The sequence below is a fragment of the Salimicrobium halophilum genome (genome assembly GCF_900100295.1).
Lineage (GTDB): Bacteria > Bacillota > Bacilli > Bacillales > Halobacillaceae > Salimicrobium > Salimicrobium halophilum.
In genome coordinates this window covers 1-55600 of record NZ_FNEV01000010.1, presented here as the reverse complement: position 1 = coordinate 55600, position 55600 = coordinate 1, and the positions used below count along the sequence as shown (strand labels likewise).

The following is a 55600-nucleotide window of genomic DNA, read 5'->3' as shown; positions in this document are numbered from 1 at the left end:
TCGATATCGGATAGGGTCTCTTCGATCTTTTCCTCATCTGCTGATTCAAACAATACGAGAATAGTAGATTCAGGGCGATCGAAATCTTCCGTCAGTATCTCCTGGACTTGCTCATATTCTCCGTCTGTTCTGAATCCATCGCCTTGAAGCAGCGAGGGCAGGTCGAGAGCGAAGTAACCCAAAAGGACAAAAGCTACCACCCATATAGTCAAAAAGAGCGTACGCAGCTTCACTATTGTTTCAGCAATTCTTTTCATGTAAGTACCTTCCTTCATATGTAGTGCTCTTTTAATTGTAATCATTTCTCCGGGGGAAGGAAAACAATAAGAGTTAAAGAAAGAGAAGCGGGGTAAGAACAAAGGAGAGGTGAAGACGATGAACATACCGGAAGATGTAATGAAACGCGCGAAAAAGAATATAGAACCGTTTGATACAGAAGGGTTTGTGCTTGGGAAAGGGCCGGTACCTGCTGATATTATAATGGTCGGAGAGGCCCCGGGAGAAAATGAGGTCTATGACGGGGAGCCTTTTACCGGGAGAGCCGGAAAGGAATTGGATAAACAGCTTTCCTACCTGGGATGGACAAGGGATGATGTATACATCACGAGTGTAGTAAGAAGCAGGCCTTATAAGTGGGAGAAACGGCCGAATGCTGCAGAGAAGCGGAAAGCCAATCGAAAACCGAACAAGAAGGAAGTGCGAGCGCACGCAGAACTTCTTGATGTTCAGATTGCACAGGCGGATCCGAAAGTGATTCTTCTTCTTGGAGGTGTTGCCTATCAGAGACTTGTCGATGAAAAGGGCAAAATCTCTGAAGTGATCGGGGAAAAACTGGAGACTCCGATTCTGACATATGACCGGGAGAACGATGCTTTCGTTTCTTCGGAGAAGGAGTATATTGTTATTCCTTTGTACCACCCTGCTGCTGTATTCTACAATCCGGGCATTCGTGACTCCATCTATGAGTCGTTGGATCGATTGAAAAGTTATTTGTAATGATGAAAAACCCCTGGGTGTCCTTTTGGGAACCCGGGGGTTTTTGTATGTTCGGAGCTTTCTTCTCTTGGCCCTTGTTTGGGTGTTTTGTGTAGCTGCGTTTGCGGTACACTCACGCAGGGATTTTTCCTGTGAGCGGTCTGTTTCTCTTGAATCGGTACGCTCAGGAGCGTTCTGGATTTCTGAGTGGTTCTCAAATATTTTTGCGGTACACTCGTGGAAGTTTAGTTTTCTTGAGTGTACCGCAAATTGTTTTTAAGAGGGGTAGTTCCGCTTTTCTCTTTAATGCACAGCTTTTTTCTGTTCATGGTCGATGCTGTTGAGGCGGTTCAGGAGGCCGACGCCGAAGTCACCGTCCACGGTTTGTGGAGTATTTTCGTTAAAGATGCTGCCGGAAGATTCGTAGGCGGAAGATCCGTGCTCGTAAAAGTCGAGACCTGCGATTTCTTCACGACGGGAGACGCGGATGCCGATGGTCTGTTTGATGATGAATACACCGATGGACGTCGCGGCCATCGTCCAGGCTGCTACTGCTACGACACCGGCTGTCTGGATGAACAACAGTTCTCCGCCGTCTCCGTAGAAAAGTCCTCCGTTGGTAGCAAATAGTCCTACCGCGAGCGTTCCCCAGGCACCACATATTCCGTGAACCGCAATGGCCCCTACAGGATCGTCGATTTTGAATACGCGATCGAACAGTTGCACAGCTTCCACAAGGATGATCCCTGCGATAAATCCGGTAATGATCGCTCCAACAGCGGAGATGTCAGCGGCTCCTGCTGTGATACCGACGAGGCCTGCGAGCGCACCGTTCAGTGTCAAAGAAGCGTCGATCTGTTTGAACTTCAGCTGAGAATAAAGCGCAGAAGCGATGACTCCTCCGGATGCGGAGAGGAGGGTGGCTGCAATGACGGCCGGTACGAGGGAAGGATCAGCTGCCAACGTGCTTCCTCCGTTGAAACCGAACCATCCGAACCAAAGGATGAATACGCCGAGTGCGCCTAATGGAATGTTGTGTCCCTGGATGACGTTCACCGTTTTTCCAGTGTATTTTCCGAGACGTGGTCCCAGGAACATGACGGTGGCAAGAGCACCTACAGCTCCTGTCATATGAACGACGGTAGAGCCGGCGAAGTCTACGAAACCGAGTTCTGAAAGCCAGCCTCCTCCCCATACCCAGTGTCCGACGATCGGGTATATAAGTCCGGTCATCAAAAGAGTGAGTAACAGGTAGGCGCTCAACTTCATACGCTCAGCGACAGCGCCGGAGATGATAGTGGCACAAGTTGCTGCAAACACGGCCTGGAAGACGAAGAAGCCGATTTGATCTTCCTGTCCGCTAAGTAGAAAACCGTCTGTTCCGATGAATCCTCCTCCAGAGGTGCCGAACATGATTCCATATCCGACGAGGAAATAAAGAACGGAAGCGATCGAGATTGTCATGAAGTTTTTCATAAGGATGTTGAGGGCGTTTTTGGAGCGGGTGAATCCTGATTCTACCATGGCGAATCCGGCGTGCATGAAAAAGACTAGGAATGCTGCGATCATGACCCATGCCATGTCGATGGAAGCGATGGCGGCTTCGGGAGAAACGGTCTGGGCACTTGCGACTACTGGAAACCCTGATATGGACAATAAAGATAACGGGATAATTTTTTTCATCAGTTCAATCACCTTTCCGTAATAAGTATTTTAGATAAGTGCGGCTTTTCCTTTTTCTGCGGTTCTGATCCGGTATACTTCCTCGACTGCCGTAACGAAAATCTTGCCATCTCCCGTTTCGTTTGTCGTACATGTATCCATAATGATTTCCACGATGGGGTCGATTTCGTGATCATCGACAACCATTTCAACCTTCACTTTCGGATACAGTTTGATTTCATACCTTGTTCCCCGAAAAATCCCTTCCTTTCCTTTCTGCTGGCCACAGCCTGCGACTTCCGAAACAGTCAATCCTTTCACACCAACCTGATCCAGCTGATGTCGTAACGTCTGAAAAGCTTCAGGACGAATGATCGCTTCAATCTTTTTCAATGGAACTCCTCCTTAAGTGTTAACTTATCTAACATCTTTAGTAAGTTTAAAGTTACTATACACGGACTTTTCAGAAAAATCAATACATTAATGTAAGGGAAGTTAACATGAGTGGAGTGATTGGATTGTTTGTAAGGGTTATCATTGTTGGAAGAATGCATTATTCTTCTGAAAGAAAATTTTCAGAAAAAAATTAAAGCCAGGCATGGGAGCCTGACTTTTATAGATCATCGAAACCGTTGTTCTCTGATACTTTCGTATATTGCCTGGATTTCTGCTCGAAGAAATCCGACTTTCCTTCATCCACGTTCTGATAGGCGCGAATCCAGCGGAGAGGATTCTTCCGGTTTTCAGGAAAAGGACGGTCTGCACCAAGCTGCTGCGCTCTCGTATTTGCGGTGAAGCGGATATAGTTCTCAAGATCCTCTATCGGTATCCCTGGGAAATCATGTCCGATGATATGGTGCGCCCATTCGATTTCAAGATCGGCGGCTTTTTTCAAGGTGTCCTTGGCGAAACGTTGAAATTCGTCGCTATCAAGCTCGGGGTGTTCCTGTAAGGTTTCCTTGAAAATTCGCGTGAATAGATGAACGTGGATCTGTTCGTCTCTATTGATGTAGTTGATCATCGTCGATGTCGACACCATTTTCTGATTCCGAGCCAGGTTATAGAAGAAAGCGAACCCTGCGTAGAAAAATAATCCTTCGAGCACGACATCATACACGCACGATTTCAGGAAACTTTCAGGAGACGGGTCATCGATGAATTCCTGGTAACCGTCTGTAATGAACTGATTTCTCTTGATCAGGACAGGGTCATGTTTCCAATACTCGAAAATCTCCTCCTGCTCGTGGGAGGGGACGAGCGTGGATAACACATAGGAATAAGACTGGTTATGGACGACTTCCTGAAAAGAAAGTACCTGCATAAGGGCGGCAAGACTGGAATCTGTGAGATAATCGGCGATTTTTCCTGAATAGTCGGTCTGGATAGAATCCAGAAAAGCAAGCAGGCCGATGATTTTTTTGAAGGATTGCTGCTCCTTGTCGGAGAGCTCGGGCCATTGCTTCAAATCATTGCTCATATTGATTTCATCCGGGATCCAGAAGTTCTGCAGCATATTTTTATACATAGGATATGCCCACGCGAATCTTGTATCATCCCAGTTGAGGACGTTGGACGTTTGACCGTTGATGATGCCGGTCGAACGGTTGGGTGCTTCGTGATCGACAAGTTTTCTTTTTTGTAAGGTCATGGGTAGGGCTCCTTTCTTTTTTTGGTGAGTGGTGTGTGATTTTGCGGTACACTCACGAACGAGTTTCTACCTTGAGCGGTTGGTTTCTTTCGTATTGCACCGTTCGGAAGCAAGTTCTAAGCTGCGAACGGTTCATTTCTGTTTTTGTGGTACATTCAAATTGTGCTGGGTCTCGGTGAACGGTGCGAAAGGGCATTTGAATGCATGTACCTTCCCGGCGGGCGGGAAGGTAGTCAGGAAAATCTGTCGGTTCTTGCTATGATTGAGCGTTGCGGGACACTCAGGTCGTTTCTACATTTCTGAGTGGGTGGCAAATGGGTTTGCGGTACGTTCGCGCCACAGAATCTCACCTGAGCGGTTCCTTTTCGAGTTTGCGGTACATTCAGGTGGTCCTGGGGCCTGACGAACGGTGCGCAAAAGAAAAGTGGGACTTCTCCACATTTCTTTTTTGTCTAGCTTCGAAGCCCAGAAGTCCATAACATAAGTGGTCACCTCTGTTTCGGAAAAGAACATCCGTAGTCAGAGCCGCCCACTTATGTTAGAACTTCTAAGCGGGGCTTCTCCACATTTCTATTTTGTCTAGCTGCGACACCTAACCCTTAGCGACATAAGTGAAAAACCATCCATAAAGTAGGAGAACGCTTCTTTAGGCTGATTTTCACTTATGCGAGAAGGGCTGAGCAAGGTGTCTTCGCTTTCCTTTGTCTAGTTTCATCACCCAGAAACCCGAGCCATAAGTAGACAGGATTAGAGAAAGGAAAGGGCACCTTTATCTAACCTGTCTACTTATGACTGAGGTTTCTAAGCGGGGTGATTCCACTTTCCTCAGCTCGAACAGCTTTCGCATTCGTCATAGTCGGTGCCGGAAGTGGATCTTGTGTAATAAGTCGTTTTCAATCCTTGCTGCCATGCATCAAGGTGAAGGTTCAATAACTCCCGCGCTTGTATATCATTGCGAACATACATATTGAATGAAATGGATTGATCGATGAACCGCTGTCTCTTTGCATTCTGGGCGATACTTGTATGCTGATCGATGTCATGGGCGGCTTTGTAGTACCAGTAATTGTCCGGGCTCAAATCCGGGGCAGTGACCGGGATTTTGAAATCTTTTTTCTCCTCGGAGTAGAACTTCTTGAAAATCGGATCGATGCTGGCCGAGCTTCCGGCAATCAAGGACGTGCTCGAGTTTGGGGCGACCGCCATCAGGTACCCGTTCCTCAATCCGCCCTCTTTCACTTTCGCAGCGAGCTCCTGCCATTTATCATCCGTAAGATTCCGTTTCTCGAAATATGCTCCTGTCTCCCAGTCCGACCCTTCGAACAGGGGATAGCTGCCTTTTTCCTCAGCAAGCTCCGAACTCGCTTTGATCGTCAAATAGGAGATTTTTTCATATACGTCTTCTGTGTAGCTGAGCGCTTCTTCGGATTCCCAGGAAATCTGCCGGATCGCTAGTAAGTGAGCCCACCCGAAGGTGCCGAGGCCGATGCCTCTGTACTTCTGATTCGTCCGTTCGGCCTGAGGGATAGGAATCAGGTTGGTGTCAATGACGTTATCGAGCATACGGACTTGTATCGGAACCAGACGATCCAGCACTCCGTCGGGCACTGCTTTTCCGAGGTTGATACTCGAAAGGTTACAGACGACGAAATCGCCGGGAGTGTGAACGGTTATGATTTCTCCATTGTCTACATATTGACGGTCCACCGTCGTGGCGCTCTGGTTCTGCGTGATCTCTGTGCAAAGATTACTGCAGTACACCATTCCGGCGTGGTTATTCGCATTCTTCCTGTTCACTTCATCTCTATAAAACATGTAAGGCGTTCCGGTCTCGAGCTGACCGATCATGATGCGTTTCATGATATCGATCGCCGGCACTTTTTCTTTGGAGAGCCCAGGATGCTGTATGCATGCTTCATACCGTTCGCGGAACGTCCCGTATCCATCATGTTCATCGAAGCTGTCTTCGAGGGAGTATCCCATGACCGTTCTCACTTCATGAGGATCGAACAGATACCAGTCACCTCTGTTTTCAACAGCTTCCATGAATAGATCCGGAATCGAGACCCCGGTGAATAAATCGTGCGTTCGCTGACGCTCATCTCCATTGTTCAGTCGACTGTCGAGAAAAGAGAAAATGTCTTTGTGCCACACATCGAGATAAACAGCCACCGCTCCCTGTCGTTGGCCGAGCTGGTCTACGCTGACAGCGGTATTGTTCAGCTGCTTCATCCATGGCAAAACACCGGATGATACACCTTTGAATCCTCTGATGTCACTGCCGCGCGATCTGATTTTTCCGAGATAGACGCCGATGCCGCCTCCGTGTTTACTTAAGTTGGCGATAGCTGTGTTACTGTCATAAATAGACTGAAGGCTGTCGTCAACGGTCTCGATGAAGCAGGAACTGAGCTGACCGTGTACTTTTCCCGCATTCGAAAGGGTGGGAGTGGCGACGGTCATGTAGAGGTTGGAAAGCGCCCAGTAAGCCTCTTGTATGTACCTGAATCGGCGATCCCTCGGTTCAGGGGTCATCAGCGTCATCGCGATGATCAGCCAGCGTTCCTGCGGCAGCTCCATCGTTCTCCCGTCTTTCATCCTGGCGAGGTAACGATCATCCAGTGTTTTCAAGCCGATGTACGTGAACAGGTGATCTTTCTCTGGTGATAACAGTTTGGATAGTTCTATGATTTCATCTCTAGTATAATGAGTAAGAAGAGAAGGGTCGTAGATTTTTTCTTCGACGAGTGTTTCGATCAGTTCGTAAAAGTTTTCATAGGGCTTTTCTGTACGACGTCCTTGTGTCGCTTCCGTGTAGCGGGTCTCGAGATGAGCACGGGCGGCGACATATGTCCAGTCCGGCTCGGTTTCGTCCATTTCAGCTAAGGCTTCAAGTACAATGGAATTGCCATCTGTGATTCTGTCTTGTATCCGTGAAAAATCGAGACTGGGGAAGTCCCCCTGAAGTTCATTCAACCAGGTTTTCCAGTCCCTTGTTATCGTGTCAGGCATAAGTGATCCTCCTTTACAAAATAAAAAAATCCGCTCCTATAGGATAAGAGCGGATGAAACCATGAAACGAGAGTCCTCGCCTCATCGTTTCATCTTCTCCATCCCCGAAAAAGGTGAAACTTTCTGACGAAAAACAGACAGGTCTCCTGGCTTGTACCCGATCTTACTCCAGCCCTTCCCGTAGCGTTCTACAGTGGATGTGCTGTTTCGCGGATACTTACAGTTGCGGGGGCAGCTCCGGATTTTCACCGGCTTCCCTATTAAGCTCTGTGAGCATCTGATTTTCGAAAAAACTATATATTGTGTTTTTATTATTAATATTTACTATATATTGATTCTATCATACATAAAGAAGAAATAAATAGCAAGGAGGAAAAAGAATTGGATCATAAAAAATGGCATGAACAGGCAGAAAGTAAATGGGATCGTTTTTCTGATAATTGGAATGCGAGAAGTGAACAGATGTGGAAGGATGGGAGCAGGAAGAAGGTTCTTCCTTTCTTCCAGTCTTTCATCGAATCTGACTCGGATGTGCTGGACCTCGGGTGTGGGGACGGGCAGGGGAGTGAAATGCTCCAGAAGGCCGGGTACAGCGTGACAGGCGTCGATTTGTCCTCGAAAATGATTGAAATCGCCAAGAAGCGCTCCACGGCAGCGACATTTCTTCAGGGAGACGTTACAGCCCTGCCTTTTGAAAACGAAGCCTTCGACGCTGTCATGGCGATCAACTGTCTGGAGTGGGTCGCTTCTCCTCTTGAAGCGATAAACGAAATCAATCGTGTCGTCAAACCGGGAGGAGTCTTCGTTGTGGGAATTCTCGGTCCGGTGGCCGGTCCGAGGACGAATAGCTATCCAAGACTCGAGGGGGAAGAGGTCGTCTGTAACACGATGATGCCGTGGGAGTTCCAGCGACTGGCAGAGACACACGGCTGGACGACCATAGGAATGTCTTCCGTGCCGAAAGAAGGGGCACCGGAAGGGTTGGAGATGCAGAATGCATTACTGGAACAGGCGGTTTCGTTCATGACGCTTTTCGCCTTAGAAAAGAAGAGCGCGGACGTTCCTGAACAAGGATGACGGCGGTGATCACCAGGATGAAGCCTAGGAATTGCCACGCATCCAGCAGTTCCCCGAATACGAAGAAGCTGATGAGAGCTGCGACGACCGGTTCGACGGTTGCGATGATCGAAGCGCGGCTCGATTCGATTTTCTCGAGTCCCTTCGTGTAAAACAGGAAAGCGAGCGTCGTCGAGAATAGGCCTATGCCTGCAATATTGATCCAGGCAGACGGTAGTGCCAATGTAGCACCGAGGTCTCCGAGCCCTGCAAAAGGCAGAATGGCGACACTTGCGAACACGAAGGTATATACCGTAACCGTCGTGGACGAATAGGTTCGGAGAGCATAGGTGGCGAAAATGCTGTAAAGCGCATAGAAAAAGCCGGATCCGAGCCCTGCGAGCACGCCGTACATGGATAAGTCGAAGCCTGTATAAGGCAGCAGACCGACGACAAGCGCGCAGCCGATGAATGTGGTGAGCAGGGCAGTGATTTTACTTTTCGTAAACAGTTCTCCGAACAGAATCCGGGAGAAGATCGTGACGAAGGCGGGTGCTGTATATAAAAGGGTGACAGCGATCGCAATGGATGTTTCCTCCATGGCGATGAACAGGCAGAGGTTGAAGAACACAATGCTGATGATGCCTGTACCTATAAATAAACGGCTATCCTTCCAATCGATTCTCAGTTCCTCCTTCCCGGTGATGTACGTGTAGAGAAGCAGCAGAATGGCGGCGCTCGCAACTCTGACGGCAACCACCTGCACCGGGCTGAACCCGAGGTCGTACAAGTATGTAACGAACAGACCGATGATGCCCCAGAGAGCAGCACCGAAAGCGATCGACAGCATAGATAATTTTTGGCTCATCCCGGATCCCTCCTTCAAACTTCCTTCATTTTACCAGTTCGTCCCGTCAAAGAAAATACGCCTCCCGCAAGAGGGGAGACGTCAGTATTGTTCCTGGAGGCTTTTTCTCGGAATAGCTGGGGGTGCTGTCGAAAAATCTTTATTCAAGTGGGTGCTGAGTCGAACGGTAGCCTCGCCGAGGTCGTGAAGTCGCGTGCGGATCTCTTCATCGACCAGCTGATGCTGTTCGAAGTGCCCGTTGTGTACATAAACACCGCCCGGGATGACGTGTGCCCGGAAATAGTGGGCCAGCGGATGCAGGTGATGATCGATGACCAGATAATGATGATACGTGCCGCCGGTTGCCACGAATCCGATCGCTTTTCCTCTCAGGCAGTCGTTCGGAATCAGATCGAAGACGTTTTTCAAAGCGCCGGTCAGTGACCCCCGGTACACGGGAGTGCCGATGATATAAGCATCGGCCTCCTCGATTTTGTCGATCACTTCTCTCGTATCTCCTGTATAGGAAGCAGGGTCCCTTCCGTCACAAAGAACCGTTTCATAATCACCCAGATGGAGTATTTCTGTTTCCGTAGAAGAATCACTTTGCTTCGCGGCATCGAGCGCTTCCTGAACGGATAGGAGTGTTTTCGAACTTTTGCTCACGCTTCCTGTTATTCCTAAGATTTTCATATGAGAACTCCTTCTTCTTGCAAGACTTCTTCTTTCTCTTTCACGAGAGGAATCACTTCTTTGCCGAAGCGCTCCAGGTCGGATTCATAGTGGAAGTGTGCTGTAAGAACGACATCTACCCCTATCTTCTTCAGTTCGATGATGCGATCGGCCACCTGCTCTTTCGTCCCGATAAGACCGGTCTTGAAGCCGCTGTTGTATTGAACGAGGTCCTTGAACGTGTCGTTCGCCCACATTCCTTCTTTATCCCCGGTAGACTGACCGGCCTGCTTCACCGATTCGCGGAACCCTTCGACGGCTTCCGTGTGAGCGTCATCGATGATTTCCTGCAATTGGGCGAGAGCCTCTTCTTCTGTATCACGCACAATCGCGAAGCCGTGAGCTGCGAATTTCACGGTTCTGCCTTCTTTTTCCGCGAGCGCCCGCACTTCTTTGATCTGTTTCTCGAACCCTTCCAGTGTATTCCCGTTCATGAAATAATAATCGGAATGTTTGGCGGCCATCTCTTTGGCGGCTGTGGAGTTCCCTCCCTGGAAAATCGGGAAGTCTGCGCCCTGCACAGGTTTCGGTTTCGCCGGGGCATCATTGATCTGGTAAAAGTCGCCACGGAAGTTCGCTTTCTCCTTTGTGAACAGCTCTCTCAGAACTTCGATGAATTCTCCGGAGCGCCGATATCTCTCGTCATGTTCAAGCCAGTTTTCCCCGAAGCCTGTAAATTCATCTTTCAGCCAGCCGCTTACGATATTCACTGCGGCACGACCGTCACTTATATGATCGAGCGTACTTAAGATTTTTGCATAAACAGCCGGATGCCATAGTCCCGGATGAACGGCTGATATGAGTTTCAGTTTGCTGGTGGACGCGGCAAGAGCAGAAGCGAGTGTCACGGCTTCAAGCTGGTATTCGGCTCCATAACTTGCGAAGAACCTCGTTTGAAGAAGGGCGAGGTCGAAGCCCGATTCTTCTGCGATTTGTGCGTATCGTTTGTTGGATTCGAAATCCCATCCCGTCTGTTGCTCCGCTTTTGATACGACGAGACCTCCGCTGACGTTCGGCACCCAGTAGGCAAATTGTAAGTTACTCATCATTGTCCATCTCCTTTGTGATTGGTAGACGGATCCATCCGGAAAGTGATACATTGATTGGTGAGAGAGATGGAATCCGTACAGGATCTTCATGTTTCCTGCCTGTAATGTGTGGCCGCACATTACAGGCATTTTTTATTCACGCTCTTCCAGAAAGCGGAGGGGACGGCTTTTTTTATAAAAGGGAGAGATCATAAGCCGCCCTCCTTTGAAGCATGAAAAAGCCCCTTCTGCACGTAGCGAAAAGGGGCTTAGTATCGTATGGATAGGCATACAACAAACCAGGCATCCCTTCTCATCTTCCGCACAGGCGTGCTCTGAATTTGGCACCGGGCGAGTGGAATTCGCTGGTTGCCGAGACTTCGTAGGGTCAGTCCCTCCGTCTCTCTGGATAAGAAGTTGCGTGAATTTTTAAATTGTTAAACAACAGTCTACGCTGACCTTCGAAGAAAGTCAATGACTTTTCTGATAATTCCTACTTATTTTCTCCACATTCAAAACAGTAGAGCGTCTTGTCTTCCGCGATTACGCCATCGAGAAATCCGTCCCTGCAATAGATCTCCATCTCGCAGGAGGCACAGTATCCGACGAATTCTGTCATAGCCATCCTCCTCAGGACTCGTGTTTACTCCGTTACGACTTCCACTTCCCAGTTTTCATTGACGAATAGTCCGAGAACGGTGACGCCGAGGTCCCACTCTTCAATCAATTCGACAGAACGTTTGATTTCTTTCTCCTTCTGGGAACGATCCACCGGATTTCCGGCACAATCGTGGTGACCTGCAATAGCGATCACCTTGGAGTCGTGTTTCTCCGTAGACACGAGAACTTTGTTTTTGATTTCCTCCAGTTGGTTGGATGACCCTTGGAGTAGTACCTTGTTCGGTCCTGCTTCTGTGATCATGTCGATATAATCGACTCCGTACTTTTCCTTCATCCAGTGGATGACCGGCAGTTGTACCCTTCCGTCCATGCAGTTGATAGCTGTAGCGAATGACATGTGAATTCCTCCTTGTTTATGTAGATGAATATCCAGGGGGATCCCCGGATTGTATATCAAGTATAGCGAATTTTTTGAAAGAAGAAAACTTCCGTGGCTCCCGCTGTTCCGGTAGAGAAGGGTAAGGGGCTACGCTTTCATTCGGGATACGAGGTTTAAGAGAAGAAAGCGAAGGAAATATTAGTAAAGAGTCTCATTACCGGAAAGGAGAAATGACAGTGAATCAGGAAGAACTGAAACAACATATCAAAGAAATTCTGAAAGACCATAAAGTGGGTACGCTGGCGACCGTGAAGAATAATAAGCCGCATTCCCGTTTCATGACGTTCTGGAATGACGAAAATCTGACATTATTCACCCCGACGAGTAACGAAACGTACAAAGCGGAAGAAATCGAGGAGAATCCATTCGTCCATATCATCATCGGATATGAAGGAAACGGACCGGGAGATGCGTTCCTTGAAATCCAGGGACAGGCGCAGATCCGCAGCGACGAACAGATCAGAGACTGGATCTGGAACGACGAAATGGAACGCTGGTTCAGCAGTAAAGACGATGAAGAACTCATCGTTCTGGAGATTTTTCCGGAAACGATCCGTCTCATGAACGACAGCAAAGAGACACCCGAACAATTGGATATGTAAAGAAGAGGCGTCCGGAGAGTTTTCCGGACGCTTTTTTAAATGATTTTTTCGTAGGCGAAACGTTCACTGTCATCTTCTAAGTAGTTGATGCCGCAGTACGTGAAGCCATTCTTCTTCAGCAATCGCTGCATCGAACCATTTTTCCGATGCGTATCGATCTTGATGCTTGTAATCTGCTCCGCTTTTGCGAGTTCTTCTGTTTTCTTTAGAAGCACAGAAGCGAGTCCTTCGCCTTTTCTCTCATCGGTGACAGCCAGTCGATGAACGACGAGGTAAGGATCCTCACTGAGCCATTCTCCTTCGTGAACGGTGCGATACGTCTTTTCTTCCAGAGAAGATATGGCAGCGGTACCTACGACTGTATCCTCGTCTGCCAGTACGTAACTCTCACCCCGATCTCGATCAGTTTCAATCGTGACCACATCAGGATATCCGTCGATCCACTGATCAATGTCATTTTCTCTGAATTTCTGCTGTGCGTCGGAAATGATTGTCATGATTTCTGCTATATCTTCCTTTTTCGTTTTGCGAAATATCATCGAAGTCCTCCTGCTATTCTTCGACGTGATCAATCATCTGCTCCAGGGTGTGCATGACGTGATCGTCGTTGAATGTGTAATAAAGAGTAGTGCCTTCACGCCGGTACGTAACGAGTCGGAAAAGCTTAAGGGTCCGGAGTTGATGAGATACCGTCGATTGTTTCAAATCCAGCTCCGTAGCGATATCGGACACCGAGGATTCCTGTTTACAAAGGTAGTGAAGAATCCGGATTCGCGTAGGATCGGATAGAACTTTGAATGTATCTGCCGTTTTTTGGACCGTTTCTTCTTTCAATTCCTCAGGCATGGGACCCCTCCTCGGACATGCTGCAAAACTCGTCTTCGTATTCGATTTCAATCGTCAAATGATCCAGGTGAATGGAATCGACGATCGATTTTATCGATTCTTTCACTTCACACACTTCGTCCTTCGTCGCCTTCGATGGAACAACGGCATGGGTAGAGAATGCATGGTGTTCTCCGTCGAGCGACCACAGGTGGGTGTGGTGCGTCGATTGCACATGGGGAAGGGCCTCGATGTCTTTGATGATTTTCCCGATATCTACAGATTCCGGCACTGCTTCAAGGAATAGCCTCATCGTTTTAATTAGATTGATGACGACGTTGTATAAGATGAACAGCGTAATCCCGATGGAAGCGAGAGGGTCGAGGATCGGCAAATCGAAGAATGTCATCGCCAGTCCTACGAAGAAGACGGCGACCCAGCTCAACACATCTTCAAGCATATGCCAGGACATGACCTTCTGATTCATGGAATCTCCACCGCGAAGTCGGAAGACGGCCGCTCCGTTAACGATGATACCGAGGACGGCCAGCCCCATCATTCCGAGGGTGTTCGGCGTTTCCGGATTCCAAAGGCGGGGAATCGCTTCTGTCAGAATGAAAACCGACCCGACGATCAGAACGACACTATTGATGAGCGCCCCAAGTAGAGAGAAGCGTTTGTAGCCGAATGAGAAGTCGTGGGACATATCTTTGTTCGAGAATTTTTGCAGAAACCATGCGAGCCCGAGGGAAAGGGAATCTCCCAGATCGTGCAGGGCGTCCGATATGATGGCGATACTGTTCGTGAGGATACCGCCGATCAGCTCAATGATGGTGAAAAAGAAATTGAGGAAAAAAGCGACCTTTATATTGCCAGTCGTATCGTGGTGATGATGGTGATGTCCCATGTCTTTACCTCCTTATATGATCATATGTTCATATAATAACATATGTGCTGACGAAAGCAATGATTGCGTTCCATCTATCCGTGGAGGTGAATGTTTGAGAGGGGAGCGAAAAGTGAATAATCGAAGAAGATAATGAATCCTACAGGAGGCGACACAATGAAAGAGTACATTCATCAATATATAAACGGAGCATGGAAAAAAGGATCGAGCGACAAACGAATCGAAAATATCAATCCTTACAACGATGAACATATAGCGTCCATCCCGTCAGCGAACGAGGAGGACCTGGATGAAGCGTATAAAGCTGCGGACCAGGCGCAGAAAGAATGGGCCGGAAAGACCCCTGCAGAAAAAAGGGAGCTGTTCCTGAACTGGATCAACGTTATGAAAGAAAGAAAAGATGAAATCATAGACTGGCTGGTAAGAGAGTCGGGCAGTACGAAAGTGAAAGCGGAAGTGGAGTTCAGTGCGGCTCTTGATATCATTTCAGAGTCCGCTTCTTTCCCGACGCGTATGAAAGGGGAAATCCTTCCTTCGAACACCCCTGGAAAAGAAAACAGGGTATATCGTGATCCGAAGGGAGTCATCGGTGTTATCGGACCATGGAACTTCCCGCTGCACCTGACTACAAGGTCTCTCGCCCCTGCTCTTGCGACCGGTAATAGTGTGGTCATCAAACCTGCATCGAATACGCCGGTCACATCAGGGCTTCTTCTTGCAGAACTTACTGAGGAAGCAGGGTTTCCGAAAGGACTCGTAAACGTCGTTGTGGGTCGTGGGTCGGAAATCGGGGATGCGTTCATCACCCATGATATTCCGGAAATGTTCTCCTTCACCGGTTCTACAGAAGTCGGCAGTCATATCGGAGAGCTTGCAGGGAAACATATCAAAGATACGGCGCTCGAACTCGGCGGCAACAATGCGATGATCGTTCTTGAAGATGCGGATATCGAGCAGGCTGTTCAAGCGGCGACGTTCGGAAAGTATTTACACCAGGGGCAGATTTGCATGTCGTTGAACCGGATTATCGTGCATGAAGATGTACACGATGAATTCGTGAAGAAATTCAAAGAGAAAGTGGAAGGGTTGCCTTACGGGGACCCGAGCGATTCCGAGACCCTTGTCGGTCCTTTGATTGAAAAGGATGAAGTGGAACGTATCCTGAAAGGTATCGATCAGTCGGTAGAAGAAGGTGCTACATTGCTGAGCGGCGGAAAAGCGGAAGGGAACGTACTGCTTCCTACGATTCTGACCGGTATGGACAACGAAAAGGCACTGGCGAAAGAGGAAGTGTTCGGTCCGGTATCTTCCGTCATCAAGGTTTCGGATGAACAGGAAGCTATCGAGACAGCGAATGGCACCCCTTATGGTCTGTCCGGTTCCGTGTTCACAAGAGATGTCCACCGGGGCGTCGAAGTGGCGAAGCAGGTGAAAACCGGTATGATCCATATCAACGATCAATCGGTGAACGACGAAGCGCACGTAGCTTTCGGTGGCGAGAAACAGTCCGGTATCGGACGCTTCGGCGGCGAATGGGCGCTCGATAAGTTTACGACAGTGAAGTGGATCGGTGTCATGAACGGATACCGCGATTTCCCTTTTTAAGAGGAGGAATGAACATGAAGTTAGTCGTGATTGGAGGAGATGCAGCGGGAATGAGCGCTGCTATGCAGGTGGTAAGGAATACGGAGAATCCTGAAATCGTCGTATTGGAAAGAGGAGAGATCTATTCTTATGGTCAGTGTGGACTTCCTTACGTCATCGGGGGAGATGTATCTTCGACAGATGATCTGATTGCAAGAAAGGTGGAGACCTTCCGTGAGAAATACGGAATCGATGCCCGGATCAATCATGAAGTCACCTCCGTCGATTGTGATAAAAGAATGGTATATGGCACGGACGGGAAAGGGGAAGATTTTGAAGAAAGCTATGATGAGCTTCTCGTCGCTTCCGGTGCCAGCCCCGTTGTTCCCCCATGGAAAGGCCGTGACCTGGAAGGGGTCCACGTATTGAAGACGATCCCGGACGTGGAGAAAATTGTGGAAGACACGGATGGTGATGTGACCAGGGTAACCGTCATCGGAAGCGGATATATAGGACTCGAAGTCGCCGAAAACTTCAAAGATATCGGGAAAGATGTCCACCTGATCAGTCGGAGTGATCATCCTGCTTCGATGGTAGATGAAGACATGGGAGAAATGATCGCAGAGGAAGCGCGGAAGCAAGGGGTCCACCTTACCTTAAGGGAATCCGTGGAACGCCTTGAAGGAGACGATCGCGTTGGCAAAGTAGTGACAGACAAGGGTGAGTACGAAACGGATCTTGTCATTGTCGCGACCGGTGTAGCACCAAATGTCGGATTCATGACGGGCACTGGTGTCCACACGACAGAAAGCGGGGCAATTGAGGTCAATCGTTTCATGGAGACGAATCTTCCGCACATTTATGCAGCCGGGGATTGTGCCGTTCAATACCACCGCATCAAAGAGCGGAACGACTATGTACCACTGGGCACGCATGCGAATAAGCAGGGACGGATCGCAGGACTTGTCCTGAGTGGGAAACGACAGACATTCAAAGGAATCGTAGGGACGTCCGTCCTCAAATTTTTCGACCTTACCATCGGAAAGACCGGGCTGTCGGAAGAGGAAGCGAAGAAAGAGAATATTCCATATGAAACGGTATTCTTAAAATCCACCCATGCCGCCGGATATTATACGGATGAGCCACCGATGTCGATCAAAATGACCTATCAGCCGGAGACACAACAGGTTCTCGGGATTCAGATCGTCGGAACATATGGTGTGGATAAACGGATCGATGTCATCGCCACAGCCCTCTATCATGAAATGAAAACAGACGACCTGCTCGACTTGGATCTTGCTTACGCTCCTCCTTATAACAGCGTGTGGGATCCAGTTCAGCAGGCGGCGAGGCGAATAAAATAATGAAACGTTAAGCCGACATGTTTCGTACAAGAGGAAAAAGGAGGAATGGTTTATGGCTGAAAATGAAAAAGGTTGCGTGAAGTGTGGAAGTACAGAAGCGGGAACGAAGGATGTCTCCATGACCGGTTCCGGCCTGTCGAAAATGTTCGATGTCCAAAACAACCGGTTCACCGTCATTTACTGTGAAAACTGTGGGTACTCGGAGTTTTACAACAAGGAAGCGTCCACAGGAAGCAACATCTTCGATCTGTTCTTCGGATAATAGAAGCTTTCTTCTCAAAGAGGGGAAAAAAGCAGTTGTCGATTACGCCCGTGTGGAGTATTATGGAAGAAACGTCATGCAGCGGAGGTAAGGGAAATGATCAACATGACTGATTTTCGATCCATGATACAAATGCAGGCGATGAGTGCTCTGCAGGGAAATAGACAGGCGAGCTCTTTCACGTCGGGGATGCAGCAGATGATGTTCCAAAGTGTATTGGAAGCTTCGATGAACAATCTGGAATCTGCAGCGACCGGGCCATCCAAATCGATGACTCCTGTCCAGGCTTTTTCCCATGCTCAGGCACCTGAGATCAAAGATGTTTCCACTCCTCAGAGTTCCGGGGATATCGACGGCATCATCCGGGAAGCATCAGAGAAATTCGGGGTGAGCGAAAAGCTGATAAGGTCGGTGGTCCAAGCGGAATCGTCCTTCAACCCTCAGGCGGTCAGTCATGCAGGAGCTCAGGGGCTGATGCAACTGATGCCGGCGACAGCGGCAGGCCTTGGGGTGGAAGATCCGATGAACCCGAAGGATAACGTCATGGGCGGTACGATGTACTTGAGGGATATGCTGAACCGTTACGACGGGGATGAGCAGCTCGCTCTCGCTGCGTATAACGCAGGTCCCGGGAACGTAGATAAATACGGGGGTATTCCTCCATTCGAAGAAACACAGAATTATGTCCGTAAAGTACTTAACACGTAAGAAAAAGCACCCGGAAAAGGGTGCTTTTCTTATTGGGACAGGTTCGATTTGTAAGGGGAAAGGTCACGTCCCATCTGCAGATATCTTAAAAAGACCTGGGAGAGTTCCCGCAACCGGTTCTTCACCTCTTCATTATCGAGCTGTTTATCGTCCGTGAAATGTCCGGGATGGGCATAAACGTAGTTTGGTGTAATCAGACAGCGGAAATAGTCCAGTATCGGCTTCAGCTGGTTTTCGATGACGAGGTGGTGCTGGAGTGTCCCTCCCGTGGCTACGATGGATACAGGCTTATACCTCATAGCGAGCGGGGAAATGGCATCGAATAAATTCTTGAGGACTCCCGGGATTCCTCCCTGGAACACCGGAGTCGCAATGATGTAGCCGTCCGCTGATTCGATTGTGTTGATCAGCTTCTGCATGTCGTCATTGTAGTCCTCTGTGGGACGACCATCGACAAACTGAAGGTCGTAGTTTTTCAGGTCGACATTTTCTATTTCCATATCGGGAGATGCTTCTCGTATATACGTGTCTACGACCGATAACAGTCGTTCGGTTTTCGTACCGGTAATCGTACCGTTCAGCAATACAATTTTCACGTTGGTTCCTCCTCTAAAAAACCGCACTTTCCCTTCATATGGTAAAGCATACAAGTTTGATAGGCAATTAAGACGAAACAGGAGGCGAAGCAATGAAGTTTTGGAGAAGAATAAAGTTTCTGTTCCAGTTCCGTAAATCGATCCCGTTCGTCCTTTCCTTTTTCCGTTCCCGGGAAGTGAAAGGGGTCAAGAAGTGGGGAGCGGCGGGATTAGTGCTATTGTATATCATTTTCCCCTGGGATATCATCCCGGATTTCCTTATATTCTTCGGAATCGTCGATGATGTGGCTGTTCTTACATTTGTTCTGCAGCAGATCGTCAAAATGGCTCCCGAGTCCCTGAAAGAAGAATATGAAGTCGAAGATGAGGTTTAAAATTCCGAGAGACAAGGTATACAATGTAAGGGAAGAAGAAATATCAAATTCAAGGAGTGATTAACCAATGAGCGATGTAATGTTCACAGCTCACGCAACCGCGCAAGGCGGCCGTAATGGCCACGTAAAATCCGATGATGGTTTGATCGATCTTAATCTGGTACAGCCAGGTGAAAGTAATGAGAAAGGTTCGAACCCTGAACAGCTATTCGCTGCCGGATATTCTGCATGCTATGACGGTGCATTGAATTTGGTAGCTGATAAAAAGAAAAAAGACATCGATTCTGAAATCACAGGAGATGTAAGCCTGCTGAAAGACCCTGCAGACGGAGGGTTCAAAGTAGGTGTCGTCCTTAACGTGAAGGTGAAAGGTGTTTCCCAGGAAGAGGCGGAAGAGCTCGCGGAAGAAGCTCATAAAGTGTGCCCTTATTCCAAAGCGACACGCGGAAACATCGACGTGGAACTGAACGTAACGGCCGAATAATACATGAGAAAGACCCGGGCAGGGAAACTGTCCGGGTTTCTTTGTGTGTCCGGAAAAAGTGCGGTATGATAAAAGGCGAATGTATGTTTGAGGAAAGAGGTTTTCTATCATGATGGCACCGGGACACCAGGTCGTCGGGTTCTCGTTCGGAGTCGCTGCAGTCACTCTGCTTCCGGCCCTCCCGTTCTTACCCGAGCGGCCACTAGAGATGATCGTCTTTTTTATGTTCGTTTTATTCGGAGCGCTTGTTCCTGATATCGATACCCCGCGTTCGAGACTCGGGCAGAAGTTCTGGCGGATTCTGATCACGTTATTTACCATTGCACTGGGCGTCTATCTATTCGCTCCAGCTTTGTTCGATACATACAGAGAACCTTTGAAAACGTTCGTAATGCTTTTGTTGCCTATATTGTTGATGATCCGGGGACACCGTAAGATGACGCACTCGTTGTTCTTTCTTTTGTTTCTCGTGGGATACAGTTACTTCGTGCAATGGTTGATCGGGCTTCCCTGGTATTACTTCGGAGGCCTTGTGACCGGAGCAGCTTCCCACTTGTTCGCGGATTTTATCACAAAGAGGGGGATTCCTCTATTTTATCCGTTCAGTAAAAAGCACTGGAGCTTCTTTGTGACGTTCAAAACCGGCTCGATGGTGGAGAAGATTGTCACATTTGTCTTGATCATTATGAATGTGTGGTACTTATTGTTGGCTTTGTAGAATAATTTGGTACAATGAGGAAGATTACTATAATTGTAGATGAAGGAGAACCTGGCATATGTGGGAATGGAAGAATATATACCGCGGACTGATGATGGGGGCGAGTGACGTCGTTCCGGGCGTCAGCGGCGGTACGATAGCGGTAGTGCTTGGCATTTACGATCGTCTGATTGAAGCGATCAACGGATTTTTCAGTAAGGAATGGAAGAGGCATCTCCGTTTCCTTCTGCCGCTCGGACTCGGTGTTGTCACGTCTATTCTGTTACTGGCGAATGTGATTGAGTGGTTATTTGAACACTATCCGGCGCAGACGAAGTTTTTCTTTTTAGGCTTGATTATCGGGGTGCTTCCGTTTCTCAGTCATAAAGCCGACGTGAAGCATAATTTCAGAACGAAACACTATATCTTGATGCTGATAGGGGCTCTCGTGGTAAGTTCTCTCGCTTTCTTCCAGCCGGAGGAATCAGAGGCGATGAACAATTTATCGACAGGAATGTATGCTCTATTATTCTTGTCAGGGATGATTGCAAGTAGTGCGATGATACTCCCGGGGATCAGCGGCTCCTTTATTCTGCTGATCATCGGTGTGTACACGACAGTGATTGAAGGGATTTCTAACCTGCAGCTGGACGTCATTGCAGTCGTTGGTGCCGGAATCGCTATCGGTATCATCGTTATGAGTAAGATTGTGAAGTTCTTTCTTGATCATTATACGTCAGGGACGTACGCTGTGATCATCGGCCTTGTGCTCGGCTCCGTCGTCGTCATTTATCCCGGTTTGTCCGGAGATACCCTGATGCTGCTGATCAGTGTTCTGGCATTTATCGGCGGTTTGTTTGCTGCGTGGGGCCTTGGTCGTGTAGAGTATAAGTAACAGGTAGTAGAAAGGGGATTATGATGAAAGAGATCAATACAACAGAGCAGTTTCAAGCGACAATCGAAAGCGAAGAACCGGTTATCCTGAAGTTCGAAGCGGAATGGTGCCCGGATTGTAAGCGGATGGACATGTTCATCGGAGACATTCTGGAAGAGTATAACAACTACGAGTGGTTTGTCGTGAACAACGACAACTTGCCGGAACCCGCTCAGAAGTATGAAGTAATGGGGATTCCGAGTATTCTTATTTTCCAAAAAGGGGAAAAGATCGCTCACTTGCATAGCGCGAATGCAAAAACACCGGAAGAAGTGGAAGGCTTCTTGGCGGAGAGTTTGTAAAAAGAAAAGCGTGAGATCTGAAGAGTTGCTTCAGGTCTCACGCTTTTTTGATGATGGACGGCTGTTTGCTTTCCGTCGTTGCGGTACGTTCGCGTCAGAATTTTTGGCGTGAGTGTACCGTTCTTTTCGTATTGCACCGTTCGCGCGCGGAAATCGTGGATGAGTGGGTGGCAAAGAGATTTGCGGTACACTCGGGACAGATACTCCTTCGTGAACGGTGCGTAAAAGACTATATGCCCGTACCACCCCGTCTGGAGCCGGGGTGGTATTCAGGAAGACTTGGTAGATCGGGTCCCAGGTAGTGCTTGTGCTGAAATTGGTCGTTGCGGTACGTTCGCGTCAGAATTTTTGGCGTGAGTGTACCGTTCTTTTCGTATTGCACCGTTCGCGTGCGGAAATCATGGGTGAGTGGGTGGCAAAGAGATTTGCGGTACACTCAGGACAGATACTCCTTCGTGAACGGTGCCTAAAAGATTATATGCCCGTACCACCCCGTCTGGAGCCGGGGTGGTATTCAGGAAGAACTGGTAGATCGGGTCCCAGATAGTGCTTGTGCTGAAATTGGTCGTTGCGGTACGTTCAAGTCAGGATTTCTGGCGTGAGTGTCCCGTTCTTTTCGTATTGCACCGTTCGCGTGCGAAAATCGTGGGTGAATGGGTGGCAAAGGTTATTTGCGGTACACTCGGGACAGATACTCCTTCGTGAGCGGTGCGTAAAAGCATTTTTGGTTTCTAAGCGGGCCTTCTCCGCTTTTATATGTCTAGCTGCGAAGCCCAGAAACCCGAAATATAAGCAGCCACCTCTGTTTCGAGAAAGAACGCTCGAAGCCAGAGCTGTCTGCTTATATTTGAGCTTCTAAGCGTTCTTCTCCGCTTTTATATGTCTAGCTACGAAGGCCAGAAACTCGAGCCATAAGCAACTCGGATCAAAGAAAGGAAGAGCATCTTTCGTTGACCAAGTTGCTTATGACTGAAGTTTCTAAGCGGGCCTTCTCCACTTTTCCGTTATGAAAAACGTTTAAGCTGCTGATTCAAGTCTTCGATCATCGTTTCGAGCTGGCCTGTTTCTTCCTGCATACTGCGGAAGGAGCGTTGCTGTTCTTCGGCGGATGCCGAGATTTCTTCGGTGCCGGCGGCCGTCTCTTCGGTGATGGAGCTGATGTTCTGCATCGAAGCGGCTACCTGTTCACTTTGTTCGCGGGATGCTTCCATATTCGCTGCGAGTTGTTGCAGGCGTTCATTCATCGTTTCCACGTTTTGCTGGATATCGGTGAACGAGGTGTCTGATGTTTCTACGGCTTTCGCCTGTTTGTCGCTCGCTGCAATGGTTTCTTCGGTCTGGCTATGGATGGCCGTAACGCCCGACTTGATCTGTTCCACCATACGGGCGATGTCGGAGGTGGCGTTCGTCGACTGATCTGCGAGTTTGCGAACTTCTTCTGCGACGACGGCGAACCCTTTTCCGTGCTCTCCGGCCCGTGCCGCTTCGATGGCGGCGTTCAAGGCGAGCAGGTTGGTCTGTTCTGATATGTCGTTTACGAGATGCACAGCTTTTTCAATCTGGTCTGTGTACTCCGTAAAGCGGTCGACAGATTCTTTCACGGTATTTAAGGAAGCGCGACTTTCGTTCATGGAATGCTTCTGCTCTTCGATCGCTTTCCTTCCTTCTTTGATACTTGCAATCGCCGTTTCTCCTGCTTCTGACGAGGCTTTGCTTTCTTCGGCATTCGTCGAAAATTGGTCATTCATATGATCTGTAAGTACAACGACGTCCTGGACGTCTGTAGAGATGGATTGACTCCCCTGGGCCAATTCGTCGGTGGAAGAAGCGACCTGCTGGCTTCCTTCCGATAAAGTTTCCATTTCCTGATTCAGACTTTTGCTGAACGTTTCGACACGTTTCCCGATGTAGTTGACGGAATCCACCGTTTTTTGCAGGTTCGTAAGCATCGTTTGAAACGACTGTTTGAGCTGACCGATTTCATCCCGCTCGTTTCCATCCATTTCGATCGTCACCGACAATTCTCCATCTGCTGCACGCTCTGCCTGTTCCGCAAGACGGCGGATAGGGGAAGCGATATGACTGATGAGTCTTGCCGTGAAGAAGAGAGAAGCGATGAGCAGAATGACGGCCGCTACAATGGCGAAAGTAATAAGGCTTGAAATCGACTGCTGCTGATTGGCCAGAGTCTCGGAATAATTCTCATCTGATACCTGCTGCAGGTTGTAGGCATCATTTACGATACCGCCACTTCGCGAAGCCTGTCTGCGGGTTTCATTGATATCTTTTGCTTCCACAGCGGCAGTCGCTGCTTCGTTCCACGATGCATACTTCTCTGAGGCTCTTTCCAGCCAGTGTGCCTGAGCATCTGTCTGGATCAACGTTTCAAGTTCGCCGATCGTCCCTTTCGTATTCTCCATTTTTGTAAGTGCCTGTTGCCTCGCTGCCTGGGAAGGATTTTCCGCATAGCTGTTCAGTGCCTGTTCCGCCGCGATCAGTTCGCTATTCATCTGTTGAGCGGACAGAAGGGCATCGACGTCTTCTTTGGAAGAGTTCTGCAAGGTCATCATCTGGATGACGATCCAAGTGACCAGTCCGATACTCAGGATAAGAGGGATGAGGGTCATGATATAAAGGCGTCGCTTAATACTCATTCGGCATTTCTCCTTTCATCAAGCATCCGTTGTTCGTCTTCGGAGAGGTCGATCAAGCGTATCGGAGCAAGCCCGACTCCTTCTTCAGCAAGGCCGAGTGTAAGGGTTCCCCCTGTAAGTTCTTCGCCTTCCACTGCTTGACGCACGATGTCAAAAATTGCAACGTTCAAGTTCTTGGTCATAGAAGTTACGACCGCGTCTTCTGCAAGAAAGTGCTGGTCACTGTCGACACCAAAGGCATAGATTCCTGCTTCTTCGGCAGCCTGAAGCGCTCCGACGCCGGTGAACCCTGCGGATGGGAATATATAATCGGCATTCTGCTCGATCATAGCCTCAGCCAATTGTTTCCCGAGCTGGTCATCTCCGAATGTTCCGCTGTATTCTGTAAGAACTTCAGCATCCGGGTTCACAGCCTGTACCCCTTCCTTGAATCCGTCTTCGAATTTATGGATAACCGGAATATCTTCTCCGCCGATGAATCCGACCGTATCCGTTTGTGTTTTCATTCCGGCAATCATGCCGATCAGATAACTGCCTTCATCTTCCTTGAACGTAATCGAGGTGATGTTATCAAGCGAAGATTGAGCATCGATCAAAACGAATTTCTGATCCGGGTGCTGCTTCGCTACGGTTTCCATCGCTTCCTGGATATTGAAACTGAGGCCGATAATCACATCGTGTTCTTCTTCCACCAATGTACGAAGGTGTTCCTCGTAGTTCCCGTCCAGGGGCTCCCGATAATCGAAGGTGATGCCCAGTTCGTCTCTTGCCTGTTCGAGTCCCTGGAACGCCAGGTCACTGAATGCATTGTCGCCAAGACCGCTATCCGTTACGACCAGTCCTGCACTAAAAGTTTCTTTGGATTGAGCGGACTCCCCGGCACATCCGGTAAGAAGAATAGTAAAGAACAGAGCGATTGCTACGCCCATGTATTTCATAATTGTCACTCCTTGTCTTATGATGTCTGACAACTAGGAGTATCGGATAAAAATTCCTTTTTTAAATCAGTGAAATACAAAAAAGTTGCAGGCCTCAGCCTGCAACTACAGTGTCATATGATCGAGATATGTCGTTATGTGTTTTTCTTCTGTTACGTACAACCGGCCATTGGATAAAGGGAAGCCCGGAGAATCCTCATCAGAGAAACGGAAGATATTTCGGAAAATCCGAGAAGCATCTTTGCGATCCTTATTTGTCCCGTATTCCACCATTGTACTGGACAGCGGATTGATATATACCGGGTCAGTAGGGAAATTGTCCCCTTTCCATTCGATCAAAAAAGGGAGACCGACTTCTTCATGTCTCGGGAAAAGCATGCGCCATTCAAGCAGGGAGCCATCTGTACGTCTTCGAGCTCCTGGGAAAGGTCCCTCGTACTCAATGCCGGATTCTTCGTAATAGGTGATGAAGTCATCCATGGCGCCGGTGCGAAGAGCGATTTGTATCGTTTCACCGGTCTGCTGCTGCATCATCTGACGGATCAATGGATTGCCGGACCCCTCTGCTTTAGAAGCGTCCGTCACTCCAAGCCATTCGATGTAGAACCGATTGTCGAAAAAGCAGAGCTCGTTGTGCGTTCCCCATTCCGGATGCTCTCCGCCGGCTGTACCTTTAAGTCCATAGTGGGACGTGAACTGAAAACGATCCTGTTCCGGTTCTGTAGTTGTGACAACAATATGGTCAATGGCAAGCATGCCAATCCCTCCCTATACCAGATTGAACGCTTCTGCAATCAGTCTGTATGAGCGAATGCGTTCTTCAAATGGATAAACGATTGTATTCACGATTACTTCCTCTACACCATAAGCATCTGCGAGAGATTCGATTTCTTCTTTCACCGTCGAAGGATTTCCGATGATCATCCGCTTCCGGTTTTCCTGGATTCTGTCCTGTTGAAAGAGGGAGTACGGATAATTGATCGCTTCCTCCGGAGTGGGGAAGTTGTTACGTATGCCTCCCTGTTCGATTTGCAGGAGAGCCAGGTCTAAACTCGAAGCCAGATACTCTGCCTGTTCTGTCGTTTCCGCACATACCGCAAAGACGGATACGTTCCCTTTCGGTGTGGATTGCTGGATGGAAGGGGCGAAATTATTCTTATAGCGATCCATCGCCCCCATCCCTCCGTGTCCATTGATGAAATGAGCGAAGGAGTAGGACGTACCTAGTTCCGCTGCCAGACGAGCGCTGGTCCCGCTGGAGCCGAGCATCCATACATCAGGACTCGTTTCTCCCTGAGGAGTAGCATACACATCCATCTGTGCCGGGTCTTCTCCATGCAGGTAGGCCATCAGTTGTTCCACTTGTTTCGGGTAATCTTCGACTCTCGGAAGCTTTCCGCGGTTAAGAGCAAGGTTCACATTCGGCATGCCACCCGGGGCACGTCCGACTCCGACGTCGATACGGTTCGGGTGCAGTGTTTCGAGTACGCGGAAACTCTCCGCTACTTTATAAGCACTGTAGTGGGGGAGAAGTACCCCTCCTGTACCGATGCGGATGTTTTCTGTGTGGGCTGCCAGATGCGCCGCGAGGATTTCCGGTGCCGATCCGGCGAGACTATTGGTGCTGTGATGCTCCGACACCCAGTAACGGTGGAACCCGAGCTGATCGACCGTTGATGCAAGCTCCGTCGTTTGTTCGAGGGCTTGTGTCGGGTTTGTATTTGCCAGAATAGGTGATTGATCCAAGACGCTTAGTTTCATTGTATATCTTTCCTTTCTATTGGTGCGAAAAAAAGGTTGTTATAGAAGGGTGTTCTCCTTTTCATCGTGGCACCAGGATAGCGGAAATGCAAATAAAAAACTCTCCCCCGCAAAAGGAGGAGAGTGCTTTGTGGAATCGGTGGCTCAGCGACTGATGAGACCAAGTAAGCCGTACGTGATCATCGTTTCGGATTCCAGGGCGAACAGGCGGCTGACATCCAGATTTTCCGTGTCCAGAGGTGTAAGGAAGGGAGCGTTGTTGCGGAACTCATCTTCTTCTTCGACGGCCAGCCATTCTCCCGACTCCAGTCCTTCTGTCACTTCAATCAGGTTTTTTTCTTTCAACGCGGTTGCGATCGAGCGTCGCTCCAGTAGACCTTCTTCGTTCATGACCCATGCATACAGGTTCTCGTCACTGATCAGAGCTTTGTCGAGAGCGATGGTCGTGTCGATGGATTCATCGGTGATGATATCAACCTCGGCGTGGTATCCAGGCAAGATTTCTTCATCGTCCGTAGTGACATCAGCTTCGAACGGATAGCTGCTCGTCAGGTGAAGGTTCGTCTCTTCCGGGAACTCATGAAGGGTGGAAATTTCACCGCTCACGACGATGTCATCTTCCGGAATCTCTGCGATGGTCGTCATTTCTTCTTCGACCTGTTTTCTCTCTTCCTCTGATAAATTACCGCGAAGTAGCAACTCGGTGGATTGAAGAGTCAGGACCGGATCCTCAAGCGATTCTGAGATGTCCGTTACCGTTCCGTCGAAAGCGCTGGTGACCGTGATCGTTTCTCCTTCATCTTCGAGCTGGTCCAGCTGGTCTTCCACCATGGCAAGCTCCGCTTCTTTCTGGGCGAGTTCCATCTCTTTTTCAGCGACTTTTTCTTCCTGTTCGAATTCGGCTTCCACATAGGAGGAAGGAGTCGGATGATCATAATCTTCATCTTCTATATCCGTGTCGGGTTCGGGAATGTCGTAGTCTTCGATTTCATCGATATACTCTTCAAGGGCATCGACGTCTTCTTCCAATCGATCTATTTCCGACTCGAGTTCCGCTTCTCTCGAAGCATAGTTGAGTACTTTATACGTGTATAAATCATCGCCTTCGTTCACGGCGTCCCCTTCTTCGACAAGGAATTCCCGGAAGCTCCCCCGGTCGTGATCGAAATAGACATTATTCTTGTCGGAAGAGGCGAATACCCCTTCGGTCTCGAGTCGTTCGAATATGTCTCCGGTAAAGGATTGAGACCATTCTTCGATATAGGATTTCTGCGTGACCCGGTTCTTCTGGTCGAAGTAAACGAGCAACCCGTTCAAGGTGATGAATAGAATGATACTTACTCCGACAATCCTTCTGATCACTCTTTGTTTTTTCGTCATACGATGTCCCTCTTCTTTCTATGGATTATCTCAGTAAATATACGAGTACGATGTCATAGTAACTAAGCGCAGCGGTTCCGCACCACAAGACGATGTGCCAGATGATGACCCCTGTCCAGATCCATCCGGGGCGTGTGGACGACATTTTTTTCAGGGAGGCGACCTGATACCAGATGATGAATAACTGGAACAAAGACACTGCACCGAAAAAGTAAATGATCCATGTAAGATCCGTGAAATAAGAGGCGATCACCCCGAAAGAAAGCGGGGAGACGAACCAGTCCAGTCCTGCATATGTAAGTAGCGGGATCCACGTGATACGCTCAAGAAGCATAAGGAGAAGAACGTTCATCTGCATAATCATGATTCTTTTATAAGAAGCCGTGTTGAAAAGCCAGAATATAAGGGTCGAGAAAAAAAGGATGAAAGAATAGAAGAGTAGCGCGTATCCTATCCGTCCAAGCATGAACCATGCCTTTCTCCATTCATATTCCAGGCGGTTGAGTTCTAGCATATTAGCGGAGATCGGGTCTGTTCCGAGACCGATCCAGGCCGTCCATACAAAGGTGAGGATTGTGGCAAATAACAGAACGAACAGCATGTTCCATACGTTACGGATCCGCTCCGCCTGTTTCAGCTTCCACAATTCCTGGTCCCGTTTCCAAAATAACTTCCAAAGGTTCACTGAATATATCATTAGTTCCATCCTTTTTTTGCTGTGTCTATTCTTAAACCATTTTAACTGAATTTGTCATAACTTACTAGACGTTAAGGTAGGTTATTTCCCTCTGCTTCAAGTTTAAGGAAGGGAGAGAAAGGAAATGATATCCTTAGTGTGTACATATAGAGGAGGAAATTCTCATGCCCCGTTTCAATAAAGGACTATTAGTCTATCATGCGAATGCCGGGAATGAAGAGATCGAACATAGCCTGGCACAGGTGCTGCCGGTGCTCGCGGCGGAAGTGAAACAGCTGATCACCGTACAAACGGAAGACATCGATGATTTATACCTCACAGCAGATAAATATAAACAGGAAATTGAAGTTTTTTTTATTCTTGGGGGAGACGGAACCGTTCACGAATGTGTCAACATCTTCGCTGAGGAAGAGAATGCGCCGCTTCTCGGGGTTCTTCCGGCAGGAACGTGTAACGACTTTGCGAGGACGCTCGGACTTCCGATGGATCTTGCTCAGGCAGCCCGCGCCCTTGTGAAGGGGGAAGCGAAGGAAGTGGATATCGGAAAAGCGGACGACAAATATTTTGCGAACTTCTGGGGGATCGGTCTCGTCACGAAGACATCTCATAATATCGACGAAGACCAGAAAGATAGTCTCGGGGTACTCAGTTATTTCATCAGTGCTTTCAAGACGATGAGTGGAGCGGAGACGTTCTCTTACAAGCTGGATCTGGATGGGAAAGAGATGGAAGGGGAAGCCGTCATGCTCATGGTGATGAACGGAGGGTTCATAGGTACGAGGCAGGTGCCTGACCCTGACATCAAACTCGATGATGGCTATTTCAACATCATGGTCGTGAAAGATTCGAATTTCCGTCTGTTCCGGGAGCTGATGACGATGAACCGGCCGTGGACGAATGAAGATAATTTCCGGGAGCTGGCGTATGCCAAAGCATCTCACATCAAGATCTCTTCGGACCCTGTCGAAGAAGTGGACAGAGACGGGGAGATAGAAGGTGAGACTCCTGCTGAAATCCACCTTCTCCCGAAACATCTCTCGTTCCTCGTAGGGAACCAGGGGACTCATGTAGCTTTCTCTGACTGAGCTTTTTTCGATATAGCTACCCCAAGCGGATAATGGATGTTCTCACGCCGGGGTTCGATCAGTACGCCTTTTTGATAGTAGAAGGATGTTTCTTCGTAATCCTCGAATAGATTCTTAAATTCTTCCACGGTCAGCTGATGGACGTGGAATTTCGATCCGGAGGGAATGCCGCGTCCTTCGCCGAAAGGAGTGGAAACGATCAGCGTGCCTCCGGGTTTCAGAAGTCGGTAATAGTTACGTAGCAGTTCCTGTTCTTCTTCGATGTGTTCAATCGTTTCGAAGCTTACGATAGAGTCGAAGGTGCCGAGTTTTTCAGGAAGCTCCTGGTCGATGGCATTATGCACCTGGAAGGAAGACTTGGGATGATAGTATTTCCCTTTGGCGTAGCGTATGATTTCTTCATCGATGTCTACACCGACGACTTCGTCGACTTCTTTCTTTCTGTGTTTGGCTATCATATGAGTTCCGTACCCTGCCCCGCAGGAAAGATCGAGGACACGACCGTACAAGTGCGGCAGGGCGAATTGATATCGTGCCATATGTTCGAGCAACAGCATGTTCTCGGGGCTCATAAATTCAGGGATGACCCTTTCTCCTGTATCTTCAAGCAAGAATTCTCACCGCTTTCTGTATATACTACCGTCATTATGACACAGGTGACGGAAATAGAATAGGTTTGACACGGGAGAAAGGGGATATCTATACTAACGTTAACGATATTATACAGGAGAGGACGAAGCGTATGGACGAACAGGAGTTATACAGAAAGAAAAAAGAAGACCCTTCCTTGAAATTGTTCGTCGTATTGGCGAAAGCGGAAAGAGCGATTGCCGATCTGGCGAAAGATGATATACAAAAGCATGGCTTGAACCCGACAGAATTCGGGGTGATGGAACTTCTCTATCACCAGGGAGAGCAGCCGCTACAGAAGATAGGAGAGAAGATTCTGCTCGCGAGCGGAAGTATTACGTACGTCGTGGACAAACTCGAGAAGAAGGGGTACCTGGAACGGGTCCCGTGTCCGACAGACCGCCGGATTACTTACGCGGCAATTACGGATAAAGGGAAAGAGTTGTTGAATCAGATTTTCCCTGATCACTGGAAGCGTCTGGAGACGGTGATGGGTGGTCTGACCGATGAGGAAAAAGAACAGATCATTCCGCTGTTGAAGAAGCTCGGAATGTTTGCGGATGAGCTGAAGAAGTAGAAGAGGGAACTCTTCTGCTTTTTTTAATGGAGAAATGTCAGAAAAACAGGCCCAACGCTGACGTTATGCATTTTCGTTGGTTTTTCCTGCTGATGGAAAGGGTATGGGAGAGGCATAGACACGTGTTGGGGAGGTGTTTCTGATAAAAGTTCTAGTTATAGGAGCAGCAGGAAGAGTAGGGAAGCTTGTGGTAGAGAAATTGAAACAGACGACATCCTATACGCCTGTTGCGATGGTACGTTCCAAAGATCAGAAAGAGATGTTTCAGAAGGATGGGGTCTCGGCCGTGCTCGGAGATCTGGAGAAAGATTTCGAATCCGCCTATGCGGACGTCGATGCCGTCATCTTCGCTGCGGGATCAGGAGCAGATACAGGAGCAGAGATGACGATCATCATCGATCAGGAGGGCGCTATCAAGGCTATCGACCGTGCGAAACACTTCGGGGTGCAACGCTTCGTGATGCTGAGTTCCATGGCAGCGGATCGCCCGGAAGCAGGGAACCGCGAAATCAAACACTACTTGTTCGCTAAACATAGAGCTGATGAATATCTGAAATCTTCAGGGGTACCTTATACGATCGTACGCCCAGGTCCGCTCACGAATGAAGATGGGACGGGGACGGTCTTTCTCAGTGAACATGTGAACGGAGGCGAATCCATAGCAAGAGAAGATGTGGCGGCTGTACTTGTCGCGGCATTGACGCACCCGAAAGCAGAAGATAAGAGTTTCGACGTAGTGCAAGGAGATACTCCTGTGGAGGATTTGTTCCGCCACTAGACAGAAAAAACAAGGCATCCAGGAGGGATTGAAAGTGAGCGGAAAACGAGTAGTTTTGTATACGAGTGAACCATGTGCCCAATGTGATAAAGTCAGAGAGCTACTTGATTCCTGGGGCGTGACTTACGAAGAGAAGACCGTCACCGGAAACCTTGAAAACCTCAGAACGATGCAACAGGAAGGTGTATACGGCACGCCGGTGACTTTCGTGGAAGGGGAGAAGGTTCTCGGAGTACAGAGGGATAGATTGAAGAAGAAATTGGCTGTTTGAAAATGGGCGCGGGAGAACTCCCGGCCCTTTTCACATTTCAGGGAAGTGTACATATAGTTGAGATATAAAGGTAGAAAGGGGAGGGGATGTATGTATCCGCCAAAAGGATGGCCTCCTTATCCTCCGGAGTATCCACCCATGGAAGAGGACCCGCCTTCGAAGTCGATTGATATGGATGAACTTCTGACCACGACGAATCAGGTGCTTGATACAGTGAAGCAGATCACACCGGTCATCCAGGACATCGGGAAAATGCTGAAGCAGATGAAGTAGCGAACGCTTTCATGGATGAGGGGAAAGAGATATAATGGAATAATTACCAGACAAAGCGGGGCGACCCGCTTTTTTTCTGAGCAGAAAAAAGGTAGAAGTGGGAGTAATTTCGCAATCTTCGCTTTAAAGAAGGAGGCTTTAACATGAATCAAAAACCACCGATACATACCAGATTCTATTACGGATGGGTGATCGTCTTCGTGGCGGCCCTTGGCGTGTTTTTCTCAGGGCCGGGACAAACCTATTCCAATTCGATTTTCATAGATTACTATATCGAGGATTTCGGATTCAGCCGTTCCATGGTGTCCGGCTTATATTCTGTAGCTACTTTAGCGGCCGGATTCACCCTATTCATGGTAGGGAGGATGGTGGATCGTTTCGGGCAACGGGTCATGATGATCGGTGTCGGTACCGGACTGGCTCTTGCCTTGTTCTGGAATTCCGCCATCATGGGCCCGGTCATGATGTTCATCGGCTTTTTCCTGATCCGCCTTCTCGGACAGGGGTCGATGACGCTGGTGCCGAATACACTTGTCCCTCAATGGTTCATCAAAAAGCGGGGCCGGGCTTTGAGTGTCATGGCCATCGGTACCTTCGCCAGTTCCGCTTTGTTCCCGCCTCTGAATGCTTGGCTGATCGAATCGTTCGGATGGCGTACGGCATGGGTCGTGCTCGGTATTTCCATTCTCGTGATTTTCGTGCCGCTCGCATTTTTGCTGGTCCGCAACCAGCCTGGTGATGTGGGAGCGCGACCGGACGGCGTTCCTCAAAGGAAGCCCGGGGAAGAGGATATCAGCGGAGAAATCAGTGAAGTGAGCTGGACGCTGAAGCAGGCGATGCAGACAAGGACCTTCTGGTTCATTCTCTTCTGTGTGATGGTTCCGGCACTCGTCAATACAGCCGTTACCTTCCATATCGTATCGATCATGGACATGAAAGGGCTCGGTGTCGGAATAGCGGCGACGATTTTGACAGTCATGGCGGTAGTCGGTTTCCCGACAACGTTTCTTACGGGCTATTTGGCCGATCGTTTTTCCATCCACTACGTGCTCGCCATCACGTTTTCCGGTCATATTCTTACTCTGGTACTCCTGTTCTTTACGGACTCTGTCGTTCTCGCATTCTCTTTCGCGGTGGTGTGGGGAATGGTGAACGGGTTTGAAAGAATCGCTTTGAACATTGTGTGGCCGAATTATTTCGGGCGCATGCACCTCGGGAGTATCAAAGGGTTGGCGCAAACCGTCATGGTCATCGGGTCAGCCCTGGGGCCGCTGCCGTTCGGTATCTTTTATGATTTGTTCGGAGGATATCAGGAGGCGATCGTCGCTATTCTCATCTTTCCGATAGCGGCGACGATTCTGGCTCTTCTTTCTCCGAAACCGGACCCCGAGCGGTACGGGGTCGATACGGAAAGTTAACGGGGTGGAGACGAAAGGACGCTATAGCTGCTGCGTCCTTTTTTCTTATGCTCCGAGTTTTTTTGCGCGACACTCAGGAAAGATAATCTTGTTTGAGTGTCGCGCTTTTGTTGAATCAGGACGTTCAGGAACTATTTCAGTTGGTGAGTGGACAGGTATGGTTTTTGCGGTCCACTCACGTTGCCTTTATATGCTTGAACGTCTCGCAAAAGCTTTTTATGCTTGTAAAAAGAGGCTCGAATCTGAAGTTCAGATTCGAGCCTCTTATATAGTTTTCAGTGGGGTGATTCCACATTTTTCAGATCGAGCTACGACACCTAGCCCTTAGCGACATAAGAAAAAATCACCCATAAAGAAGAAAAGTGTTTCTTTAGGGTGATTTTTTCTTATGCGAGAAGGGCTGAGCAAGGTGTCTCCGCTTTTCCTTTTAATCCTTATAAAACGCCACAACAAGCCCGCCTTCGCCGGAATAGGTGGAGATGAGCGGTCCCATTTCTGTCAGGATCGAGTCTTTGAACGGGTAGGTTCCTTTGATTTTCTCAAGAAGAGCCTGGGCGTTCTTTTCATCGTTGCAATGGGAGATGGCGATCACTTTATCTTCGAAATCAGAAGTATATTCGCCGATCTGTTCCACGAGACGTCGGATCGCTTTTTTGTTTCCGCGGACTTTCTCCGTAACATCGATATCTCCCACTTCTTCAGTCGCTTTCATGAGGAGCTTGATGTTCAGCGTCTTTGCGATCGTACCTTTTACGCGGTCGAGTCTTCCGCCCTTGATTACGTTCTCGAGCGTTTTCAGCACGAATAGGGTCGTCGCCTTCTCCAGACGTTCTTCCATATGGGAAACGATATCCTCGAAAGCCATTCCCTCTTCGATCCGTTTTACAGCGTCATCCGCAAGCAAAGCTACGCCACAGGAAGCGGTCTTCGTATTGATTACAGCGATTCGTCGGTCCGGCTCTTCCTCGAGAAGCATCTGTTTCCCCATTTCTGCATGCTCATAGGTGCTGCTCAGCCCTTGCGTCAGCGCAAGGTTCAAAATCGGAGTATCCGGGTCGACGGATTTATACATTTCATAGAAGTCATTAGGGCTCGGGGACGAGGAGCGCGGGAGCTCATCAGCGGCTTTCAGCTTTCGATAAAAGCTTTGAAGATCGAGGTCCACCCCGGTTTTATATTGTTCCTCTCCGAAATGAAGGTTAAGAGGAACTACTTTGATGCCCTGTTTTTCGATGAAAGAGGAAGGAACGTCTGCTCCTCCGTCGATAATGATTTGAATTGTCATAACACGTCACCTGCTCTCTGTAAAATCGTTTCGTATAGTATAACAGAATCTCACCCTCGTCTTCTCGCTGAATACGAAAGCGTCGGTTTTCTTTTACGGGTCGTACTCAGGATGAAAATCATCAGACCGAATAGGACGACGGCCCCTCCGAGAAGCTGTGTCCAGCTCAGGATTTCGTCAAACAGGAAATAAGCCATTATGGACGCTCCGACCGGCTCAAGAAGAACGGCCATAGAAATCTGGGACGTACTCACCCATTTCAGGGACCAGTTTAACAGGGAATGACCGAGAAACGTAGGAATCAGCGCCAAAGCGAGAAAGATCAGCCATTGCTCTCCGCTATGTCCGAGGAAAGAAGCGGGAGAGGGGAGGTTGTATAGAAATAGAGTGACCGTCGCCATTCCATAAACGAGCCACGTGTATGAAGACAGTGTCAGGCGCTTTCTCACGCTCTGACCAATCAGGAAATAGCCGGTGACCATGGCCCCGCCGAGCAGTGCGAGAATGTCCCCGTACAGTGCTTCTCCCCCTGCCTGGAAATCCCCCCAGCCAAGGACGATACTCCCTGTGATGGCAATCATCATGCTCAGGACAGCTCCTGCTGAAAAACGTTCACGGAAGAAGAAGTAAGTCCCGAGGAATGCGAAAATCGGCTGGAGAGAGACTAGAACGACGGAGCTTGCAACGGATGTATATTTTAAGGACTCGAACCACAGAATAAAATGAGCGGCCAAAAATATTCCGGCCATGATAGAGAAGCCCGCATCCTTCTTCGTTATGGATTTCAGGTGATCCCGATGCTTCAAGAGTACCCATGGTGTCATAAGAACGACGGCAATGCCCAGTCGGTAAAAAGCGATGATGGCAGCGGGGGCATCGCCGGCCAGTCGAACGAAAATGGCGGAAGCTGATATCGAGAGGATAGCTACGGCGAGTACGGCATATATTGCTGCAGGAGGCCTGTTCAACGCGATTCCTCCTTTAGTTATGAAAGATTAACATCATTCTACCATATAATATGATTGAAAAGCATCGGGAAAGTGTGTAGAATGGTAATAGTCAATTAACAAGTGAATCCGTTTGTCAACATCATCATGGCCTCTCCAGATTGAAAGCGGCAGAAGGCTTTTTTTATTGAGATAAAGGATTTTTACACAAAAGGAGTATGCAAAGAACGTGACTAAATTCAATTCATTAGGTTTATCAGATCCGATTTTGAAAGCTTTAGATCATATGGGATTTGAAGAAACGACACCCATTCAGGAACAAACGATTCCCCTTGGAATAGAGGGGAAAGATGTTATCGGCCAAGCGCAGACTGGTACCGGTAAAACAGCAGCTTTCGGAATCCCTATGATCGAAAAAGTAGACAAGCAGGTACGCGGCGTACAGGGCCTTGTAGTTGCCCCGACCCGTGAACTTGCGATTCAAGTAGCGGAAGAGTTGAACCGACTAGGTAAAAACGCAGGAGTCCGTGCACTTCCGATCTATGGCGGTTCCAACATGGAGCGTCAGATCCGTGCGCTTAAGAACAACGAAATCGTTGTTGCGACACCGGGACGTCTCCTCGATCATATCCGGAGAAAGACCATCAAATTGCAGCAGGTTCATACCGCTGTTCTTGATGAAGCGGATGAAATGCTCAACATGGGCTTCATCGACGATATCCGTGATATTCTGAAGGCTCTTCCGGAAGAACGTCAGACGCTTCTCTTCTCTGCAACGATGCCGAAAGAGATCCGTGACATCGCAACGACCCTCATGAACAACCCGGAAGAAGTGAAAGTGAAAGCGAAAGAAATGACAGTATCGAATATCGAGCAGTATTATGTGGAAATTGCGGAAAAACATAAGTTTGATGCATTAACACGTCTTCTTGATATTCATGCTCCGGATCTTGCTATCATCTTCGGACGTACGAAGCGTCGTGTGGATGAAGTTGCGGATGCCCTTCAAGTACGCGGATTCCGCGCAGAAGGTATCCACGGAGACCTTACACAAGGAAAGCGTATGTCTGTTCTGAAGAAATTCAAACAGGGGCGCATCGAGATTCTCGTCGCTACCGACGTAGCAGCGCGTGGTCTTGATATCTCTGACGTTACACACGTATATAACTTCGATATCCCGCAGGATCCTGAAAGTTATGTACACCGTATCGGTCGTACCGGCCGTGCCGGACGTAAAGGGGAATCCATTTCCTTCGTAACGCCACGTGAGAAAGACCAGCTGCACCTGATCGAGAAGCTTACGAAGAAAAAGGTCGAAAAGCTTCGCGTTCCTTCTTATAAGGAAGCGATCAAAGGCCAGCAGGACATCGCTGTTACGAAACTCGTCGAGAAGATGAACGATGAGGACATCAATGATTACAAGCAGGCGGCCAGTGATCTTATGGATCAGTACGAAGGCCAGGATCTCGTGGCGGCAGCTCTTAAGATGCTGACGAAAGAACGTAAAGAAGTACCAGTGCGTCTTTCTTCCGTTCAACCGATTAGCACGAAGAACGCGAAACGTGATAAGTTCAGTGGTAAGAAACGTGGTGGAGGCGGGGGCCGTAACTACAAAGGCAACTCCAAGAAACGTCCTTACAATAACAAGAACAAGAACAACAGCAACCGTAACTTCAATCAGAATAACAAGGGTAAATAAACACCCATACAAAAACGCGCCGGAAGCATTGCTTCTAGCGCGTTTTGTTTTTGAATTTATGCTTGGAACGGAAGATGGAGACAATGAGATATACCCCAAGAATCAGGGATAGAAAGAAAAGAGACCAGAGGAACCAGGACAGCAATTGATAGCCTTCATCCGGTCGGAAGACGGACAGCAGTAAAGACAGAGCGATGATGAAGGAGGAGAGTAGCAGAGTGATAGCGAGACGGTTCACCATAATGTGGAAATGGGCGATGATCTTCTCCCAGCCTTTCGGTTCGACTCCCACGTTCATTCCGTTTCTCATCATCCGTTTGATCAGGAGAGGTGTATCTGCACCGATATCCTTCCACAGCTTCGTATATCTCCACAAGTCTTTGGTCAGGTGTTCCGGGTGATATCGTTCCTTCATCCAATACCTGCTCTGTTTCTCGAGTGTTGACTGTAATTCGAACTCCGGATCGATCGCCCGTCCCGTCCCTTCAGCCATGATAAGCGTTTTGAACAATAAGGCGGCGGTAGGAGGAAGTCTCAGGTGATACCGGCGAAGGATGGTGAAGAGATCTCCGAGCACTTCCCCGAGCGGAATGTCCTGGAGTGCACGACCACTTGTGCGTGAGATCAGCCGTTTCACATCCACAGTAAGAGCATCCGTGTCCGCCTTCTGTCCGGAATCAAGCGTTATATCGAGCAGGGCATCCGTAAGCAATTCGGCATCTTTCGTTGAAAAGGAAAGAGCGATATTCATCAGCTTCTGCCGGGTATGGAAATCGATGGTACCGATCATTCCGAAGTCGAGAATGATGAGCTCGTCTTCGTCATTCAAAAGAAAATTCCCCTGGTGAATGTCTGCGTGAAAAACGCCGTCTTCGAACACCATTTTCAGAAGTACCTCCGCCGAAAGCTCGGCGATCTCTTTGCGCGTTTTTCCGAAACCCGGGTCTTCACTATGCTTTATGCTGTATTCAGCGAAACGGAGACCTTCCATGTATTCCATGGTCAAGACACGTGAAGTCGTCCGGTCATAGTCCGTGAAAGGAATGTGGACGTTCGGCCATCTATGGAAGTTACGGGAGATGGTTTCCATGTGCTCTGCTTCTTTGCGGAAATCAAGCTCTGTCCGCAGCGTCTCTGCGAATTCATAATACAAGTCTTCGATCTGTCTGGTTTCTTCCACTTTCGGAAAATGGACAAGCCGGTGACTGAGTCGTGATAAGATCTTCAGGTCCAGCTCTACCTGCTCAGCGATTCCGGGCCTCCGGACTTTCACTGCAACTTCCGTCCCTTCTATCGTCCTCCCTTTATGTACCTGGCCGATGGAAGCTGCAGCCAGAGGCGTTTCGTCTATATAGGAAAAGGTAGAAGAGATCGGTCCCAATTCTCCTTCGAGGACCTCCCGGATATGATCGAAAGGGAGGGGAGGGACTCCAGTCTGAAGCTTTTCGAGCTCCGCCGTGATTTTCTCCGGTAACAGGTCGTGCCGGGTAGAGAGGATTTGACCGAACTTTATGAAGGTGGTTCCGAGCTCTTCGAATGCCTGACGCAGGTGAATGCCTGTAGTGGAGCGGTTCCTGGCATTTCTGAGGCCGGCTCCTTCGAGCATGTGGCTGAGGCCATGTTTGGAGAATACTTTGAGAACCTGACGATAGCGTTTGGATGTAGTGATGGGCATGACAATCTCCTTTCTCCGCTTTTTTAGGGCGGGGGTTTTGCGCCACTCTTGGAGAGATTGGAAACGTGAACGGCGTGCTTCTATGAAAAGGGAACGTCCGAAGCGGAAGACAGCTTGTGAGTGGGGCATTAAAAATTTCGCGGTATACTCGTCTTGCTGTTTTTCTCCTGAACGTTCCGTGAAAACTTTTACAGGCTACAATTTCCTTAACAGAGGCGGGGCGAGGGCGATGCCGCCGATGAACCCGAACAGGTGACCAAGGACGTTGATGTTCGGCTGGAGAAAGGTCATAATAAGTCCAAGAGCGATGATGACCGTAATGATCTGGGAGCTGGCCTGGTCGAGAAGGTCTTTACGCGCGAATAGCATATAAGCATAGATTCCGAACAAGCCGAAGATGGCTCCTGAGGCGCCGAGATGGGAATAGAAAGCTCCCGGCTCCGCTGCATAGGTTCCTACGTTTCCTGCAATTCCGGCAAGCAGGTAGGCGATGATGAATTTCCCTTTCCCAAGCATACGCTCCAGCGCCGGTCCGAACAGAACCAGAGAGAAGGAATTGAACAGCATGTGGGAAAGTCCGGCATGCAGGAAGATAGGTGTGACGAGTCTCCAATATTCTCCCTGGTTGATCAGGAAGTTGTTCCCGACACCGAGTTGTTTCCATTCTACGGCGAATGGAAGAGATAGAACATCCATCATCAGCCACAATACAATGTGAACAGCCACGATGAAGGAAATGACGGGATAGAATTTCAGAAAGTCTTGAAAGCTTTCCGTACGTAAAAACATAAGAGATCTCCTTTTAATGGATTTCCTTTTATTCAAAGGGACGAAACGATTATATGAACAAAGGACAGGGTAGAGATGATAACAGGTATAGGTATAGATATCATTGAAATCGAACGTATCACAAAAAGTATAAAGCGAAACCCGCGCATGATTCAACGAATATTGACTGAACAGGAAGAGGAAAAGTACTATTCTTTGTCAGAAACGCGTAAGAAAGAGTACGTAGCTGGTCGTTTCGCCGTGAAAGAAGCGACAGGGAAAGCGCTCGGTACAGGTGTAGGTAAAATCGGATTCCGGTGCATCCATGTAGAAAATGATGCGTCCGGAAAGCCGATGCTGCGAGTGGAAGGATGGGAAGAATTCAGGTTCCACGTCTCTATTTCTCACAGTGAGCACTATGCGGTTGCGAATGTCATTGCAGAACAAACATAAACATGCCTTTCATCTCATATGAATATAAGGCAGGTAGGAGGGGACTTCATGCAGGTGGTGCGTGCGGAAGAAATGTACGAATGGGACAGGAAAGCGATAGAAGCGTACGGCCGGGAGGGGCACATTCTTATGGAAAATGCCGGTCGTACGATTGCCGAGCAGGTGCTTCGTGATTTTTCCGGAGAGGAGAAGTTTCTTGTACTGATCGGTGGTGGGAATAATGGAGGAGACGGGTTCGTTCTTGCACGGATTCTCCGGGACAAGGGGAAGAGTGTAACGGCTATCCAGGTCGTTCCCGATGAAAAAATCAAAGGGGACGCTCAGTACCACAAGGAGATATATGAGCAAAGCGGGTACGTGCTGGATTCGTTATCTGAGGAGGACTGGGACAGGAATACGGTCGTCATTGATGCGATGCTCGGTATCGGTGTGGATGGACCTCTTCGTCCCCCTTTCGATGAATTGGTAGAGAAAGTAAATGCCTCGTATCTTGCAAAAGTCAGCGTCGATATTCCTTCCGGTCTTCCTGCAGATGAAGGGGCAGAAGACTTTCAGGCTGTACAAGCGGATATCACTTACATCGTCCAGGCGCCGAAGCAGTCCTTATACCTCGATGACACAAGAGGGTTCTACGGCGAATGGAGGATCCTCGACATAGGTCTTCCACCCGCGGCTTCCCCTGAAACCGGATGTAGGGTGTGGAGCGAGGAAGCTGTGAGGGAGAGTTATCCGGCGATTCCCGCATCCGCCCATAAAGGGACCAGGGGAAAAGGGTTGGTCATCGGCGGAGGTCATATGATGCCCGGGGCGCTCATAATGGCGGCGAAAGCATCGATCAGGGCTGGCGCAGGCCTGACGACGGCGGCTACCGTTCCTGCTATTGTACCGTCGATTGCTCCGTCGCTCCCTGAATTGATGTTTACAGGCGTGACGGAAACAGATGGGGTCATCACCGATATCGATGCCGGGATTCTGGGCGGGAAGGACGGGGTGGCTGTCGGAGTAGGAATGGGCCGGGATCCTCGAAGTCAGTCAGTGGTAGAAACGCTGCTCACCGGCACAGAGGGACGTCTCCTGATTGATGCGGACGGTCTTTACCACTTGAAGGATCTCCTGTCTTCCCTTAAAGAGAGAGAAGGAGAAACTGTGCTTACTCCCCACATAGGAGAAATGGCTCGTCTGTGTGACAAAGAAATCGCTGAGGTGAAGAGAAACCCATTCTCTCTGAGTAAGTCCTTTGCCAGGGAATACGGTGTGTCCCTTGTGCTGAAGGGACCGGCGACAATCATCACCACCCCTGGCGGAGAACAAGTAGTTGAAACTTCCGGCAACGAAGGGCTCTCTAAAGGAGGGAGCGGGGATGTGCTTACAGGCATTTTATTGACTACGATGATGCAACATTCCTCTATGAAAGAGGCTCTCTCTAACGGGTGTTTCTTGCACGGTCGTACAGCTGAGTTGGTGATAGAACGTACGAGGACGGTATACGACATTGTACCGACCGATTTGATCGACCATTTGTCCCTTACTTTCCGCACCATGGAATGAACCTTCTATCCTCTCATCTGAGATGAAGGAGTGGGTAGTTTGCTTAGAGTAATCAAGCCTCTGCTTTTAGGAGCATTTCTTTTTCTGGCTGCTTGTGGAGACATGTCGCAGGAAGACGTAGTGAGCAAGCTGAAAGATAAAGCGGGAGAAATGCCGGGATATCGGACGAATGCAGCTATGGAGATGAAAACGGGTGAAGAAGAGCAGAAGTATGACGTGGAGATCTGGCATAAAAAGGGTGACTTTTACCGAGTTCAATTGGACAGTGAACGGGAAGACAAGGGAGAACAGGTGATTCTGAAGAACGCGAACGGCGTCTTCGTGCTGACCCCTTCCCTGAATAAAAGCTTCAAATTCCAGAGCAACTGGCCGGAAGAGACAAGCCAGCCTTATTTATACGAATCCCTGATCCGGGATATCGAAAATGATGAAGATTCTACATTTACAGCGACCGAGAATTACTACAAATTCGAAACCAAGACGAACTATCATAACCGTCAGTCTCTACCGACCCAGGAGATTTATTTCGATAAGAAAGAACTGACCCCTGTGATGGTACAAGTACTTGACGAGGAACGGAATACAGCGGTGGAAGTCCAGTTTTCAGGTTTTGAAAAAGATGACTCGTTCAAAGACTCCGATTTTGATGTGGAATCCAATATGGCGATAGCGACTGCAGCGACTGCGGACAGCAGGACAGCATCTCTCGAAGTGCTTTATCCGCTCCGGACTTTCGGTGCAGAATTGACGGATAGTCTGGAGACGGAAACGGTGGACGGGAAACGCGTGATTCTTACCTACGGGGGAGAGAAAGGGTTCACGCTTGTGCAGGAAAAAGATATGGCCCGTGCCGTAAGTACGGAAGAAAGCGTCCAGGGAGAAGTCGTCACTCTGAAGGACGGCACAGTAGGAGCGATCAGGGATGGTCATCTGCAGTGGCAGAAGGATGGCACGTCCTATCATTTGGCGAGTGAGACATTGAATGAAGAAGAAATGATAGAGGTGGCAGCTTCTGTGGAGGCCAAAGCCCCTAAATAAAGAACGGAGTGGAGCAGGCTGTCAGGGTCTGCTTATTTTTTTGTGCTTTTTTGAGGGGAAGCTTTGGGTTATGAGGTGAATTTTACGCATTCAGGTGGCGAAGCTGTCGCATACTTTTTTTAATGCGACAGTCTTGGTCATTGGCAGTTTTGAAAGTATTGCATAATGATTTTTATGACAAAATTTTCGATGAAATTAATGGATTATTGTCGCATAACACACGAAGTTCGTAATCGGGGCTTCTGAGCGGGATGTTTCCGCTTTTCTAATTGTCTAGCTACGACATCCAGAAGCCCGTGTCCTAAGTAGCCCGGATCAGAAAAAGGAAGAGCACTTTTGTCTGACCGGTCTACTTAGGCCAGAGCTTCTAAGCGGGATGTCTCCGCTTTTCTTGACAACCACCGAAGAGAATTCAATAATTGAAGAAATCAACAAGTAGGAGATGTCTGCGATGGAAGAGAAGTTTTACCGTGATTCATGGGCGGAAATAGACCTGGATGCGATTGCCAACAACGTCCGTGAGTTGAAGCATCGGCTTTCTGAAGAAACGGGTGTCTATGCTGTGGTGAAAGCGGATGGATACGGGCATGGCGACGTTCAGGTTGCCAGGGCTGCGTTGGAAGCCGGAGCCGAGCGGCTGGCTGTAGCGCTTCTTGATGAAGCTCTGCGTCTCCGGAAGGCCGGATTCACTGCTCCGATTCTGGTGATGGGGTATACCCGTCCTGAAGATGCGGCTGTCGCTGCGGAGCATGATATTACGGTTACCGCCTATCAGGAAGAGTGGGTGGATAAGGTGGAAGGAACCGGGAAGCATCCTGTGAAGGTCCATTTGAAAATGGATACGGGTATGGGGCGCATCGGTGTGCGGACAAAGGAAGAGATGGATGGTGTCCTTTCTGCAATCCGGCGCAACGAGAACATAGAACTGACCGGAGTGTTCACTCATTTCGCGAAAGCGGATGATGAAGATTTGTCTTATTATGAAGAGCAGAACCGCCGTCTCGAGGGGTTGCTTGGACATTTTACGACACAATGGACAAAGGAAGTGACGGTACATACAGGAAACAGTGCGGCCAGTATGCGATTCCCGGAACAGATGCATCATTTCGTACGTTTCGGCATCAGCATGTACGGCCTTTACCCCTCCGGAGATGTCAAAAAAGAAAAACCGATCTCGCTGAAACCTGCCTTCTCGCTACACAGCAATCTGGTTCATGTCAAAAAACTCGAAGCCGGGGAGTCTATCAGCTACGGCACTACCTATGAAACAAAAGGGGAAGAATGGATAGGTACGGTACCTCTTGGATATGCTGACGGATGGATCCGTAAACTTCAGGGAGCCGAGGTGCTCGTAGACGGGAAAAGATGTGAGATCGTAGGCCGTATCTGTATGGATCAATTCATGATCCGACTGGACAAGTCCCATCCCGTAGGCACGGAAGTTGTTCTGATAGGGAAACAGGGAGAGGATGAAATAGAAACGGATGAAATAGCAGATCATTTGGACACGATCAACTACGAAATCCCCTGCATTATATCGAGCCGGGTGCCAAGGGTCTACAAAAAGGGCGGAGAGACGACGGCAATCTCCCATCGTCTCCAGGCACCTATCGTCTGATGTTCAAATAGGGCTTTGCAATAGAATGCTTGCAATGGTACTATTGAAATAGCAGATGACTGGTGTAAAGAGAGAATGGTGGAGGTGTATGATTTGTCGGAGAGCATGCAGGAAATAGTCTTAAAAGTTCCGGAAACCCTTCTCAATGAAGTAGATGGGTATGTAGAGACAGAACAATGCGATCGAAATGATTTTCTTTGCCAGGCAATGAAAATGTATTTGCGTGAAAAAAAAGAACGACAAATTCGTGAGTCTATGTGTCAGGGCTATATGGAAATGGCAAAAATCAATTTAAATATCGCTTCAGAAGCTTTTCAAGCTGAAGAGGAGGCAGAGCATACCCTCGAGCAATTAGTGAGTGGGGTGTGAAGCCGTTGATAGTCAAACGAGGAGACGTTTATTTCGCTGATTTGTCCCCAGTAGTAGGTTCCGAGCAGGGGGGAGTCCGTCCGGTGCTCGTCCTGCAGAATGATATCGGGAACCGTTTCAGTCCTACTGTAATCGTGGCGGCGATCACAGCGCAAATACAAAAAGCCAAATTACCAACGCATGTAGAAATCGATGCAGAAAAATATCAGTTCGAACGGAACTCTGTCATATTGCTGGAGCAAATCAGAACGATCGATAAACAACGTTTGACAGACAAGATTACGCACCTGGACGAATCGATGATGCTTCGCGTCAACAAAGCTTTACAAATAAGCTTGGGGCTTATTGATTTTTAAGAGACTGCTTTTCAGCAGTCTCTTTGTTTATGTAAGAAAAAATTTACATAAAGTGAAAAGAATGTATATAGTGTGAAAAAATATGTAATATGGCTCGTTTAGTATAACTGTATGACGATTTTTGTTAAAATGATAGAAGTATGATATTTATTGAGCTTTCCATAGCCTGGAGGTAATGACCGATGGAAAAAGTACTGAAAGACTTAGTATTAACGAATAGTGATGAAATAGTTCGGATGTGGATGGAACAGGTGAAGAAGAACCAGCAGGGTGAATTTTACCAGTCTATCTCTGAAGAAATGCTTGAAAATACAAACCGTGAATTCGTCAACGTCATCTTTGAAGGAATCAAGAAAGGGGAAATCGCTAAGACTCCTCTCGATGAATTTGCAGAACGACTGATCAATTTGGGGTGGCCTCTCACTTATCTTACAGATGGTATGCAGGTATTCCGCAGGTCCCTCGTGAAGTTCATCATCCAAAAATGGGACGACCTTGACTTTTCCCAAGCGGAACATGTCTATGAACTCGGGGATGAATACTTCTCCTGGGTGTTAGAGAAAGTCGATGAGTGGGTGGACCCTCTCATCAATGAGCTGGTCTCTGAGTATTCCGGCAGCTGGGAGAATATCGTATCGCTTCAACGCGTTGCCCTGCAGGAGTTGTCGGCGCCACTGATTCCCGTAATGGATAACATAACAATCATGCCCCTGATCGGTACCATCGATACAGAGCGCGCGAAGATGGTGATGGAAAGTCTATTGGACGGGGTGATCAAACATAACGCAGAAGTCGTGTTGATTGATATCACCGGTGTACCTGTTGTCGATACGATGGTAGCCCATCATATCATCCAGGCTGCGGAAGCCGTCCGTCTGATAGGTGCCCGCTGTATTCTTGTAGGAATCCGTCCGGAAATCGCCCAGACGATTGTGAACCTCGGAATCGATCTCGGTAAGTTTCCGACGAAGAGTTCCCTCAGAAAAGGGTTCCAGACGGCGCTTGAACTGACGAACAGAGAGATAGTGGAGAATCAGAACCAGGAATACGAAATAGAGAACCTGATTGACTCGTTGGATCGGAGTGATAACGAATGAGAATCCCAATTTTGAAATTGCATAACTATTTACTGATTTCTATACAGACAGAACTGGACGATAAGACAGCCATCCAATTTCAGGAAGATTTACTCGAAAAAATACATGGAAGCGGTGCGACCGGAGTAGTCATCGATTTGACCTCTGTGGATATCGTCGACTCTTTTATTGCTAAAGTGCTCGGAGACGTGGTTACCATGTCTGACCTTATGGGGGCGAAAGTAGTCCTTACTGGCATACAACCAGCTGTAGCTGTTACCCTGATAGACCTTGGTATTCATTTGCAGGATGTGCCTACAGCACTGGATCTCGAACAAGGGTTGATAAAGCTGCGTCAAGAATTGGAGGAGTAAGGTATGAGCGATCAGTCCTGCGTTTATATAAAAAAAGAATGGGATATCGTAGCAGCGAGGCAAATGGGCCGTGATATCGCAACCAAAGTGGGGTTCGGCACAGTGGACCAGGCACGGATTGCTACGGCTATTTCAGAACTGGCCCGTAATATCTATCTTTATGCCGGTTCCGGTAAAATTTGTTTTGAAGCTATCGAAACTGTTCAGAAAAAAGGTATTAATATAAAAGCGATCGACGAAGGGCCCGGAATCAGTGATCTGGCCCAGGTTATGGAAGACGGCTTTTCCACGTCAGGAGGTCTCGGGGCAGGGCTTCCAGGTGTGAAAAGGCTGATGGACGAATTTGATATCGTATCGAAGTCCGGCGAAGGGACGACGATCGAATCCACGAAGTGGCTCCGATAAAAGGGAGGGTGAACAATGAATACCTTAAGGCTGGACCTTGAGAATTACCGTGATTTATTGGCAGAGTACATTCGCACGAAAGATGAACGTGCGCTCTATCAGGCTGAGCAATTCAGTAAACAATCCATGCAACAGAATATCTCTCCGGAAGAGATCATAAATGTCCACTTGCGTTCATTGCAGGAACTATACCCGGAACTTCCGGATTATATTCTGGATTCGTTTGATTTTCTGATGGAAACAATGATGTCCTACGGTCTGGCTTATCAAGAGTTTCAGGCTCTTCGTGAGAAACAGTTGGAATTGAAGTCAGAAATATCCGTGGCGGCCAATATGCAGAAAACATTACTATCTACAACCAAACCGGAAATAGAGGGTCTGGACATCGGAGCCTTGAGTGTCCCGGCTAAACAGATGAACGGGGACTATCACCATTTTGTCATCGATGATGAAGGATCGCTCGGTGTGGCTGTGGCTGACGTGATAGGAAAAGGTGTCCCGGCAGCTTTGTGTATGTCCATGATCAAATATGCGATGGACAGTTTTCCTGAGTTGCGGATGGATCCGAAATATATCCTTGGAAGTCTCAACCGCGTGGTGGAGAGGAACGTAGATTCGAATATGTTCATCACCATGATGTATGGAATGTACAATACAGAAGACAATACGTTTTCCTATGCATCCGCAGGTCATGAACCGGGATTCTACTATCACAAAGAGAGAGATGAATTCGAGGAAATATCAGCGCCAGGACTCGTACTTGGTGTTTCTCCTGACTCGATGTACGAGCAGTACCAGAAACAGGTCGACGAAGGCGATATGATCGTTTTGCTGACAGATGGGGTTACGGAATGCAGAAAAGGAGACGATTTCATTGAACAGGAAGAGATTCTCGAAGTAATCCGGGAGTATAAAGACCTTCCTTCGCAGGAAATCGTCGAGAACGTATACAAGTATTTTGAACGCCTTCAGGATTTTCAGCTGCGTGATGATTTCACCCTGATTGTTTTGAAAAGAGATGTTTAATCACACAGAGTGATGGGAATACGTAGGATTAGTTACTTTGAAGCAACACAGGGAGGAGTGTCTCAAGTGAATTTAAATATAGATGTAAAACAGCCGGAAGAGCGTTATTCGGTGATGACGCTTGAAGGGGAAGTGGACGCGTTCACGGCTCCGAAATTGAAGGAGGAGCTGCTGCCGCTTACAGAAGCGGAGAATGCTCTGGTAGAAGTAGACCTCGGAGGAGTGAACTACATGGATTCCACCGGGCTTGGTACGTTCATCAGCGCACTCAAATCCACGAAGGAACATGGATCAAGAATGCGACTGGTACAAATGGAAGACCGCGTATACCGTCTGTTCAAGATAACCGGACTTACGGAAATAATGGAGATCGATACCTCCGTCAGAGGTGGCATGTAATGGTGGATACATTTGATTTCGTTGAAGTGAAAGTACCGGCCAAGCCTGAATATATTGGTGTCGTTCGCCTGAGTGTATCAGGTATCGCTAACCGTATGGGATTCAGCTATGAAGATATCGAAGATTTGAAAGTGGCAGTATCCGAAGCGATAACAAATGGTGTGGAGCACGCTTATAGTGGGGAGGAAGATGGCGAACTCACTATAGGTTGCGGGGTGTACACGGATCGTTTGGAAATTATGGTTGCGGATCATGGCGGAAGCTTTAACCTCGAGCAGGTGAAAGAAGAAATCGGACCTTACCAGCAGGAAGATAGCGTAGAAGATCTTCGTGAAGGCGGATTCGGACTGTTTCTCATCGATGCTTTGATGGATAAAGTCGAAATCAAGAGTGAGCATGGAGTGATCGTGCTGATGACGAAATATCTCCATGAAAATGAGGTGGGCCGTGATGGCGACCAAGTATCAACATCACAATGATGAAGTATACGAGTGGATCGCTTACTTGCAAGACAACCCCCGCGATGAAGAAGTGCAGGAGAAAATCGTCCTCGTATACAACGATCTTGTAGAATCGATCGCAAGAAAATACAGCAAAAACAGTACCATCCATGAAGACCTCGTACAGGTTGGAATGCTCGGCTTACTTGCTGCTATCAGAAGGTACGACCCTTCTTACGGTAAGTCTTTCGAATCGTTCGCTATCCCGACGATCATCGGGGAAATCAAACGTTTCATCCGTGATAAGACATGGAGTGTCCATGTCCCGCGCCGTATCAAAGAACTCGGTCCGAAAATCAAGAAAGCGGCCGAGGAACTTACGAGCGACTTGCAACGTTCTCCATCCGTCGTTGAAATTTCCGAATACCTGGAAGTTTCCGAAGAGGATGTACTGGAGACCATGGAAATGGGCAAAAGCTATAAAGCATTATCGGTGGACCGTAAAATCGAGGCCGATTCTGACGGAAGTACGGTCACGATTCTCGACCTTATCGGTGATCAGGAAGATGGATACGAAAACATCGACCAGCGAATGCTTTTGGAGAAAGTTCTTCCTATTCTCAGTGAAAGAGAACAGGAGATTCTTCAGTGCACCTACTTCAAAAACATGAGCCAGAAGGATACAGGAGAACAGCTCGGTATTTCGCAAATGCACGTGTCCCGATTGCAGCGCCGCGCCTTGCGTAAGCTTAGGGAAGCTCTTCAATCCGAATCGATGGAGGCTTTCCGCTAATGGACAAGCCGTCCCTGAATGTAGCGACGTACCAAAAGGCGAAGCAGGGAAATTATTTTTGTGGGGACAGCTACATTTATAATGAAACGGACGATAACTTCATATGCGCCCTCGCAGATGGTCTTGGAAGCGGAGAGCTCGCCAAAGACGCGTCGGAGGCTGTGATGAAAGTGATTGAAGAGAACCCTGACGCCACGATCCGCTATCTGGTGGAACAATGCAACCGGGTTTTAAGTGGAAAACGGGGCGTTGTTTTAGGTATTTTGCGTATTGATAAGAAAGAGAAAGCTTATGCTTACTCTTCTATCGGTAACATAGGGATCGTAATCGTTGATGCGGCTGGAACGAAAAGCAGAAACATTCCTCTGCCGGGGTATTTGGCAGGTTATCCGCGGGACCTTCGTGTCAAACGTGGAACGCTCGAGGAAGGGATGAGATTTCTCGTTTTTTCTGATGGCGTAGACGAAAGGAAGTTGTCCAAGCTTTTCTACCGGGCGAAGACAGTGCAGGATCTGATTGATCAGTACGACCTGGAGTTCGGTCAATCACGGTCGGATGATACGACGTTGATTGCAATGGAATATAACTAGAAAGTCTCATTCTTTAAAGAAAAGAGTGAGGCTTTTTTCGTTTCTGGTACAATGGAGGAAGATTGGTAAGGGAGGCATGGAAATGATGGATCAAACAGTAATCAAAAAGGTGGCTTCCGAGACATCGATCAAAGAATCAGCAGTCAACGAAGTATTGAAGCTGCTCGGAGAAGATTTCACCGTCCCCTTCATCGCCCGTTATCGTAAAGATCAGACAGGCGGATTAGATGAAGTGCAGATCAAAGATATTGAAGATAGCTATACGTATGAACAGAACGTGAGGAAGCGGAAAGAAGAAGTCATTCGTCTTATCGACGAACAGGGAAAGCTTACCCCCGAGTTGAAGAAGGATCTCGAACAGGCCGAGAAACTTCAGAAAATCGAAGACCTGTATCGTCCGTATAAGCAGAAAAGAAGAACGAGAGCGACTGTCGCTAAAGAAAAAGGACTGGAACCACTGGCGAAGCTTGTATGGGAAGACCCCCAGGCGTCAGCGGAGGAGGAAGCGAAAGGTTATATATCGGAAGAGAACGAATTACATACCGCGGAAGATGTGCTTCAGGGTGTCCAGGACATCATAGCAGAATGGATCGCCGATGAACCGGAGTACCGGGACTACATCCGGAAAGAGACATACAAAGGTTCTATTTCATCAGAAGTGAAGAAGGAAGACCTTGATGAAAAAGGGGTCTACGAAATGTATTATGAATTTCAGGAATCCCTGAAGAGTCTTGTCTCTCACCGGATCCTGGCTCTTAACAGAGGGGAAAAGGAAGGTGTCCTGAAAGTGAACATCCATCCTCCGGAGGACCGCATCCTTTTTTATCTTCAACGGAAAACCGGGGCGGAGAAGCAGGACATTCTACAGGAAGCAGTGGAAGATGGCTACAAACGGCTGATCAAACCTTCCACCGAAAGAGAGGTTCGTAAAGAACTCACAGAGAAAGCGGAGGAACAGGCAATCCAGGTATTCTCCGAGAACTTACGCAGTCTGCTTCTGCAGCCACCGCTCCGTGGGAAGACCGTGCTCGGGGTAGACCCTGCTTATAAAAGCGGATGTAAGCTCGCCGTCGTAGATGAGACCGGGAAAGTCCTGGATATTTCCGTCATTTACCCTACGCCTCCTCGTAAGGACGAACAGGGGGCGGAGAAGAAAGTAACGGAGTTCATGGATAAGTACGGCATTGAATTGTTTGCTATAGGAAATGGAACGGCCTCCCGTGAAACGGAGCAGTTCTTTGCGGGGCTCATCCAGAAGCATGCCTGGGAAGCGCCATACATGATTGTGAATGAAGCGGGGGCAAGTGTCTATTCCGCTTCGAAGCTCGCCCGTGAAGAATTCCCTGATTTTCAGGTGGAAGAGCGGAGCGCTGTTTCGATTGCCAGAAGGGTCCAGGATCCACTGGCGGAACTTGTGAAAATCGACCCTAAATCTATCGGGGTGGGTCAGTACCAGCATGACGTGAGTCAGAAACGGTTGAACGAATCCCTGACGTTTGTGGTGGAGACGGCCGTCAACCAGGTAGGGGTCAATGCGAATACGGCTTCCTCTTCCTTGCTTCAATATGTGTCAGGGCTGAATAAGACAGTCGCCGGAAATATCGTGAAGAAGCGGGAAGAAATAGGGAAATTCGATACCCGTAAAGAACTGAAAGACGTACCGAGACTCGGAGCCAAGACGTTTGAGCAGAGTATCGGATTCCTGCGTATACCTGAAGGAAAAGACCCGCTCGATCAGACTCCGATTCACCCGGAGAGTTATCCGGCGGTTCGTCAGCTCCTCGAAGAGCTCGGAGTCCAGAAAGGCGACATCGGTACGACCGCCCTTTCGGAGAAATTGGATGCAGTGGATGTCCGCGCTACAGCGGATCGGCTCGGAATAGGGGCGTGGACACTGGAGGATATCATCGTTTCCTTGAAGAAACCGTCCCGTGACCTGAGGGATGATCTTCCGAAACCACTACTTAAGACGAATGTACTTACAATGGAAGATCTCGAAAAAGGGATGGAACTCGAAGGTACGGTACGAAACGTCGTAGACTTCGGTGCATTTGTCGATATCGGAGTAAAACAGGACGGGCTCGTCCACATTTCGAAGCTCGCCAATCGATTCGTCAAGCACCCGATGGATGTCGTTTCTGTCGGAGATGTGGTAACCGTCTGGGTGGAAGAAGTGGATCTGAAGAAACAGCGTGTCGCTTTGACGATGGTCAAACAATCATAACCTGAAGGGGAGTCCCCTTCAGGTTTCTTTTTTCCATATGGTATCATAGTAGAACCAGCATCGGTTGAGCAGCAGTATGCGAGGGATGTTTTTATATCGGTATGCTTCTCTCAGTTGAGATATAAGCCAGGAAGGCATAAGATCACTCCCCTGTACTGACAGGATATGCAAAAAAGAAAAAGAGGTGAAGGATATGACGGATGAGCAGTTGCTGGAGTGGACCAGGCAGATTTCCGCCGATCAGTTCGGTCGCGAATTCAAAGACCACATAAGTTTCAATAAACGTCTGCGCACGACCGGCGGAAGATATTTGCCGGGGAAAAGGAAGATCGAAATCAATCCTTCTTACTTAGATGAGTGGGGAAAGGATGAAGTAGAAGGGATCATCAAACACGAGCTGTGCCATTACCACCTTCATATAGAAGGGAAAGGGTATAACCACCGGGACAAAGAATTCCGCCAATTGCTGAAAGAAACGAATTCCCCGAGACACTGCACCCCACTGCCTTCGGCAAAGAGGCGTCCTATGCATGAATACAAGTGCGAAACGTGCGGCTACCTGTATAAAAGACAGAGACGTGTGGATGTAAAGAAATACAGGTGCGGGAGATGTAAAGGTATTTTAAAAAAGTTAAAGGAAAGTTATTGACGAAAGCATGTCCCCGTGTTAAATTAGTATAGCCGTCGAAAGAGAGCGGCGCTAAAACATTTTTCACGAAAAAAAGTGTTTGACACGAAAAGATACATATTGTATGATATTAAACGTCGCTGATTTTGCGACATACTATTCCACCGTAGCTCAGTGGTAGAGCAATCGGCTGTTAACCGATCGGTCGTAGGTTCGAATCCTACCGGTGGAGCCATTACGGAGAAGTACTCAAGTGGCTGAAGAGGCGCCCCTGCTAAGGGTGTAGGTCGCGTAAGCGGCGCGAGGGTTCAAATCCCTCCTTCTCCGCCATATGGCCCGTTGGTCAAGTGGTTAAGACACCGCCCTTTCACGGCGGTAACACGGGTTCGAATCCCGTACGGGTCACTCCGGTCCGGTAGTTCAGTTGGTTAGAATGCCTGCCTGTCACGCAGGAGGTCGCGGGTTCGAGTCCCGTCCGGACCGCCATTAATGATTGGGCTATAGCCAAGCGGTAAGGCAACGGTTTTTGGTACCGTCATGCGCTGGTTCGAATCCAGCTAGCCCAGCCATTTTTCTTTTGAATTTTCTCTTGACTTCAAAAACGCAAAGTTATATAATAGCTTTTGTGCTTGAAAAACGAATGCGGTTTTCATAGCGAGCCATTAGCTCAGTTGGTAGAGCATCTGACTTTTAATCAGAGGGTCGGAGGTTCGAGCCCTCCATGGCTCATAACTCCCAAGCGGGTGTGGCGGAATTGGCAGACGCGCTAGATTTAGGATCTAGTGTCTTACGACGTGGGGGTTCAAGTCCCTCCACCCGCACTTCTTTGCGGAAGTAGTTCAGCGGTAGAACACCACCTTGCCAAGGTGGGGGTCGCGGGTTCGAATCCCGTCTTCCGCTCTTTACTTAATAGTTGGTGCGGCCGCAAAGCGGCAAAACTGCCATGCCGGGGTGGCGGAATTGGCAGACGCGCTAGATTTAGGATCTAGTGTCTTACGACGTGGGGGTTCAAGTCCCTCCACCCGCACCATTAATTCCATGCGGTCGTGGCGGAATCGGCAGACGCGCTAGGTTGAGGGCCTAGTGGGAGTTTATCCCGTGGAGGTTCAAGTCCTCTCGACCGCACTTTCGTAATTTCATATAGGCGCCCGTAGCTCAATTGGATAGAGCGTCTGACTACGGATCAGAAGGTTAGGGGTTCGACTCCTCTCGGGCGCACCATTTCTTCTTACGGGAAGTAGCTCAGCTTGGTAGAGCACTTGGTTTGGGACCAAGGGGTCGCAGGTTCGAATCCTGTCTTCCCGACCATCGATACTTCCTTACAAAAGAATGCGGGTGTAGTTTAATGGTAAAACCTCAGCCTTCCAAGCTGATGACGGGGGTTCGATTCCCCTCACCCGCTCCATTATAAATACATGGGCCTGTAGCTCAGTCGGTCAGAGCGCACGCCTGATAAGCGTGAGGTCGGTGGTTCAAGTCCACTCAGGCCCACCATGATTAGATCTTTGAAAACTGAACAATGTTTTATGCCATGCGTCAATTTTTTTAAAATTACTATTGAGCTAATCAATACTCTTATGGAGAGTTTGATCCTGGCTCAGGACGAACGCTGGCGGCGTGCCTAATACATGCAAGTCGAGCGCGGGAAGCGAGCTGAAGCCCTTCGGGGCGGACGCTCGTGGAACGAGCGGCGGACGGGTGAGTAACACGTGGGCAACCTACCTGTAAGACCGGAATAACCCCGGGAAACCGGGGCTAATGCCGGGTA

At 48.6% G+C, this 55600-nt stretch carries 61 protein-coding genes, 14 tRNA genes, 1 rRNA gene and 2 riboswitches (1 of these 78 cut by a window edge); of the genes, 50 read left to right on the top strand and 26 right to left on the bottom strand.

Annotated elements, in window-relative coordinates:
- A protein-coding gene (locus BLQ44_RS14090; protein WP_093194537.1) for an MMPL family transporter crosses the window boundary here: on the bottom strand, window positions 1-257 show its start. Its footprint begins 1843 nt before the window's first position; 257 of the gene's 2100 nt are visible here — the first part of the coding sequence; the start codon lies at window positions 255-257; its stop codon lies beyond the left edge, outside the window.
- A gap of 118 nt (window positions 258-375) precedes the next feature.
- Between BLQ44_RS14090 and BLQ44_RS14085 the strand changes: the two genes are divergently transcribed.
- Window positions 376-996, top strand: coding sequence for a uracil-DNA glycosylase (locus BLQ44_RS14085; protein WP_093194536.1), 621 nt, complete (start codon window positions 376-378; stop codon window positions 994-996).
- 282 nt (window positions 997-1278) lie between these two features.
- Here BLQ44_RS14085 and BLQ44_RS14080 read toward each other — a convergent pair whose 3' ends face one another.
- The 4 genes from BLQ44_RS14080 to BLQ44_RS14065 form a co-directional block, all read right to left on the bottom strand.
- Window positions 1279-2658 carry an ammonium transporter gene (locus BLQ44_RS14080; RefSeq protein WP_093194535.1) on the bottom strand — a complete coding sequence of 460 codons (1380 nt, stop codon included), beginning with the start codon at window positions 2656-2658 and terminating at the stop codon, window positions 1279-1281.
- 30 nt (window positions 2659-2688) lie between these two features.
- Window positions 2689-3030: a P-II family nitrogen regulator gene (locus BLQ44_RS14075; RefSeq protein ID WP_093194534.1), complete on the bottom strand. Its 342-nt coding sequence runs from the start codon at window positions 3028-3030 to the stop codon at window positions 2689-2691.
- A gap of 220 nt (window positions 3031-3250) precedes the next feature.
- Window positions 3251-4285: a ribonucleotide-diphosphate reductase subunit beta gene (locus BLQ44_RS14070; protein ID WP_093194533.1), complete on the bottom strand. Its 1035-nt coding sequence runs from the start codon at window positions 4283-4285 to the stop codon at window positions 3251-3253.
- Between the two features lie 825 nt (window positions 4286-5110).
- On the bottom strand, window positions 5111-7297 hold the full coding sequence (locus BLQ44_RS14065) for a ribonucleoside-diphosphate reductase subunit alpha (RefSeq protein ID WP_093194532.1): 2187 nt from the start codon (window positions 7295-7297) through the stop codon (window positions 5111-5113).
- Between the two features lie 119 nt (window positions 7298-7416).
- Window positions 7417-7593, bottom strand: a riboswitch (cobalamin riboswitch).
- 85 nt (window positions 7594-7678) lie between these two features.
- Between BLQ44_RS14065 and BLQ44_RS14060 the strand changes: the two genes are divergently transcribed.
- Window positions 7679-8374, top strand: a complete 696-nt coding sequence (locus tag BLQ44_RS14060) for a class I SAM-dependent methyltransferase (protein ID WP_093194531.1) — start codon at window positions 7679-7681, stop codon at window positions 8372-8374.
- Here the strand turns inward: BLQ44_RS14060 and BLQ44_RS14055 are convergent.
- From BLQ44_RS14055 to BLQ44_RS14040, 5 genes are all read right to left on the bottom strand, one after another.
- Window positions 8319-9221, bottom strand: coding sequence for a DMT family transporter (locus BLQ44_RS14055; protein ID WP_093194530.1), 903 nt, complete (start codon window positions 9219-9221; stop codon window positions 8319-8321). The genes BLQ44_RS14060 and BLQ44_RS14055 overlap by 56 nt on opposite strands.
- A gap of 81 nt (window positions 9222-9302) precedes the next feature.
- Window positions 9303-9893: an NADPH-dependent FMN reductase gene (locus BLQ44_RS14050; RefSeq protein WP_093194529.1), complete on the bottom strand. Its 591-nt coding sequence runs from the start codon at window positions 9891-9893 to the stop codon at window positions 9303-9305.
- Window positions 9890-10978, bottom strand: a complete 1089-nt coding sequence (gene sfnG, locus BLQ44_RS14045; protein WP_093194560.1) for a dimethylsulfone monooxygenase SfnG — start codon at window positions 10976-10978, stop codon at window positions 9890-9892. Before sfnG ends, BLQ44_RS14050 begins: the two co-directional genes overlap by 4 nt.
- Before the next feature lie 292 nt (window positions 10979-11270).
- A riboswitch (SAM riboswitch) is annotated at window positions 11271-11376 on the bottom strand.
- Between the two features lie 77 nt (window positions 11377-11453).
- On the bottom strand, window positions 11454-11579 hold the full coding sequence (locus BLQ44_RS16810; RefSeq protein ID WP_281241428.1) for a hypothetical protein: 126 nt from the start codon (window positions 11577-11579) through the stop codon (window positions 11454-11456).
- A gap of 24 nt (window positions 11580-11603) precedes the next feature.
- Window positions 11604-11978: a carbonic anhydrase gene (locus BLQ44_RS14040; RefSeq protein WP_093194528.1), complete on the bottom strand. Its 375-nt coding sequence runs from the start codon at window positions 11976-11978 to the stop codon at window positions 11604-11606.
- A 218-nt stretch (window positions 11979-12196) separates the two neighbouring features.
- On the opposite strand from BLQ44_RS14040, the gene BLQ44_RS14035 reads away from it, so the two are divergent.
- Window positions 12197-12622, top strand: coding sequence for a pyridoxamine 5'-phosphate oxidase family protein (locus BLQ44_RS14035; protein ID WP_093194527.1), 426 nt, complete (start codon window positions 12197-12199; stop codon window positions 12620-12622).
- 35 nt (window positions 12623-12657) lie between these two features.
- Here the strand turns inward: BLQ44_RS14035 and BLQ44_RS14030 are convergent, their stop codons facing one another.
- Genes BLQ44_RS14030 through BLQ44_RS14020 form a run of 3 tightly spaced genes read right to left on the bottom strand, consistent with a single transcriptional unit; the run spans window position 12658 to window position 14354 of the window.
- On the bottom strand, window positions 12658-13161 hold the full coding sequence (locus BLQ44_RS14030) for a GNAT family N-acetyltransferase (protein ID WP_093194526.1): 504 nt from the start codon (window positions 13159-13161) through the stop codon (window positions 12658-12660).
- 13 nt (window positions 13162-13174) lie between these two features.
- Window positions 13175-13468, bottom strand: a complete 294-nt coding sequence (locus BLQ44_RS14025; RefSeq protein WP_093194525.1) for an ArsR/SmtB family transcription factor — start codon at window positions 13466-13468, stop codon at window positions 13175-13177.
- The gene (locus BLQ44_RS14020; RefSeq protein ID WP_093194524.1) at window positions 13461-14354 is read right to left on the bottom strand and encodes a cation diffusion facilitator family transporter; all 894 of its coding nucleotides are present in this window, start codon (window positions 14352-14354) and stop codon (window positions 13461-13463) included. The genes BLQ44_RS14025 and BLQ44_RS14020 overlap by 8 nt, the downstream gene beginning before the upstream one ends.
- Window positions 14355-14510: 156 nt before the next feature.
- Between BLQ44_RS14020 and BLQ44_RS14015 the strand changes: the two genes are divergently transcribed.
- The 4 genes from BLQ44_RS14015 (at window position 14511) to BLQ44_RS14000 (ending at window position 18272) form a co-directional block, all read left to right on the top strand.
- Window positions 14511-15959, top strand: a complete 1449-nt coding sequence (locus tag BLQ44_RS14015) for an aldehyde dehydrogenase family protein (protein ID WP_093194523.1) — start codon at window positions 14511-14513, stop codon at window positions 15957-15959.
- Window positions 15960-15973: 14 nt separating this feature from the next.
- Window positions 15974-17302, top strand: a complete 1329-nt coding sequence (locus tag BLQ44_RS14010) for an FAD-dependent oxidoreductase (protein WP_093194522.1) — start codon at window positions 15974-15976, stop codon at window positions 17300-17302.
- A gap of 52 nt (window positions 17303-17354) precedes the next feature.
- The gene (locus BLQ44_RS14005; RefSeq protein WP_093194521.1) at window positions 17355-17564 is read left to right on the top strand and encodes a zinc ribbon domain-containing protein; all 210 of its coding nucleotides are present in this window, start codon (window positions 17355-17357) and stop codon (window positions 17562-17564) included.
- A gap of 99 nt (window positions 17565-17663) precedes the next feature.
- Window positions 17664-18272, top strand: a complete 609-nt coding sequence (locus BLQ44_RS14000) for a lytic transglycosylase domain-containing protein (RefSeq protein ID WP_245688175.1) — start codon at window positions 17664-17666, stop codon at window positions 18270-18272.
- A 29-nt stretch (window positions 18273-18301) separates the two neighbouring features.
- On the opposite strand, the gene BLQ44_RS13995 is transcribed toward BLQ44_RS14000, so the two are convergent.
- Window positions 18302-18868, bottom strand: coding sequence for an NADPH-dependent FMN reductase (locus tag BLQ44_RS13995; RefSeq protein WP_093194519.1), 567 nt, complete (start codon window positions 18866-18868; stop codon window positions 18302-18304).
- Between the two features lie 92 nt (window positions 18869-18960).
- Between BLQ44_RS13995 and BLQ44_RS13990 the strand changes: the two genes are divergently transcribed.
- The 5 genes from BLQ44_RS13990 to BLQ44_RS13970 all read left to right on the top strand — a co-directional run bounded on the left by BLQ44_RS13990 (window position 18961) and on the right by BLQ44_RS13970 (window position 21659).
- Window positions 18961-19242 (top strand): YkvA family protein, encoded by a 282-nt coding sequence (locus BLQ44_RS13990; RefSeq protein ID WP_093194518.1) that lies wholly within the window; start codon window positions 18961-18963, stop codon window positions 19240-19242.
- A gap of 67 nt (window positions 19243-19309) precedes the next feature.
- Window positions 19310-19726 carry an organic hydroperoxide resistance protein gene (locus BLQ44_RS13985; RefSeq protein WP_093194517.1) on the top strand — a complete coding sequence of 139 codons (417 nt, stop codon included), beginning with the start codon at window positions 19310-19312 and terminating at the stop codon, window positions 19724-19726.
- A gap of 109 nt (window positions 19727-19835) precedes the next feature.
- Window positions 19836-20444 (top strand): metal-dependent hydrolase, encoded by a 609-nt coding sequence (locus BLQ44_RS13980; protein ID WP_093194516.1) that lies wholly within the window; start codon window positions 19836-19838, stop codon window positions 20442-20444.
- A gap of 58 nt (window positions 20445-20502) precedes the next feature.
- Window positions 20503-21318, top strand: a complete 816-nt coding sequence (locus tag BLQ44_RS13975) for a DUF368 domain-containing protein (protein WP_093194515.1) — start codon at window positions 20503-20505, stop codon at window positions 21316-21318.
- A gap of 23 nt (window positions 21319-21341) precedes the next feature.
- On the top strand, window positions 21342-21659 hold the full coding sequence (locus BLQ44_RS13970) for a thioredoxin family protein (RefSeq protein ID WP_093194514.1): 318 nt from the start codon (window positions 21342-21344) through the stop codon (window positions 21657-21659).
- Between the two features lie 1004 nt (window positions 21660-22663).
- Here the strand turns inward: BLQ44_RS13970 and BLQ44_RS13965 are convergent.
- The 6 genes from BLQ44_RS13965 to BLQ44_RS13940 all read right to left on the bottom strand — a co-directional run bounded on the left by BLQ44_RS13965 (window position 22664) and on the right by BLQ44_RS13940 (window position 29089).
- A complete protein-coding gene (locus BLQ44_RS13965) occupies window positions 22664-24313 on the bottom strand; it encodes a methyl-accepting chemotaxis protein (RefSeq protein ID WP_093194513.1) in 1650 nt (549 codons plus the stop codon).
- Entirely contained in the window at window positions 24310-25251 is a 942-nt protein-coding gene (locus tag BLQ44_RS13960; protein ID WP_093194512.1) for a BMP family lipoprotein, read from the bottom strand. Before BLQ44_RS13960 ends, BLQ44_RS13965 begins: the two co-directional genes overlap by 4 nt.
- Window positions 25252-25356: 105 nt before the next feature.
- A complete protein-coding gene (locus BLQ44_RS13955) occupies window positions 25357-26007 on the bottom strand; it encodes a VOC family protein (protein ID WP_093194511.1) in 651 nt (216 codons plus the stop codon).
- Between the two features lie 12 nt (window positions 26008-26019).
- Window positions 26020-27012: an LLM class flavin-dependent oxidoreductase gene (locus BLQ44_RS13950; protein WP_093194510.1), complete on the bottom strand. Its 993-nt coding sequence runs from the start codon at window positions 27010-27012 to the stop codon at window positions 26020-26022.
- 144 nt (window positions 27013-27156) lie between these two features.
- Entirely contained in the window at window positions 27157-28392 is a 1236-nt protein-coding gene (locus BLQ44_RS13945) for an efflux RND transporter periplasmic adaptor subunit (protein WP_093194509.1), read from the bottom strand.
- A gap of 25 nt (window positions 28393-28417) precedes the next feature.
- Window positions 28418-29089 (bottom strand): hypothetical protein, encoded by a 672-nt coding sequence (locus BLQ44_RS13940; protein WP_093194508.1) that lies wholly within the window; start codon window positions 29087-29089, stop codon window positions 28418-28420.
- A 164-nt stretch (window positions 29090-29253) separates the two neighbouring features.
- Between BLQ44_RS13940 and BLQ44_RS13935 the strand changes: the two genes are divergently transcribed.
- The gene (locus tag BLQ44_RS13935) at window positions 29254-30174 is read left to right on the top strand and encodes a diacylglycerol/lipid kinase family protein (RefSeq protein ID WP_093194507.1); all 921 of its coding nucleotides are present in this window, start codon (window positions 29254-29256) and stop codon (window positions 30172-30174) included.
- Here the strand turns inward: BLQ44_RS13935 and BLQ44_RS13930 are convergent.
- Window positions 30153-30785, bottom strand: coding sequence for a class I SAM-dependent methyltransferase (locus BLQ44_RS13930; protein ID WP_093194506.1), 633 nt, complete (start codon window positions 30783-30785; stop codon window positions 30153-30155). The two genes, BLQ44_RS13935 and BLQ44_RS13930, sit on opposite strands and share 22 nt — an antisense overlap.
- Before the next feature lie 131 nt (window positions 30786-30916).
- Between BLQ44_RS13930 and BLQ44_RS13925 the strand changes: the two genes are divergently transcribed.
- The 5 genes from BLQ44_RS13925 (at window position 30917) to BLQ44_RS13905 (ending at window position 34121) form a co-directional block, all read left to right on the top strand.
- Entirely contained in the window at window positions 30917-31381 is a 465-nt protein-coding gene (locus BLQ44_RS13925; protein ID WP_093194505.1) for a MarR family winged helix-turn-helix transcriptional regulator, read from the top strand.
- A gap of 133 nt (window positions 31382-31514) precedes the next feature.
- Window positions 31515-32159, top strand: a complete 645-nt coding sequence (locus BLQ44_RS13920) for an SDR family oxidoreductase (protein ID WP_281241427.1) — start codon at window positions 31515-31517, stop codon at window positions 32157-32159.
- Between the two features lie 34 nt (window positions 32160-32193).
- Entirely contained in the window at window positions 32194-32430 is a 237-nt protein-coding gene (locus BLQ44_RS13915; RefSeq protein ID WP_093194504.1) for a glutaredoxin family protein, read from the top strand.
- A gap of 90 nt (window positions 32431-32520) precedes the next feature.
- Window positions 32521-32703 (top strand): hypothetical protein, encoded by a 183-nt coding sequence (locus BLQ44_RS13910; RefSeq protein ID WP_093194503.1) that lies wholly within the window; start codon window positions 32521-32523, stop codon window positions 32701-32703.
- Window positions 32704-32846: 143 nt separating this feature from the next.
- On the top strand, window positions 32847-34121 hold the full coding sequence (locus BLQ44_RS13905; RefSeq protein WP_093194502.1) for an MFS transporter: 1275 nt from the start codon (window positions 32847-32849) through the stop codon (window positions 34119-34121).
- A gap of 427 nt (window positions 34122-34548) precedes the next feature.
- On the opposite strand, the gene BLQ44_RS13900 is transcribed toward BLQ44_RS13905, so the two are convergent.
- Both BLQ44_RS13900 and BLQ44_RS13895 read right to left on the bottom strand, forming a co-directional pair.
- Window positions 34549-35406 (bottom strand): DegV family protein, encoded by an 858-nt coding sequence (locus BLQ44_RS13900; RefSeq protein ID WP_093194501.1) that lies wholly within the window; start codon window positions 35404-35406, stop codon window positions 34549-34551.
- A gap of 50 nt (window positions 35407-35456) precedes the next feature.
- A complete protein-coding gene (locus tag BLQ44_RS13895; protein WP_093194500.1) occupies window positions 35457-36374 on the bottom strand; it encodes a DMT family transporter in 918 nt (305 codons plus the stop codon).
- 208 nt (window positions 36375-36582) lie between these two features.
- Between BLQ44_RS13895 and BLQ44_RS13890 the strand changes: the two genes are divergently transcribed.
- Entirely contained in the window at window positions 36583-38052 is a 1470-nt protein-coding gene (locus tag BLQ44_RS13890; RefSeq protein WP_093194499.1) for a DEAD/DEAH box helicase, read from the top strand.
- A 34-nt stretch (window positions 38053-38086) separates the two neighbouring features.
- On the opposite strand, the gene BLQ44_RS13885 is transcribed toward BLQ44_RS13890, so the two are convergent.
- Both BLQ44_RS13885 and BLQ44_RS13880 read right to left on the bottom strand, forming a co-directional pair.
- Window positions 38087-39727, bottom strand: coding sequence for an ABC1 kinase family protein (locus BLQ44_RS13885; RefSeq protein ID WP_176757533.1), 1641 nt, complete (start codon window positions 39725-39727; stop codon window positions 38087-38089).
- A 195-nt stretch (window positions 39728-39922) separates the two neighbouring features.
- Window positions 39923-40516, bottom strand: coding sequence for a rhomboid family intramembrane serine protease (locus BLQ44_RS13880; protein WP_093194497.1), 594 nt, complete (start codon window positions 40514-40516; stop codon window positions 39923-39925).
- Window positions 40517-40591: 75 nt separating this feature from the next.
- Between BLQ44_RS13880 and acpS the strand changes: the two genes are divergently transcribed.
- The 15 genes from acpS to BLQ44_RS13805 all read left to right on the top strand — a co-directional run bounded on the left by acpS (window position 40592) and on the right by BLQ44_RS13805 (window position 53204).
- Complete coding sequence (gene acpS, locus BLQ44_RS13875; RefSeq protein ID WP_093194496.1) at window positions 40592-40948, top strand: holo-ACP synthase; 357 nt, start codon at window positions 40592-40594, stop codon at window positions 40946-40948.
- Between the two features lie 48 nt (window positions 40949-40996).
- Window positions 40997-42496 (top strand): NAD(P)H-hydrate dehydratase, encoded by a 1500-nt coding sequence (locus BLQ44_RS13870; RefSeq protein WP_176757532.1) that lies wholly within the window; start codon window positions 40997-40999, stop codon window positions 42494-42496.
- 39 nt (window positions 42497-42535) lie between these two features.
- On the top strand, window positions 42536-43534 hold the full coding sequence (locus tag BLQ44_RS13865) for a LolA family protein (protein ID WP_093194494.1): 999 nt from the start codon (window positions 42536-42538) through the stop codon (window positions 43532-43534).
- Window positions 43535-43985: 451 nt separating this feature from the next.
- The gene (gene alr / locus BLQ44_RS13860; protein WP_093194493.1) at window positions 43986-45152 is read left to right on the top strand and encodes an alanine racemase; all 1167 of its coding nucleotides are present in this window, start codon (window positions 43986-43988) and stop codon (window positions 45150-45152) included.
- A 105-nt stretch (window positions 45153-45257) separates the two neighbouring features.
- Window positions 45258-45521 carry a CopG family ribbon-helix-helix protein gene (locus tag BLQ44_RS13855; RefSeq protein ID WP_407690377.1) on the top strand — a complete coding sequence of 88 codons (264 nt, stop codon included), beginning with the start codon at window positions 45258-45260 and terminating at the stop codon, window positions 45519-45521.
- A 5-nt stretch (window positions 45522-45526) separates the two neighbouring features.
- Complete coding sequence (locus BLQ44_RS13850) at window positions 45527-45877, top strand: type II toxin-antitoxin system PemK/MazF family toxin (protein ID WP_076560118.1); 351 nt, start codon at window positions 45527-45529, stop codon at window positions 45875-45877.
- A gap of 182 nt (window positions 45878-46059) precedes the next feature.
- Window positions 46060-46974: an RsbT co-antagonist protein RsbRA gene (locus BLQ44_RS13845; protein ID WP_093194491.1), complete on the top strand. Its 915-nt coding sequence runs from the start codon at window positions 46060-46062 to the stop codon at window positions 46972-46974.
- Window positions 46971-47327 carry an STAS domain-containing protein gene (locus BLQ44_RS13840; protein ID WP_093194490.1) on the top strand — a complete coding sequence of 119 codons (357 nt, stop codon included), beginning with the start codon at window positions 46971-46973 and terminating at the stop codon, window positions 47325-47327. The genes BLQ44_RS13845 and BLQ44_RS13840 overlap by 4 nt, the downstream gene beginning before the upstream one ends.
- Window positions 47328-47330: 3 nt before the next feature.
- Window positions 47331-47732 (top strand): anti-sigma regulatory factor, encoded by a 402-nt coding sequence (locus BLQ44_RS13835; protein WP_093194489.1) that lies wholly within the window; start codon window positions 47331-47333, stop codon window positions 47730-47732.
- Between the two features lie 15 nt (window positions 47733-47747).
- The gene (locus BLQ44_RS13830) at window positions 47748-48758 is read left to right on the top strand and encodes a PP2C family protein-serine/threonine phosphatase (RefSeq protein WP_093194488.1); all 1011 of its coding nucleotides are present in this window, start codon (window positions 47748-47750) and stop codon (window positions 48756-48758) included.
- Between the two features lie 66 nt (window positions 48759-48824).
- On the top strand, window positions 48825-49157 hold the full coding sequence (locus BLQ44_RS13825) for an STAS domain-containing protein (RefSeq protein ID WP_093194487.1): 333 nt from the start codon (window positions 48825-48827) through the stop codon (window positions 49155-49157).
- Between the two features lie 2 nt (window positions 49158-49159).
- The gene (gene rsbW, locus BLQ44_RS13820; protein WP_093194558.1) at window positions 49160-49636 is read left to right on the top strand and encodes an anti-sigma B factor RsbW; all 477 of its coding nucleotides are present in this window, start codon (window positions 49160-49162) and stop codon (window positions 49634-49636) included.
- Complete coding sequence (sigB, locus tag BLQ44_RS13815; protein WP_093194486.1) at window positions 49608-50390, top strand: RNA polymerase sigma factor SigB; 783 nt, start codon at window positions 49608-49610, stop codon at window positions 50388-50390. Before rsbW ends, sigB begins: the two co-directional genes overlap by 29 nt.
- The gene (locus tag BLQ44_RS13810) at window positions 50390-50980 is read left to right on the top strand and encodes a SpoIIE family protein phosphatase (RefSeq protein WP_093194485.1); all 591 of its coding nucleotides are present in this window, start codon (window positions 50390-50392) and stop codon (window positions 50978-50980) included. The genes sigB and BLQ44_RS13810 overlap by 1 nt, the downstream gene beginning before the upstream one ends.
- Window positions 50981-51056: 76 nt before the next feature.
- Complete coding sequence (locus BLQ44_RS13805; RefSeq protein ID WP_176757529.1) at window positions 51057-53204, top strand: Tex family protein; 2148 nt, start codon at window positions 51057-51059, stop codon at window positions 53202-53204.
- Window positions 53205-53222: 18 nt separating this feature from the next.
- On the opposite strand, the gene cmpA is transcribed toward BLQ44_RS13805, so the two are convergent.
- A complete protein-coding gene (gene cmpA, locus BLQ44_RS13800) occupies window positions 53223-53342 on the bottom strand; it encodes a cortex morphogenetic protein CmpA (RefSeq protein ID WP_093194483.1) in 120 nt (39 codons plus the stop codon).
- Window positions 53343-53397: 55 nt separating this feature from the next.
- On the opposite strand from cmpA, the gene BLQ44_RS13795 reads away from it, so the two are divergent.
- The 16 genes from BLQ44_RS13795 to BLQ44_RS13720 form a co-directional block, all read left to right on the top strand.
- Window positions 53398-53853, top strand: a complete 456-nt coding sequence (locus BLQ44_RS13795; protein ID WP_093194482.1) for a SprT family protein — start codon at window positions 53398-53400, stop codon at window positions 53851-53853.
- A gap of 139 nt (window positions 53854-53992) precedes the next feature.
- Window positions 53993-54067: transfer RNA gene (locus BLQ44_RS13790), tRNA-Asn, on the top strand.
- A 4-nt stretch (window positions 54068-54071) separates the two neighbouring features.
- Window positions 54072-54162 (top strand) — tRNA-Ser (locus tag BLQ44_RS13785).
- 3 nt (window positions 54163-54165) lie between these two features.
- Window positions 54166-54237: transfer RNA gene (locus tag BLQ44_RS13780), tRNA-Glu, on the top strand.
- A gap of 4 nt (window positions 54238-54241) precedes the next feature.
- Window positions 54242-54318 (top strand) — tRNA-Asp (locus BLQ44_RS13775).
- A gap of 8 nt (window positions 54319-54326) precedes the next feature.
- Window positions 54327-54401, top strand: a tRNA-Gln gene (locus BLQ44_RS13770).
- An 87-nt stretch (window positions 54402-54488) separates the two neighbouring features.
- Window positions 54489-54561, top strand: a tRNA-Lys gene (locus tag BLQ44_RS13765).
- A 10-nt stretch (window positions 54562-54571) separates the two neighbouring features.
- Window positions 54572-54653: transfer RNA gene (locus BLQ44_RS13760), tRNA-Leu, on the top strand.
- Window positions 54654-54660: 7 nt separating this feature from the next.
- A tRNA-Gly gene (locus tag BLQ44_RS13755) sits at window positions 54661-54732 on the top strand.
- 45 nt (window positions 54733-54777) lie between these two features.
- Window positions 54778-54862, top strand: a tRNA-Leu gene (locus tag BLQ44_RS13750).
- A gap of 10 nt (window positions 54863-54872) precedes the next feature.
- Window positions 54873-54957, top strand: a tRNA-Leu gene (locus tag BLQ44_RS13745).
- Between the two features lie 19 nt (window positions 54958-54976).
- Window positions 54977-55053, top strand: a tRNA-Arg gene (locus BLQ44_RS13740).
- Window positions 55054-55063: 10 nt separating this feature from the next.
- A tRNA-Pro gene (locus tag BLQ44_RS13735) sits at window positions 55064-55140 on the top strand.
- Window positions 55141-55163: 23 nt separating this feature from the next.
- Window positions 55164-55237 (top strand) — tRNA-Gly (locus BLQ44_RS13730).
- A 12-nt stretch (window positions 55238-55249) separates the two neighbouring features.
- A tRNA-Ile gene (locus BLQ44_RS13725) sits at window positions 55250-55326 on the top strand.
- A gap of 80 nt (window positions 55327-55406) precedes the next feature.
- Window positions 55407-55600, top strand: a 16S ribosomal RNA gene (locus BLQ44_RS13720); the annotation flags it as partial.

Bases quoted from the DNA above. Each gene is read 5' to 3' on its own strand.
- BLQ44_RS14085 (WP_093194536.1), top strand. From the start codon at position 376: ATGAACATACCGGAAGATGTAATGAAACGCGCGAAAAAGAATATAGAA.
- BLQ44_RS14080 (WP_093194535.1), bottom strand. From the start codon at position 2,658: ATGAAAAAAATTATCCCGTTATCTTTATTGTCCATATCAGGGTTTCCA.
- BLQ44_RS14070 (WP_093194533.1), bottom strand. From the start codon at position 4,285: ATGACCTTACAAAAAAGAAAACTTGTCGATCACGAAGCACCCAACCGT.
- BLQ44_RS14065 (WP_093194532.1), bottom strand. From the start codon at position 7,297: ATGCCTGACACGATAACAAGGGACTGGAAAACCTGGTTGAATGAACTT.
- BLQ44_RS14055 (WP_093194530.1), bottom strand. From the start codon at position 9,221: ATGAGCCAAAAATTATCTATGCTGTCGATCGCTTTCGGTGCTGCTCTC.
- BLQ44_RS14050 (WP_093194529.1), bottom strand. From the start codon at position 9,893: ATGAAAATCTTAGGAATAACAGGAAGCGTGAGCAAAAGTTCGAAAACA.
- sfnG (WP_093194560.1), bottom strand. From the start codon at position 10,978: ATGAGTAACTTACAATTTGCCTACTGGGTGCCGAACGTCAGCGGAGGT.
- BLQ44_RS16810 (WP_281241428.1), bottom strand. From the start codon at position 11,579: ATGACAGAATTCGTCGGATACTGTGCCTCCTGCGAGATGGAGATCTAT.
- BLQ44_RS14040 (WP_093194528.1), bottom strand. From the start codon at position 11,978: ATGTCATTCGCTACAGCTATCAACTGCATGGACGGAAGGGTACAACTG.
- BLQ44_RS14030 (WP_093194526.1), bottom strand. From the start codon at position 13,161: ATGATATTTCGCAAAACGAAAAAGGAAGATATAGCAGAAATCATGACA.
- BLQ44_RS14025 (WP_093194525.1), bottom strand. From the start codon at position 13,468: ATGCCTGAGGAATTGAAAGAAGAAACGGTCCAAAAAACGGCAGATACA.
- BLQ44_RS14020 (WP_093194524.1), bottom strand. From the start codon at position 14,354: ATGGGACATCACCATCATCACCACGATACGACTGGCAATATAAAGGTC.
- BLQ44_RS14015 (WP_093194523.1), top strand. From the start codon at position 14,511: ATGAAAGAGTACATTCATCAATATATAAACGGAGCATGGAAAAAAGGA.
- BLQ44_RS14010 (WP_093194522.1), top strand. From the start codon at position 15,974: ATGAAGTTAGTCGTGATTGGAGGAGATGCAGCGGGAATGAGCGCTGCT.
- BLQ44_RS14005 (WP_093194521.1), top strand. From the start codon at position 17,355: ATGGCTGAAAATGAAAAAGGTTGCGTGAAGTGTGGAAGTACAGAAGCG.
- BLQ44_RS13990 (WP_093194518.1), top strand. From the start codon at position 18,961: ATGAAGTTTTGGAGAAGAATAAAGTTTCTGTTCCAGTTCCGTAAATCG.
- BLQ44_RS13985 (WP_093194517.1), top strand. From the start codon at position 19,310: ATGAGCGATGTAATGTTCACAGCTCACGCAACCGCGCAAGGCGGCCGT.
- BLQ44_RS13980 (WP_093194516.1), top strand. From the start codon at position 19,836: ATGATGGCACCGGGACACCAGGTCGTCGGGTTCTCGTTCGGAGTCGCT.
- BLQ44_RS13975 (WP_093194515.1), top strand. From the start codon at position 20,503: ATGTGGGAATGGAAGAATATATACCGCGGACTGATGATGGGGGCGAGT.
- BLQ44_RS13970 (WP_093194514.1), top strand. From the start codon at position 21,342: ATGAAAGAGATCAATACAACAGAGCAGTTTCAAGCGACAATCGAAAGC.
- BLQ44_RS13965 (WP_093194513.1), bottom strand. From the start codon at position 24,313: ATGAGTATTAAGCGACGCCTTTATATCATGACCCTCATCCCTCTTATC.
- BLQ44_RS13960 (WP_093194512.1), bottom strand. From the start codon at position 25,251: ATGAAATACATGGGCGTAGCAATCGCTCTGTTCTTTACTATTCTTCTT.
- BLQ44_RS13955 (WP_093194511.1), bottom strand. From the start codon at position 26,007: ATGCTTGCCATTGACCATATTGTTGTCACAACTACAGAACCGGAACAG.
- BLQ44_RS13950 (WP_093194510.1), bottom strand. From the start codon at position 27,012: ATGAAACTAAGCGTCTTGGATCAATCACCTATTCTGGCAAATACAAAC.
- BLQ44_RS13945 (WP_093194509.1), bottom strand. From the start codon at position 28,392: ATGACGAAAAAACAAAGAGTGATCAGAAGGATTGTCGGAGTAAGTATC.
- BLQ44_RS13940 (WP_093194508.1), bottom strand. From the start codon at position 29,089: ATGATATATTCAGTGAACCTTTGGAAGTTATTTTGGAAACGGGACCAG.
- BLQ44_RS13935 (WP_093194507.1), top strand. From the start codon at position 29,254: ATGCCCCGTTTCAATAAAGGACTATTAGTCTATCATGCGAATGCCGGG.
- BLQ44_RS13925 (WP_093194505.1), top strand. From the start codon at position 30,917: ATGGACGAACAGGAGTTATACAGAAAGAAAAAAGAAGACCCTTCCTTG.
- BLQ44_RS13910 (WP_093194503.1), top strand. From the start codon at position 32,521: ATGTATCCGCCAAAAGGATGGCCTCCTTATCCTCCGGAGTATCCACCC.
- BLQ44_RS13905 (WP_093194502.1), top strand. From the start codon at position 32,847: ATGAATCAAAAACCACCGATACATACCAGATTCTATTACGGATGGGTG.
- BLQ44_RS13900 (WP_093194501.1), bottom strand. From the start codon at position 35,406: ATGACAATTCAAATCATTATCGACGGAGGAGCAGACGTTCCTTCCTCT.
- BLQ44_RS13885 (WP_176757533.1), bottom strand. From the start codon at position 39,727: ATGCCCATCACTACATCCAAACGCTATCGTCAGGTTCTCAAAGTATTC.
- BLQ44_RS13880 (WP_093194497.1), bottom strand. From the start codon at position 40,516: ATGTTTTTACGTACGGAAAGCTTTCAAGACTTTCTGAAATTCTATCCC.
- acpS (WP_093194496.1), top strand. From the start codon at position 40,592: ATGATAACAGGTATAGGTATAGATATCATTGAAATCGAACGTATCACA.
- BLQ44_RS13870 (WP_176757532.1), top strand. From the start codon at position 40,997: ATGCAGGTGGTGCGTGCGGAAGAAATGTACGAATGGGACAGGAAAGCG.
- alr (WP_093194493.1), top strand. From the start codon at position 43,986: ATGGAAGAGAAGTTTTACCGTGATTCATGGGCGGAAATAGACCTGGAT.
- BLQ44_RS13855 (WP_407690377.1), top strand. From the start codon at position 45,258: ATGCAGGAAATAGTCTTAAAAGTTCCGGAAACCCTTCTCAATGAAGTA.
- BLQ44_RS13845 (WP_093194491.1), top strand. From the start codon at position 46,060: ATGGAAAAAGTACTGAAAGACTTAGTATTAACGAATAGTGATGAAATA.
- BLQ44_RS13840 (WP_093194490.1), top strand. From the start codon at position 46,971: ATGAGAATCCCAATTTTGAAATTGCATAACTATTTACTGATTTCTATA.
- BLQ44_RS13835 (WP_093194489.1), top strand. From the start codon at position 47,331: ATGAGCGATCAGTCCTGCGTTTATATAAAAAAAGAATGGGATATCGTA.
- BLQ44_RS13830 (WP_093194488.1), top strand. From the start codon at position 47,748: ATGAATACCTTAAGGCTGGACCTTGAGAATTACCGTGATTTATTGGCA.
- sigB (WP_093194486.1), top strand. From the start codon at position 49,608: ATGGCGACCAAGTATCAACATCACAATGATGAAGTATACGAGTGGATC.
- BLQ44_RS13810 (WP_093194485.1), top strand. From the start codon at position 50,390: ATGGACAAGCCGTCCCTGAATGTAGCGACGTACCAAAAGGCGAAGCAG.
- BLQ44_RS13805 (WP_176757529.1), top strand. From the start codon at position 51,057: ATGGAAATGATGGATCAAACAGTAATCAAAAAGGTGGCTTCCGAGACA.
- cmpA (WP_093194483.1), bottom strand. From the start codon at position 53,342: ATGCCTTCCTGGCTTATATCTCAACTGAGAGAAGCATACCGATATAAA.
- BLQ44_RS13795 (WP_093194482.1), top strand. From the start codon at position 53,398: ATGACGGATGAGCAGTTGCTGGAGTGGACCAGGCAGATTTCCGCCGAT.